This window comes from Elusimicrobiota bacterium, assembly GCA_026388095.1.
Lineage (GTDB): Bacteria > Elusimicrobiota > Elusimicrobia > UBA1565 > UBA9628 > UBA9628.
The window spans coordinates 1-56,129 of sequence record JAPLKL010000030.1 but is presented as its reverse complement, the minus strand read 5'-3'; the positions used below and the strand labels follow the sequence as shown (position 1 = coordinate 56,129).

The following is a 56,129-nucleotide window of genomic DNA, read 5'->3' as shown; positions in this document are numbered from 1 at the left end:
CTCCGGCCTAATGCCTCATCTCTATTTCATCCCCTCGCTACGCGCCCGAGAGTATCACTGGGCTTGACACCTGCCGCTGACCTGCTAAAAAGGGGATGCTCTCGGACGCTGCCCCGGAGGTTTTTGTTTTGGGGTCTTGCTGCGGATGCCTTTGGGTTGTCCGAGAGCCAGCAAGGCCCCTTGTTCTTTGCCTGCCGATAAGCAGCACTCGCACAAGTGCGCTTTCCAAGTCCCGAATTGGTAGGTTTTTGGAGTCAGTCCTCGACGGACGGGGTTGAACCGAGAACCTCATGGTCCCAAACCATGCGCTCTGCCAATTGAGCTATGCCCCGCGATAGGCTACGACGGGGATTATACAAAATGGGGCTGCGCGGAAGGCTCCGTCCCGGCTAGAACTGGCCGTCGTCTACGGGCGGTTTCTTGGGCGCGAGGGGCGTCTCGACCTTGGCGCCTGCGTCCTTGGCCTTCACTTCCGGAGCGGGCTCGCCGCTCTTGGCCTCCCGGGGCGCGGGGACCGAGTCTCCCGTTCTTTCTTTGACCCCGGCGCCGGCCGCGCCATTTTTGCGCAGCAGCGCCAGCTCCTGGATCTTCTTATCGATAGACGCCTTGGTCAGCGTCAAGAAGTCGAGCGACTGGGCGAGGTGGTCTTGATATTGGGACGAGATCGAGTCCTTCGCTCTCTTGAGTTCGTCGCCATCTTGCTGCGCTTGCTTGAGCTTCTTGTCCCCCTCCTCGATGCGTTTGGCGAGTTCATCCACCTTGCCTTGGGTCTTCGTCAACTCCTGATCCTTGGCGCCCAGCTGCTTGCTCAGGTCTTCCAATTTGCCGCCGGCGGTCTTGAGCTCTTGGTTCTTCGCCTCGAGCTGCTTGCCCAAGTCTTCTATCTTGGCCCGGGCCTGAGCCAGATCTTGCCCCTTCGCGGAGTTATCGGACTCCAGAGCCTTATATTTGCTGGCGCTGACGCAGCCCCCCAACAGGCTTGCGGCCAAGGCCAAGACCGCGATGTTCCGCATGACTCTCAGATTATTCACGTGATCTCCCTCCTTTCCACCCAGGCCCCCAGGAGCCTGCCCGAAGTTATCATACCAAAACACGACCGAAGCGGTGCCCTACGCCGCGTTGCCGGTCCGGCCGCGCTTTTGCGACAATACCCGGCGACACTATGAGCGGCCGGTGGGGGCTGGTCCTGGCGGGCTGCGCCGCCGCTTTATTGGCGGCGGAGGGCGCCCTCTGGATCGGGGGCCGGTTCGTCGTGAGCCGGGGGGCTGCGGGAGCCCGCGACTCGGGCGTCCGCGTCCTGTGCCTGGGGGATTCCTTCACCTTCGGTCTGGGAGCCCCGCCCGGGCGGTCCTATCCCGACGCCCTGCAGCGACTCTTCGACGCGGAGGCGCCCGGGCGCGTGCGCGTGATCAACGCCGGCATCCCCGGCGCCAACACCTCGATGGTGCTCGAGTCCGTCGAGGAGAACCTGTCCCGGATCCGTCCCGCCGCGGTGCTGCTTCTGGCCGGCTGCAACGACAACTCCAACTTCAAGGCCAGCAACTACCATCTCCTGCTGGGCGGCTGGGCCGCGCGGAGGGCCCGCCTGGAGGCCGCCGTCTCGCGCTGCCGCGTCTGCCGCCTGGCCATCCGCGCCTGGAGGCGATGGCGCTCCGGCGCCGCCCCCGCCGGCCCGCGGCCGAGCCCCGAAGTCCCGCCGGCGATCGGCTCGGCCGCCTGGCATCTGCGCGCCGCGCGGGAGCTCGACCAGCAAGGCCGGGGGCGCGAGGCCCTCGCTGCGGTCCGCCGGGCCTTGACCGCTTTCCCGGCGGACGCCGGGCTGCATGCCCTGGCCGGACACATCCTCCTGCACCGCCTCGCCGACCCGGCGGGGGCCGCGGCCGAGCTGGAACGGGCCCGGGCCCTCGCTCCCCGGGACCAAGGCGTTTTGCGGTCCCTGTTCGTCGCCTATCACCGTCTGGGCGATGCCGACAGGACGCGCGAGGCCGTCTCCGCCCTGGCGCGCCTCGCTCCCGGCGACGCGGAGGCGGCCCGCCTCGGACGCTATGGAGTCCCGGCCTATGGAGATGTCGCCCTGTTCCGGCGGCTGGTCGCCTACGATCTGGAGCGGATCGTCCGGGCCTGCCGGCGCGCGGGCGTCCGTGTCGTCCTGCTGACCTACAACCAGGACTGGCCCGACGAGACGATCGCCCGCGTGGCGGGCGAGCTCCAGACGCCCCTGGCCGACAACCGCGGGCTCTTCAACGGCTCCCCGGAGCCGCTGCAGCGCTACTACGCCCCCGACGGGCATCTCAACGCCGACGGCTACGCCCTCATGGCCGGCAACGTCCACCGAGTGCTCGCCCCTCTGCTCGGGATAGGCCGGCCCGGGGGGACCTCCGGGCTGCCTTCTCCAGCGCCATCAGGCCGCTCAGCTCGCCAATGACCTCGCCGAAGGTGTTTTGGTATGATGTGACGACATGGCAATCGCCGAGAACTCGCAATCCCTGAAGCAGCCCCTCTCCGAGCGCTTCGACGCCGCGATCATGCTGGCGAGCAGGCTCCATCACCGGCAGGCACGGAAGGGGACCGACATCCCGCACCTCTTGCACATCCTGGGCGTGGTCGTCATCGCGCTGAAATATGGAGCGACGGAGGATGAGGCGATCGCGGCGCTCCTGCACGACGCGATCGAGGACCGGGGCGGCGTGCCGACCGAGCAGGAGATCCGCGAGCAGTTCGGCGGAGGCGTCGCTGAGATCGTGCGCGGCTGCCGCGGCTGCCCCGATGCGGATGGGGTGCCGGACCCGGAGTGGCGGGTGCGCAAGGAGGCCTACGTCGCGCACGTTCGGACCGCCTCGCCGTCCGTGCGCCTGGTCTCGGCTTCCGACAAACTCCAATACCTGCGCGGGCTCCTCGGCGACTACCAACAACTCGGTGACGCCCTCTGGCCGCGCCTCAATGGGGGCAAGGAGGGAACCCTCTGGTATTACCGGGCGCTGGTCAGCGCTTTCCGCGAGGCCGGGGCGAGCGCGCTGGTCGAGGAACTCGGCCGGACGGTCGCCGAGCTGGAAGGGCTGGCGCGAGGTTCTTGACCGTGAAAAGACTGCTCATAGCCGCGCCCCTGTTTTTGTCCTTTGCCGCCGCGACCCCAGCCCTGGCCCTGAGCAAAGTGGATGCCATCATAGAGCAGGCGCTGAAGAAGAAAGGCATCCCCGGCCTGTCGCTGTCCAGCGCCTTGCCCGGCGGGAAGGTCTCCACCAGGAGCTACGGGTCCGCGGACCTGGAGCGCCAGGTCCCGGTCAAGGCTGATTCCATCTTCGCGATCGGCTCGCTCTCCAAGTCCTTCACGGCCATAGCGGTCCTGATCCTGCAGGAGGAAGGCAAGCTCTCCGTCGACGACAAGCTCGCGAAGTATTTCCCCGACTACCCGCGCGCCGGCGAGATCACGCTGAAGAACCTGCTCCAGCACACCTCGGGCATCAAGTCCATCACCTCGGTGGAGCCCTTCAAGAGCGACCAGGCGAAGGATTGGACTCCCGCGGAGATCGTGGCGCTCCTGGCGCCTCAGCCTTTGGACTTCGAGCCGGGGACGAAAGCCCAATACAGCAACTCCGGCTGCATCTTCCTGGGCCTGATCGTGGAGAAGGCGGCCGGCATGCCGTTCGCGGATTTCCTGGCCCAAAGGATCACCGGTCCGCTGGGCATGACGCATACGACCATGGGGAGCAACTCCCGCATCGTCTTGGACCGGGTCCTCGGCTATGCCGCGTCCAGCGGCACCGTGCGCAACGCCGAGGTCGCGAGCTTCTCGGCGCCTTACGCGAGCGGCGGCATCTTCTCCACCACGGCGGACCTCGCCAGGCTCGTCAAAGTCTTCCGAGGCGAGGCGCTCCTGAGCCGCAAGTCCGTCGCCGAGATGACCGCGCCGACGCGCCTCAAGGACGGGAGCGTCTACGTCTCTGACGGACCGGGGCTGCGCTTCTCCTACGGCTACGGGCTCGAGCTGATCAAGGACGAAGACAAATTCTATCCGGCCAAGACCGGAGCCATCTCAGGCTTCAATTCCTTCTTCATCTACAAGAAGGAGGACGACACCTTGGTGGCCCTGACCGCGAACCTCGATGACAGCCTCTCGGACCTCATCCTTTGCGCGGTCCAGATCCTGGATGTCCTAAAAGCCCGCTAGCCGGCTGCTGATAAAGTCCGTTCTGCGAGCGCCCGGCGGCCGTCTGCCGGGCGCAACCGACCCGCGAAGCGGGGCGGCAGAACCCCTCCGATAGGTTGCACGAAGGATAGCGCCTTCGGCGCGACTGGCGAGCCTTCGGCTCGCCAGTTTGGGGACGGATTGTTGCCCGCTACCGAAAGCACTGTGTCCGGACACAGTGCTTCCCGCTGGAGGGTTTATCAGCGGCCCGCTAGCCGGCAGAGGTTCCGGCGGCATACGGCTTTGGGCTCCGGCCCGGGAGGGGCCTGCGGGTAGCGCGGCCAGGGCTTGCCGAAGTCCGGATGCTTCTCTCCGTAGGCGCTCAGCGCTTGCGACGCGGCGCCATCGAGCTGGGCGCGCAGGCCGGGGAAGAACCGCCGCACTCCCGTCGTGAAGATCCCGTCCGTCAGGACCGATGAGACGACGGGCGTCGGCTCCTCGGAGCCGGATGGGTTCCAGAAAGCCTCGCAGTTCTCGTCAATGACGCAGAAGGCCGTTCCGGAATTCTTAAAAAACAGCGCTGAGAATCCCTCTTCGACGTCCCGGATGGACTGCCGGGTGAAGAACGCATGCTCTCCGCATTTGATCACCCCGGCGCTGATCGCCTGCTGGCTCTCAGCCCAGACCCCTGGCTGAGCTCTGACGACCGGGACATCCTGCGGTTTCACCTCGCTGGCGAGGCTGCAGGAGACCGTTTGTTCGGGATGCTCCTTGTCCCTGGCGGAGATCTTCAGGGTGCGCAGCATCTCGACGAGGTTCTGGTAGTGGCTCCTCTGGATCAGCAAAGCCATATCGCGTTGGGCCGGCGTGAGATGAGACACCTCCTTCCCAAAGTCGCCGCTGAACAGGGTCTCATGAGCAGATTCAGCCGCCGGATGAGAATCGGGCTTCCCCCCCTCCGCGGCGAGGCCGCAGGAAGCCATGAGGAACAAGAAGGCAGCGATCATCATGATTCTCTCCTTTCGGATGCTTCCAAGGAATCCCCTCAGCAACGCGGCCAGGTCCTTGCGCGAACGGCCAAGCCTCTCGATGTCGCGCCGGTCCAAGTGCTCGTGCCAAGGCTTGTCCGGGACGCTGTTCGAGACATAGAGGAGGGCGAGCGCTCTCTTGCCGGCCTTCTTCGCCGCTGAGAACACCGCGGAGCATTCCATGTCCAGGCAGTCCACGCCCAGGGCCCGGAAGCGGGGGAGATGCGTCTCTTCGAGCGCCAACGAGCCCACCGTGGCGCAGTTGCCCTCGGGCAGGCCGGAGTAAGAGGAGAACTCCCTGGCCAGCTCCGCGTCCGGAAGATAGCAGGCGGACCCGGCCTTGCCCGCGAGCATGCCGCTGAAGCTCTCGAAGTCGAAGGCCTTGCGCACCGAATACGCCGCGCCGATGCCGGCGCCGAGGCCCCCGCAGCAGTTGAACAGGTAGATGTTCCGGCAGGGGGAATCGGCGAGATGCAGGACGCAGTCGCCGGCCAGCAGGCTGTAGCGCGTGCCGATGACCGTGGCCTGCGGGCAGTCCGCGGCCCGGAAATAGTCGCCGCGGGCCCGCGCCCCCATCCCCGACCCGGAGAAGAGGTCGACTTCGTTGAGGGGAGAGAGGATGCAGTCCGGCTTGATGAGGGATTTCTCGATCCCGAACAGCTTCTTGAACGTGTCCATTGGCGCCGCCAGGTCATTATACTCCCGATTGCGGCCCAAAGACAGCGCAGCCGCTTCCGGTGCAGGGTGGACCCCGAATTTCGGCTGATTCCAACGCGAATGAGCCCCAGGCTACCGTCCGTCTTCTTCGGCGGCTGTCCATCTTCTTCGGGGCATCCCGTTTCCCTCCGTTTTTAAAAAAATTGCCCTTTGTTTTGCAGCGCTATTCACATCGCGCGCGCGATGTGAATAGCATCTATATTTTCAGGGTTATTTTTTGAAAAACGTAGGGCTATCCGTCATCACATGGAGCTCAATGACGCCTTTTGCCGTGATCTGACGTTGATGTCCACGACTGCTCAGGCCGCACCCAGCGATCCGCGGAAATGAAGGAGTCGAAAGATATGCTAAGCCGCGCCTGCGGAGAATACTGGTATAATCACTCATCGTGGGCTTGCGCGCCGTGACCGCGACCAGACTGTTCGCCGGGACCCTTTGTCTGTCCTTGGTCTTCGGCGCATCGGCGGCCGGTAGCCCGATGCCGCCGCAAGGCGATGACCGGCAGGCTTCTAGAGACGCCGCCTCCGCCCTGGCCGCCCCCTCGGCCGACCCGGCTCCCAGCCTGATTTCCGACGACGACCACATCATCCTCCGGAAGGACGGACCCCGGCCCAAGAGCGCGCCGCTCCTCGACCATGAGCGGCGCGCCGTCAAGGGCGGCGGGCTGGGAGAGGGCGTGAAGCTCGAGACGCTGCTATGGGGCGGCGGAGGCGCCATCATCGGGAGCCTCGCGGGGCCCGTCGGGACCATCGCCGGCGGCGCCGTCGGATTCCTAGTCGGATTGACGATCGGCATCGTCATGCCTCGCAAGCAGAGCTCTGCGAAGTTCCGCGGTTGACTCCTCATCGGCCCCGTCCCTCCCTCCCCGTTCTTCTGGCGGTCCTATACGTCGGCGCGGCGGCCAGCGCCGCGCCGGCCGCCGGCCGGCAGGACCGGCGCCTGTCCGCGGCCCAGGCCCAGCAGCTGGCCCAGGGGATGACGCGGCAGCTCGCTGAGCTCGGCCGGCGGGAGGAAGCGGCCCGGGAGAGGTTCGTGTGGGCCTGCCTCCCGATGGCCAGCGTCGCCGCCGCGCTCGACCACTGGGCCTGGGACAGCCCGAAGAAGAGGGCGGCGCAAGCCAAGGCGCTGGCCGAGGTCAGGCGCGTCTCCGAGGATTATCACAAAGTCGAGGACCCCCTCGTCCTCGACATGGCGCTCATCTCGCGTCGGCTGCAGCGCTACAAGGAAACCGGCGTCTTGTCGTTCGAGGCAGCGGACGTCGCGGAGGTCCAGAAGGCCCTCTTCGGCCCCTGGACCTCGCCGCCTCCCTCCGCGCCGCTGCCGCTGGAACTCGCGGCCCTGGCCAAGTACCTGGATCGATGGTCGCTGGAGCGGCCGCCGCGCGGCATCCTTCCTGCCCCTGCCTCAGCTGCCCGCCGACCAGCCACCGCTCCGCCGCGCCCCCGGATCGCGCCCGACGCCGGGAAGGCCAGGCCCGAGACCGACCCGGTCCCGGCGCTCATCGAGCAGCTCTTCTCGCCGCAGCCGCGCCAGCGCGCGCTCGCGGCCGACGAGCTGGGGACGCTCGGCGCGGCCGCGGCCCCGGCCGTCTACGCGCTCAAAGCCGCGCTCCTCGACTTCGACCCGCGCGTGCGCGCCAGCGCCGTGCTCGCCCTGGGCGGGGTCCCGGGCGCGAGGCCGGACACCGTCGCCGCCATCAGACGAGCCCTGCGCGACAAGGACGAAGACGTCCGCTACAGCGCACGCCGCGCGCTTGAGCGCCTAGAGCGGCTGCAGGGCCCGCCTAGCGCCGCGCCAAGGACAGGACCTTGAGCCGGAAATAGACTGGCTGGCCGGCCAGGCGGTGGTTGAAATCCAGCCACACGGTCGGGCCGGCGATGCGCTCCACGCGCGCCCGGGCCGCCTTGCCGTCCTTGAGGCCCAAGACCGCCTTCCCCTTGACCAGGTCCTTGGCCATGGGCCCGAAGGAAGCCCGCGGCACGGCCGACACGGCCCGCGGGTCACGCTCGCCGTAGGCCTGGGCCGCGGACAAGGTCAGCGATTTCTCTTCCCCCGACCGCATGCCGATCAGGGCCTCCTCGGCCGCGCGGGGCAGCACGCCCGAGCCCACGGTCAAAGTCAAAGGCTCCGCCCCCTCGTTGCTGTCGTCGACGCTCCCATCCACGATCAAAACGTACTCCAGGCGCACCACGCTGCCCCGGGCGACTTTGGACGAGCGGGAGCAGGCCGGAAGCCAAGCGCAGAGGGCCAGGAGCGGGACGCAGAGGCGGCGGCCCATCAGTTGACCAGGGCCAAAGGCACGAACGACCCGGAGGCCCCGCTGGGCCGGTCGCCCTGGACCATGGCCAGCGTGTCCGTGGCGACTCCCCCGCGCAGCTCATCGAGGAAGGCCACGACGTTGCGGCCCGGGCAATCCGTCTGGTTGAAATGCTTGTGCGGCTGGATGAAGCCGCTCTGGCGGGGATCGGTCTGGTACTTGAGGGCCAGGAAGGTGATGAGGTGCCGCAGGATGTCCTTCTGCGCGACGCTGAGCTGGTCGCGGTTGTAGTCGCCCATCAGGGCGATGCCGATGTTGTCCTGATTGGCCCCCTCGGCATGGGCTCCCAGCACGTCGGTGTGCCGGCCCTCGAAGACCCGCCCGGCGCCGTCGATGACGAAATGGTAGCCGATGTCGTTCCAGCCGTGCCCGTTCATGTGGAACGACTGGTAGCCGCGCATCTCCTCGATGGAGGCGGCCAGCTCGGTGCGCGGGTGACCGTCCGTATGGTGGACCGTCACCCGGCGGGGATGCATGGCGGTCTGGGCTCCCCGCGGGGCGGCCGCGCCCCAAGCCCGGCGGCTGAAGACCCGGTCGACCAGGCCGAAGGTCTTGCGCGTGAACGAATCGAAAGCCGAGAGCACGGGGCCGCCGCCTTGGGTGCCCGCGGAGGGGTCGGCCTTGGGCAAGGCGACCTGGGGCAAGGTGCCCGGGGCCGGCACGCCGCCGCTCTGCAGGCCGGCGTAGCGCGACTTGGCGTTGATCAGGGCCAAAGCCTGGGCCCGGCGCTGGGGGTCGGACTGGGCCGCGACCGGCGCGGCATCCGGGCCCAGGCCGCCGGCCGGGGGCTGGGAGCCGTCGAAGAGCGGGCGCAGCGGGTCGCTGGCCGGGTCGCGGTAGGCCGCGCCCACGGCCTGGGTCGCAGCGGCCGCGGTGCGGGAAGCCGCATCCGCCGTCGGCGGGCTGACGGCTGCGGCCGGGGCTGAGCCGCTTGCGCCGCCGCTTTGGCCCCCCCCGTCCTGGGGGTCGCAGGAGCAGAGGACGAAGGCCGCGCCCACAGCCGCGGCAGCCGCGAAGACCTTGCCTAGCGAAGCCCGCATGCCTTGCTTATAGTCCTCGTTCTCCGTCGGGGTGAGGGCCGTGGGGCCCAGCTCAACCTGGGCCCTTCGGCCCAGAGACGGGGCGGACCTCGCCCCCCAGCAAGACCACCGAGCGCGGCTGGGCGAGGTACTCGGCGCCCGCGATCCGCGGGGCCTCGGCCCCGGCCTGGATGTCGTCCGGCGAGGGCAAGGATGTGTCGATGAGCCGCTTCCAGGCGACCGTCGAGCCGTCCGGCGCGGGCGGCAGATTGAATCCCAAGGGCTCCCAATAGGCGTTGATGATCAGGTAGGTGACCTGCGTCCCCTCCCGGTTCAGAGCGGAGGCGGCCAGGCTGTGGGAGTCGTTGCCCCAGTCGGGGCTCCCCGGCTCCACGCCATGCCACTGGATCCGGGCCTTGGCCAGGAACTGGGTCAGGCTCAGCTCCCGGTCCGACCGGGGCGAGTAGAATCCCAGGCGGAAGCGGATGAGCCCTTTGACGAAGCGGCGCAGGCCCTCGTGCTTCTCCACCAGAGACCAATCGAACCAGCCGAGCTCGTTGTCCTGGCAGTAGGCGTTGTTGTTGCCGAACTGGGTGCGCCGGACCTCATCGCCCATGGACAGCATGGGCGTGCCCAGCGCGGACAAGGTCAGGGTCAGGAAGTTCTTCACCTGGCGCTCGCGCAGCCGCTCGATGGCCGGCTCCGAACTGGGGCCCTCCATGCCGCAATTCCAGCTCAGGTCGCCGTCCGTCCCGTCGCGGTTCCCCTCGCGATTGGCCTCATTGTGCTTGCGGTCGTAGCTGACCAGGTCGTTGAGGGTGAAGCCGTCGTGGCAGGTCACGAAATTGACGCTCCGCTCCGGGTCCTGCCCGTGGCGGGCGTAGAGGTCGGGGCTGGCCAGCAGCCGCTCGGCGAGCTTGGGCACCTGGCCCGGGTCTCCCCTGAGCAGGCTGCGCACGTCGTCCCGGAACTGGCCGTTCCATTCCTTCCAGCGCTCTCCGCCGAAGCTGCCGACCTGGTAGAGCCCGGCGGCGTCCCAGGCCTCGGCGATCAGCTTGGTGCCCGCCAGCACGGGATCCGACTCGATGTCCCAGAGCACGGGCGGGGTGGGCAGCGGGCGGCCGGTCTCGTCGCGGGATAGGATGGAGGCCAGGTCGAAGCGGAAGCCGTCCACGTGCATCTCGGAGACCCAGGCGCGCAGGCTGTCGAGGATGAGCCGGCGGACCACGGCCTGGTTGGCGTTCAAGGTGTTGCCGGTGCCGGAGTAGTCGGCGTAGCCGGCCTGGTCCTCTTCCAGGATGTAGTAGACCGAGGGGCCCAGGCCCTTGAAGCACAGAGTGGGGCCGGCGGCCCCGCCTTCGGCGGTGTGGTTGTAGACCACGTCGAGCAGGACCTCGATGCCGGCCCGGTGCAGGGCCTTGACCATGTCCCGGAACTCGTCGAGCACGCCCAGCGGGCCGGGGGCCGAGCTGTAGCCGCTGTGCGGCGCGAAGAAGGAGACCGGGCTGTAGCCCCAGTAGTTGGCGAGCCCGGCCGGGGCGTCCTGCGCGTCGAACTGGAAGACGGGCAGGAGCTCGACGGCGGTGACGCCGAGGTCCTGCAGGTACGGGATCTTCTCGATGAGGCCGGCGTAGGTGCCCCGCTTCTCCGGGGCGACCCCCGAGTTAGGGTGGCGAGTGAACCCTCCCACGTGCATCTCGTAGATCACGGTCCGGGCGAACGGCCTGCGCAGCGGGGCGTCGCCCTCCCAGTCGTACCGGCGCAGGTCGGCCACCACGCTCTTGAGCGCGCAGGCCGCGTTGTCTCCCGGCCGGGAGGCGGCGAGGCGGCTGTAGTTGCCGCCCACGGACACGGCCCGGCCGTAGGGGTCCAGGAGCACCTTGTCCGCGTCGCGCCGCGGGCCTGGGCGGGGCTCCGGCTGGCCGCGCGCCCGGTAGCCGTAGAGCTGGCCGGCCTTGAGGCCGGGCGCGAAGGCGTGCCAGTAGTGGAACGTGCGGTTGCGCTGCGGGTCGAGAGCGATGACGTGCGCCGGCGCCGCGTCGTCAGCGCGCTCGAAGAGCAGCAGTTCGAGGGCGGCGCAGTCCTTGGCGAAGACGCAGAAGTTGACGCCGTCCGGATGGACCGTGGCGCCCAGCGGGAAGCTCCGCCCCGGCCCGATAAGGCGCCTCAGGACATCTCCCGCGGCTGGCCCGTCGCCGCCAGCACGCTGCTCCAGATCGGTCCCTGGGGGTCGAGCCGCTGGCGCTCGGAGACGGCCAGCGGGATCGGCAGGTGAGTGAATTGGTTCCAGAAGCCGACCACCATGTTCGTGCGCCCGGCCATGCCCGCGTGCACGGCGTTCTGGCTCAGGAGCAGGCAGAAGGCCGAATCGCGCGCGTTGGCGGGAGCGCTGCGGATGGTGTAGCTGGGGTCGATGTACTTCAGGTTCACGGCCGGCCCCGACTTCGCGAAGGCGCGCGTGATCGCGTCCCGCAGGAAGAGCCCGATATCCCCCAGGCGGGAGTTGCCCGAGGCGTCGCGGCCGCGCGCCCGGCCCAGCAGGTCTTGCCCGGCGCCTTCGGCCGCCACGACGACCGCGTGGCCCCTCCGGGCCAGCCGCCGGCGCAAGGCCTTGAGGAAAGCCTCCAGCCGGAAGGGGACCTCGGGGACCAGGCAGAAGTTGACCACGCTGTTGGAGAGGGTCGCGTAAGCGGCGATGAACCCGGATTGGCGCCCCATGAGCTTCACCAGGCCGACGCCGTTGCTGGCGGAGGCGGCCTCGGCGTGCGCCGCGGAGATGGCGGCCCGGGTCTCGGTCACGGCCGTCTCGAACCCGAATGACTCCTCAACATAGCGGATGTCGTTGTCTATGGTCTTGGGGATGCCGATGACCGCGATGGGCCGCCCGCGCCGCCCGATCTCCTCGGCGATGGCCTGCGCCCCGCGCAGGCTCCCGTCTCCCCCGACCACGAACAGGATGCCCACGCCCAGGCGTTCGAGGGTGTCCGCCATCTCGCAGGCGTCCTGGGGCCCGCGCGAGGAGCCCAGCATCGTCCCGCCCCTCTGGTAGATGCTCGCCACCAGCTCCGGGGTCAAGGGCACCGGGGCGTGGCGGTAGCGAGGACTGAGCCCTTCGAAGCCGTAGGGAAAGCCGTATATCCTGCGCACCCCGTAATTGTCAAAAGCGCTGAGCACGGTCGCCCGGATCACGTCGTTGAGGCCCGGGCATATCCCGCCGCAGGTCACGATCCCGCACTTGACCCGCGCCGGGTCGAAGAAGATCCTGCGCCTCGGCCCGGCCTTCTCGAAGCTGGGCGGGACCTCGCCCGCGGCGAGGCAGGCCTGGACCTCGTCGAGCCGGGAGGCCAGGAGCACGTGCGCGTCGTCCGCGATGAAACGGACCCCGGACAGCGGCGAGGGGCGCCGGCACTCCCCCAGCCGCGGCACCGAGAAGGCAGGATCCGCTGCGACGGCCTTGGCGCCATCCATGGCCTAGCTCGCGGGCAGGACGCAGACGGGCTGGGCCTCGGCCTCGTCCCGGAAGCCCTTCTCCCGCAAAGTGCCGAACTTCTCGGAGTACTCCCACAGCGTGGACGCCCGCTGGAGCTCGACATAGGGGGTCAGCTGTATGTTGGCCGCGTCCGGCACGCGCAGATGGACGGCGAGCTTCCGGTGCGGGTCGACGACCGCGGCCACGCCCGGCGGCTGCGGCAGGTCGGAGAGGCAGGCGTGCGGGCGGCGTCCGGACTCGCCCACCGGAGACTCGTAGAAGCGGATCGGCGTCTTGAAGCAGCCTTCCAGGACCATGACCGGATGGTCGGAGCCGTTGCGCAGGGAGACCACGATCTCCTCTCCGGCCCGGTAGATCTGCGCGTCGGTCTCCAACTCCAGCTCCAGCGGCGGCAGTCCCGGCCAGCTGCGGACATAGAACTCCAGGCTCTCCGGGCGGTCCTGGATGCGCAGCCGGTAGTGGCCGGCCTTCAGCTGCTGGGCGAGCTCCCAGACCTCGGTGGCGCCCATCTTCGACTGCAGGCGGCAGGAGACCTTCGCGGGCTTCTCCAGGCAGGGGCAGGCGGCCGCGCCGCCCCGGCATTCGCTGCACTGCAGGCGCGCGACCGTCTCCTGGCCGCAGCGAAAGTCCCCGCCGAGGGCGAGCAGGTACACAGGCTCCTCCAGGCTGTACTCCTTCTGGTCGAGCCGGTAGGCCGCCGAGGCGGGCGCGGCCCAGAGGACCGCGGGCAGGAAGACGGCGCACCAGGAGAATCGCTGCGTGCTCATAGCCACCTCCACTTGGGGTATCCCCAGGTCAATGAGAAGCTAGCATATTCCCAGGGACTTAACGAAGATGGCCCGAATGTGCTATGGATATGGCTTGAGGACGGCATGATCAACGCCTTGCGCTACCGCGCTTTCTATGGAAGCATCTCAAAGTTCTGCAGCGCCCCGGACACGGTGCTCGATTTTGGCTGCGGACATGGGGAGCTGGTCTCTTATCTCAGGGGGAAAGGATTCAACGCGTACGGGGTGGATCCTCTGCTGGGATCCAGCGCGGACCGCTGCTATGCCTCGCTGGCTGATTTCATCAAGGAGCATGACGGTCCTCTGAAGGCGGTCATACTGAATTTCTCCCTTGAGCATCTGCAGGATCCCGCCGCGGTCCTGGAGCAGCTGCGCGCGCTGTTGGCGGACCATGGTCATCTGTTCATACGGGTCCCGGACCTCGATTATATCGAACGAAGGAAGAGACTGGCTTCATTCCAGCTCAGACCTGGAGAACACAGATTCATGGCCGGCAAAGCGTGTCTGCGGTCTTTGCTGGAAAAAACCGGTTTTGAGATCGTCAGCATGGAGCCTGACGCCTCGCCTGCCGCGCTCATCACCTATCCCTGCAGCCTGTTCCCGCGGCTCGATCCGTTCCCCGGCACCGGTGAAGCAGCGAAAACAGGAGGGCTGTGCTTGCTGGCCATGCTCTCCTTGTTGTTCCTTCCTTTTTTCATATTCGAATATGCCTCAGGAAGAAGCCCGATCGTCCGCATCGTGGCTAGGAGAAGAGAATCATGACCTCCCCCATCTCGCCCGCCGCCATCCTCCTCCTGCTCTGTCCCGGCCTGCTGGCCGGGGGCTGCGCCTTCAGGCCCAAGCCCGGCACCTACACCGGCGTCCCCGAAGCGGAGCAGCTCCGTCAAGACCAGCGCTACCCGCACAGCCTGGTCTACATCAAGGAGATGGCGGACCGCTCGGTCTACACGAAGGTCAAGCTCGACCCGGTCGCGATCTACCAAGGCCAGGACGCGCAGTGGCGCGGCGTCAGCGCCGAGGTCAGGCAGCAGTTGGCGCAGTACGCCCAGGAGGAATTCTCCCGCGTCCTGCGCCAGAGCTACGAGCTCGTGGACCGTCCCGGGCCCGGGGTCCTGGGCCTCAAGATCACCTTGGCGGACGCGGAGTTGACCCAGCCAATCCTGGCCGTGCCCTTGCACCTGGTCCCGGCCGGCATCGCCCTGAACCTGGCCCGGACCGCGGCGGGCCTCAAAGGCTCGTTCATGGGCTCGGCCACCATCTCGGGGGAGCTGCGCGACACGGCCAGCGGGGAGGTCCTGGCCGCATTCCTCACCCGGCAGACCCCTCTGGCCATCGACCCGACCGCCACGGCGACCCGCACCGCGGCGGCGCGCCGCGCGATCGCCATGACCGCGGAGAACCTCAGGTCCGCCATGAACGACGCCCGCGCCGGCCGCGGCCGGCCCTGAGCCGCGCGTCTCGTCAGCGCTTGAGCAGGTTCAAGAACTCGGTCCGGGTGGTCGGGTCGTCGTGGAAGCTGCCCAGAACCGAGGAGGTCGTCATCACCGAGTTCTGCTTGCCCACCCCGCGCATCATCATGCACAGGTGCTGGCACTCCATCACCACGCCCACTCCCTCGGGCGCCACGGCGTCCATGACCGCCTGGGCGATCTGGCCGGTGAGCCGCTCCTGGATCTGCAGCCGCCGCGCGTAGAAGTCCGTGATGCGGGCCAGCTTGCTCACGCCCAGGACCTTCTGCTCGGCGATGTAGCCGATGTGGCAGCGGCCGAAGAAGGGCAGCATGTGGTGCTCGCAGAGGCTGTAGACCTCGATGTCCCGGGCGATGATCATGTTGTTCGCCTCGGCCTTGAACACGGCCCGGTTGATGACCTCGGTCTTCTTCAAGCGGTAGCCTTCGGTCAGGTACTCCAGGCTCTTGGCCACCCGGGACGGGGTCCGCAGCAGGCCCTCTCGGCTGGGGTCCTCCCCGAGTTCCTTCAGCAGTTGGCGGACCAGACTCTCAATGCGTTTGTGATTCATGTTGGATGAACCTCTCTTTGAGCCGTTGCGAAAAATCGGTCATGGGCTCTCCCGGCGAGCCGGCGACGGCCTTGACGAGGCCCGGCGCCAGCTCCAGCAGCGCCGCGGCCAAAAAAGGCCTCGTGCGCAGGTCCGGGTCCGGCAGGACCAGGTCCGGCTCGTCTGAGACCAGGTCCCCGTAGAGCAGAAGGTCCAGGTCGATGGTCCGGGGCGCGTACTGGTCCGGGCCGCGACGGCGGCCCAAGGCCGCTTCGATGCCGCGCAGGACCTCGAATTTCAAGGAGCGCGGGGGCAGGTCGGTGCTCACCCGGGCCACCCCGTTGACGAACTCCGGCTGGCCCGCGGGGCCGACCGGCGCGGTGCGGCGGAAGGTGGAAAGCCCCTCCAGGCGCACCTGGCGCGCCAGCAACTCCAGGGCCTTGGGGATGCTGGCCTCGGGCTCCATGTTGGAGCCCAGGCCGATGTAGGCCTGGGTCATGGGCGGCGGACCACCACGCTCACCGTCCGCGCGAAGCGCAACCGGGCTTCTCGACCTCCACCTCCACGGCCTGCACGCGCGGGTCTTCGAGGCAAAGCTCCGCCACCCGGCCGGCCAGCCTTTCGATGAGCTGGTGGGAGGATGACTCGACCATGGCCACGATGCGCTTCTTGATGGCCTTGTAGTCCACGGTGTCGGCCAAAGCGTCGCTGCGCGAGGCGGCGCCCAGGTCCGCCGACAGGCGCACCTGGATGACCACGTCCTGCTTCTCGCGCCGCTCCTCGGGGTACACGCCCACGATGCAGCGCAGCTGCAGGTCCTTGATGCGGATCTCGTCAGCCATAGACCGCCCCCCGCATGTGCCGGCCGCCGTCCACGAAGATGGTCTGGCCGGTCACGAAAGCGCTGCGCGCCAGGAACAGCACCGCGTCGGCCACGTCCTCGGGACCTCCGTGGCGCTGGAGCGGGTTGGTGCCCTTGAGGCGCTCCAGGTAATCCTGGCCCTCGCCAGGCGGCGGCAGGATCAGGCCCGGAGCCACCGCGTTGACCCTGACCTTGGGCGCGTACTCCAGCGCCATCATGCGCGTGAAGGTGGCCAGCAGGCGCTTGCTGAGATGATAGGCCGCGTGCTCCGCGTCGTAGTCCGTGATGCGGCTGTCGAGCAGGTTAACGATGCAGCCGCCGCGCCCGGAGCGGGCCAAAGCGCGTCCCAGGACGAACGGGGCCAGGGCGTTGACCCGGATGTTGCGCTCCAGCTCCGCGGGCTGCAGGCCGTCGAGGCGTCCGGTCGGGAAGATGGAGGCGCTGTTGACCAGGATGTCCAGGCCGCCCCCGGCGCTGCGGCAGGCGTCCGCGAACAGGGCCTCCACCTGGGAGGCGTCGTCGAGGTCGGCCTGCGCGGTCCAGGCTTGGCGGCCCAGGCCGCGGAGCTCGCCGGCCAGGGCCTGGGCCTCGGCCAAAGAGCCGCGGCAATGCACGACCACGTCCGCGCCGGCGCGTCCCAGAGCCAGAGCGATGGCCCGCCCCAGGCGCTTGGCGCCGCCCGTGACCAAAGCGGTCTGGCCGAGCAGGGGGTGCTCCTTGTCTTCCGGCATCGGCCTAGTTTAACAAGTGGGCCGAAGCCCCGCAAGCCCGGTCTACTGGTCCTTGGCCGCGGGCTTATGGCTGCGCTTGCGGGCCGGCTGCTCGGCCTTGAAGGCGCGCCGCTGCTCCACCTGCTCCTTGTTGAAGGCGGCGCGCTGCGCCTTCTGCTGGGCGCGGAACTCGGCGCGCAGGGCCTTCTGCTCCTCGCGGCTCTTGCCCTTGATGCTCTCATTGAACGTCTTGCGGTCCTGGTCCAGCTTCTCCAAGAAGGCGACCCGGGCCGCCTTCTGCTGGGCTTTGAATTCCTGGTTCGCGCCCGGCATGGGCGCGGCCGCCGGCAGATCGCCGGCCCCCGCTGCGGCCGCGGCCCCGGCCAGCAGCAGGGCCAGTCCCAATCCCTTCAATGAGGCTCCTTTCATGGCGTCCCTCCTATGGCCCTGCGCGGGCCCCTACTATATATACGAGCCAGACCCGGAAAAGTTCCACTTTTCGGCCCCCCCTGGGGGGCCCGAAAAGGCGTACACCCCAGGGTACGTCCCCCCCTTTTCCCCAGGAAAAACACCTCAGTACGGACTATAGAAACACTCATTAGAGGTCCCCGCGTCAATAGGCAAAAAGGAACCGCCCACAGGTAGTGGCTGTTGCCTCGATGCTTCCGTTCGTCGCTGTTGAAGGCTCATGCGCACCCAGGTTCTCTCTTAATTTGGTGTCAGCTCGAAGCCGCACCAAACACTCATCAGGATCAAGACTCCGGCGATCCGCTGCCAGTGCCCCTGCCCTCTTCCCGAGGGCCCAGAAAACCGTTGGTACCCTGCCGTGTCCATTCATCGGCGACTTTCGTCGCCCTCACTTCAATGGCTTCGACTCATGTCGAGCCAGTGCCTTATTGGCTCACGGCCGAGGCGACTTCGCCTAAAACAGCGGGTGGAGGAAACGGCCAATCACTATACTGGTTTTGCCAGTTTCATTCCGGGCTCGTCTCCACCACCCAAATCGTTATGCAAACGCTCGCGCTGCGTCGAAGGGCTCCTGGTCCTTGAGCACGTGATAGCAGGCACGAGCCAGTTTGTGCGCCACCGCCTTTAGAGCGACGAACCCGTTGGTTTTGCGCTTCTTGCGATCATAGAACCGCCGGATTTGCTCGTTATAACGCACGGCAAAATGCGCCGCCTCGACGAAGGCCCAGGCCAAGTACTTGTTCCCGTTCTTTCGGTTACCCTCGCCTTTCTTCTTGCCATTGCTCCAGCGCGAGCTGCCCACGCAGCGTCCATATGAGGCGAACCGTCCGACTTCCGCAAAACGAGCCATGTCTCCCGCCTCATACATGATGGTCATGGCCAGGATATGGCCGATCCCGTCAACCGTGATGAGCTTCTCGAATGCTGGCTTGAGCTTAGCCTGATCCAGCACCACCCGCTCAAGTCCTTGAATCTGAACATCCAGGCACTGCAACACCGCCAAATTGCTTTTGACGGCCAGCGCGCGCATTTCGTCGTGGCCGCACAACTCGGCAATCCCCGTCTCGTCAAGATTCCGAATTCCGGCCGCTTGCATGCCTTGCCCGCTATTGCGCCTGATCAGGTTCTGGATACTCAAGATCTGCGCAGTGCGGCACCGCACCAAGTGGCTGCGTTTGCGCAAGAGATCCCGCACGGAGCGCTCCTGCTTCGGATAAATATAGCCGGTCGGCAAGATCCCGAGACGAAGAAGATGAGCGAGATGCCGGGCGTCGTGCTCATCCGCGGTGTACTTGAGCCCATCGTAGGTCTTCACGGCCACGGTGTTCACCAGCTTCACCGCATAACCGTTGTCCATGAGCCCATCGACCAGCCAGTACCAATTGAACGTGGACTCAACAGCTATCGCCTCGATGCTGTCCCGATGCGGAGCCAACTCCGCCAAAATGAGCGGCAGTTTATTCGGCAGACGTCGCTCGCACAGGACATGATCACCTTCATCGATGATCACCAGCACGCTGTTGTTGGAATGCAGGTCTATTGCGGAGTATAATCTCATTGTAGAGGTCCTCCTCTTCGGTTCTAGTTTTCCGTCTCGCAACAGAACACTAGCAAACCTGTGGGCGGGGACCTCTACATGATTATCACTATAGAAAAGACTACAGAAAGACTATAGAAACGCTATACAAGCACTATAGAAAGACTATAGAAAAACACTTCTGTCCGGGAAAAAACGACGGGGAACCCTTCGCCAATTGTAGAATGAAGTTGCTTGGACCACATTCTACGACGGAGGATTCCCCTTGGCACATTATAACACGGTTTTGCATCAGCTCGTTTCGTTGCTGCCGGGACATTATGGAGCTTCCCATCCCATGCCCCCTCGGGGGCCTGGCTTCGGCAATAATACCATACCAACGCCGGAGTAGACGTCAGGATCGGGCAGGAGATTTCAGGAGAGCGCCATCAAGCCAGAGCCGTGGCTACGCCGGAGGGAACTCATCGGCCGGAGGGGCATCGACTGGCAACGTCCTTCGATCGACCTTACAGCGGCAGCGCAGGGCCGCGCTACCCGATGATATCAGCGCCGCTCATTTATCTTGCGCTCAAGCTCCGCGAGCACTTCAAAAATATGGCTTAACGGCGGGATCTCGCCGAATATCATCTCGCGCATCTTGACGTAGTCATCCTCCAGCTCCTTCTTCCGGAATGACGGCGCGACAAGCCTGAGACTCCCCGGGGTCGCCTTATCGTATTGCGCGGAAGCGGACCGAAAGAAGACTGTTTTATGGTGCGCGACGCTCTTGAGCAATTCCAAATCGCCCATGGCCTTCGCGCCGATTCCTTTCTCATAGAGCTTTACGAGATCGTAATAGTGCCTCGACTGACGTTCGGGAAGTGCCTTCCCTTGGGGATGATGATACCAGGCGTGCAGGATTGTCGCCTTTTCCCAAAAGGTCCGCTCGGCGGCCAGTGCTTTCACGTCGCAAGCAGGCTCCTTGAAAGGTTTCGAAATAGTCTGCGCCGCATAAGGCGTGACCGTTGCCTGTTCGGCCGGCCATTGCTCCCCCCGTGCGCCAAGCTCAAGACGGACGACGGGGCGCTGATATCGAGGGATAGCTCCCTCGCGCTCTGCGATGCCGGCCGGGTAGTGAAACAGCACGGTCTGCCTGTCTGGATCATCTTTGTCCAGATCGACTTGCCATGTGCGCGACGACGGAGCCGTACCGAGAGCCTTTGTGAAAGCCGCTTCAAGCCGCGGCACAAACCGGTCACGGATCATATCCTGGCACGCGGCCGTAAGAGCTTCCAGCCTCTTTTGCGTTTTGTTCTTGCTCGGCGCGCGCTCGGGATCATTATCCCCCCCGAATCCAAGCGTGCTCCGATCAAATGAAAGGTCAACGTCTTCGGAAAATCGGTCGATGGCTTGGTACACCTTCGAAAGGCTCGTTCCTCCCTTGAAAATTAGCCCGGCGGGCGGGTCCTGCAAGGCAAAGATTCGCTTGAGCGTCCAGCAGACCCAGAAGTCCTTCTCTATCAGGGCGGACAGCATCTCCCCTCGCAGGGTTGCTGCCGTGCTGAACAACTCGGAACGATCGCGCGCAGGAAGACGCGCTATATCATCCATGGCGCGCCTTTGGGGGGCGTCCACCGTGCCCGCAGGCTCGGCGGACTACCTCGGCAACCCAGTCGGTGACGTAGCGGGCGTCTTTCAGCAATCTCCGGCGATCCGCGACGGATAGACTCCGGCGGAGCCGCGCAATGGTCTCCTCTCCCATGGCGTCCTTGCCCAAGTACCGCAGCCCTTGAAAAACCATGGCGCTCGTGGGATGGCCCAATGGGAGGTCTTTAGGCGGCGCATGCTTGATGAATAAGACGACATTGCCCACGCGCACAGTCCGGGTCCTCCCATCTGTCAAGTAGACCGGTTTGGCAGGCACCTGAGTCGAGAGTCCAAGGCGATTGGCCGCCACCGCTCCGGAGGGAATGACGCGGCTCCCTGTCTTTCTGGCGAGAGTGCGAGCGACCTCCTCCACATCGGGAGCCGCCTCGATCCCCAAAGTCGGGTTGATGCGGGGAAGATAGTAGAGCCCTCGACCGAGCCTCTTGATGGTTTTGCGCGCGGCCAATCTCGACAGGACCTGGTCGACCGCCGCGCGGCTGCCGAGGCTGAGGAAGTCCTTGCTGGTATGGACCTTTCCTGGGCCGAGGCGGCGTATGCGGGACAGGATCTTATTCTCGACGGTATCCGTGATATTCACTGTCAGAAAAGTGTACACGGTTTTCTGACAGGCTGCAAGGCCCAGATGTCTCCTATATGGCTTTGGCAGGTTGGCATATTATTTCCCCGATGCCTTTTTGTAATTCTTCGATCAGTGAGTCTTGGCTTGTCAAAAACAATGGGACAAGCTTACGCTGTCTCAATTCTACTGGATGGGATACTCCCCGGCCCGGTTTGATAAAATGGTGCGGCTCCATGCCCCCAGCAGCCGACCCCTTCGCCGGACTGCGCCGCAAGCTGCGCGCCCGCAGCCCCCGGCGCTTCGAGACCGGAGCCGAGGCCAGGACCTCGGTGGCCGTCATCCTGGCCGGGACGCGGCCGCGTCACTTCGCGGTGCTCCTCATGGAGCGCGTCAAGCATCCGGACGACCCCTGGTCGGGGCACGTCGCCCTGCCCGGAGGCCACGGCGAGCCGGCAGACGCCGACCGGCTCGCCACCAGCATCCGGGAGACGCAAGAGGAGACCGGCGTCCGTCTGCGGCCGCAGGACCTCCTGGGCGAGCTCGACGACCTCTCCCCCCGGACCCCGACCTATCCGGAACTGGCCGTGCGGCCCTTCGTCTTCGGACTGCGCCGCAGACCCGCTTTGGCTCCCGGCCCTGAGGCGGCGGACTGCTTCTGGGTCAGGCTCGGCAGCCTGCCCGGCGCCGTGTGCGAGGAGACCTTCTCCATCGCCGGCCAGCCCAGGCGTCTGCCCGCCTTCAGGATCGGCGCCCGCATCGTATGGGGCATCACCTACAGGATATTGGAGTCTTTGCTGGAGATCGCGGCGGGCTAGCCGTTCAAGACCGCTTTGCGCACGCCATCGGCGACATACGCCGCATCGCTTTCCGAGAGCTCCGCGTAGAGCGGCAGATACAGGACTTCACGCTTGGCCCGAGCCGCATGAGGACAGGCCCGCCGATCCGCCCCGAACAGCTCCAGCGCGCTGCAGTCCTGCAGATACCCGGCGGAGGAATCGATGCCGCGGCGCAGCAGCGCCCGCCGCACCCGCTCCTTGTCCGCGACGAAGACCGGGCATGTGGAGAAGATATCCTCGGCGCCTTCGTGAGAGCGGGGGACGCGCACCCCGGGGATGCCGCGCAGCAGCTCGCAGAGCTGCAGGCCGCGCCGGCGCCGGCGCCGGTTGCGCTCGTCGAGCGCCGCCAGCTGGAGCAGCCCCAACTCCGCCTGCGCGGGATGCAGCGCGCCGGCCAAGGGCTCGCCCAGCAGGGCCTCAGGCTCCGCGAAGAGCCGGTCGACCAGGTCGATGCCGGCCCACGCGGACGCCCTCAGCGCCGCATAGGTGAAGGGGAAGCCCAGCGCGGACGTGGCGCATTTCATGGCCAGCGCCTTCGCGAGCGCGGCGGCGGGAAACGGCGGCAGGGCCGGACTCTCCGCGGCCCGGCGCAGACGCTGCGCGAGAGCGTCGTCGTGCGTGACGACCAGCGCGCCGCCGAGCGTGGTCATGTGCTTGGTCACGCCGAACGTGAAATAGGCCGCTTGCCCCCAGGCGCCCGCGTGTTTTCCCTGGAACTTGCCGCCCAGCGATTGCGCGCAGTCTTCGATGACCGTCAGGCCGCGTTCCCGGGCCAAGGCGCAGATCGATCCGAGGTCGCAGATGAAGCCGCTGAGGTGGGTCGGGATGATGGCCCGCGTGCGCGGAGTGAGGCTCCGGCGCGCGGCCTCAGGGTCGATGGTGAGCCCATCGGGCCCGATATCGGCGAACACGGGCTTGAGCCCGGCGCGGACCACGGCGGCCGGCACCGCGAAATAGGTGAGCGCGGGGACGATGACCTCGTCTCCCGGCTCGAGCTCGAGGCTGCGCAGCAGATGGTAGAGCCCCCAGCGCGCCGACTGCGCGGCGATCGCGTGCGGCACGGCCAGATAGCGCGCCAGCGCCTGCGCGAAGTCGCCGGACCCGCCGCGCACCGCGGCGCGGAGCTCCCGCCAGCTGAGCGAGGGGCGGAAACTGGGCAGAAGGGCCATGGCGTCAGTTGGCCTGCGCCGTGGGCTGAGGCAGGAGGGAGCGCCTTTTGTATATGAGCCAATGGCGCTCAAGAGGCAGCTGCTGCTCGAAGATCAATTCGAACTGCCCCATCTGCCGCGACAATTGCCCCAGCAATTCCAGACCGCGCGGTGATTTCCAGAGATTGCGCGGCTCCTGTTCCGGATTAGGAAGAGGTTCCGGGTCGCCTTCTCCGCCTTGCGTCATACCTCTCTGGATATCAGGCCAAGAACCGATGTCGCGCGAAGCATAGACGATGATGAAATCGAGGTCCTTCAGGATCCGGGGCCCATCGGGAAGTATGAGTTGGCCCACCATGTACACCGTCAAGTTCGCGTAGCGATTGTTCAGGTAGTAGGTCAGCATGCTCTGATGCAAGAAAGGTCTCCACGACAGGCTCAAGCACAGAGCGCTCATCTTCTTCTTCGGGGGAATATACTCATTCATCTGTTGCATGAGCGTGTCAATCTTAAGAGCGATTCCATGCTGCTTCGGAGTCCCATAAGGAGTCGTGCCCAACAGCTCGAGCGGATCAGACCTGATCATGCGGACCCTCGACATCCCCATCCGCTCGAACTTCGGGCCGCCCCGCGCTGGACGCGAAGCTCCCCCCTCCTGGTGAGGCGCGAAAGTCCGGACGCCGAATTGCAGGCAGGCGAACCCCAGCAACAAGGCCGGGATGGCGGTCCTGGCCGTCAGGCTCTTCAAGCGGCACAGCCACCAGGATGTGATCACGGCCAGCGCGGGAAGAACGGGCATGCCATAGCGCAATTCCGCCGCGGGATATAGCCCGTTGTTTCTGACCGGCAAGAGGAGCGTCATCATCACGAGCTGCGAAACCGCCCATGCCCCCAGAACGAATCGCTGCTTCACTGGCGCCGCCAGGAGGCATGCGAATGCCACGACGGACGCCGCGAACAAAGGGAACCCCTGCGGGTCGAACACCATGGACTGCATGATGCGGAAGGCGACTTCGCCGTAGCAGTGTCCCATGGCTGGAGAAACGTTCGGCTCCGTCATGTGCATGTACACGATCCGATAGAGCGCGCCCAGACGCCCGCCCCACCAGATGGATGAGACGATCGCCGCGGCCGCCATGACGATGCCGACATTGATGAGACGGGGCGCCAGGGCGGCCCGCGCTCCGTTGTCTTGATGCCGGGCCTGCGCAAGAGTGGTCGCCAGAAGCGCGCCGAAGGGCAGAGCCAGATACACCAGCATCTGCAGCTTCACCAGCATCCCGACACCGAGCGCCAGGCCCAGCAGGAGCGAGCATCTCCGGTCCGCGAAGCCATCGCTCTTCAAGAGCAGCGCCATCGCGCACGCGACCATCGCGGTCAGCGGCAGATCCAGGCCGTATTGCCGGGAGCTCTCGAAGATCAGCGGATACATGCAGACCAGGCTTGCGGAGATCAGCCCGGTCAGGCGGCCGCAGACGCATCTCCCCAGCGCAAAGACCGACCACAGCAGCAGGAGCAGATACACCCAGTTGCCTGCTTTCGCCGCGCCCAAGGTCTGCCCGAAGAGGGAATAGAACACGGCAGTGACGGCGAATACCAGGTTAGGATAGCGGTCATCCCTGGAGGGAAGCCTCCGCGACAGCAAGGACGCCATGTTGCAGCATCTGGCGTACCAGGAGGCCGCGGGATCATGAGCGGCATCATGCCATAGGCGGTAGAATTCCACGGAATTATTGAGATGCACGATCACGTCCGGCCCGCGGATGGACGCATCACCGCGCAGGCGGATCAGATTGCCGATCAGCATGAAGGACAGGACGGCCGCAGCCGCGATGGCATAGGACCGCTTCCAGAGCGGATACCTCGCCCACATCCGCGACCCGGGATGCGTCATGCGCCTGCGCCCCAAAGGGAACGCCTCTTATATAGGAGCCAATGGCGCCCAAAAGGCAGCGGCTGCTCCAAGATCAATTCGAACTGCCCCATCTGCCGCGACAATTTCCCCAGCAATTCCAGACCACGCGGTGATCTCCACAGGTCCTGCGGCTCCCGATCCAGATTGGGAAGAGGCTCCGGGTCGGCTGCTCCGCCTTGCGTCAGATCCCTCTCGATTTCCGGCCAAGAACCGATGTCGCGCGAGGCATAGACGATGATGAAATCGAGGTCTTTCAGGATCCGGGGGCCATCGGAGAATATGAGTTGGCCCACCATGTAGACCGTCATGTTCGCGTAGCGGTTGTTCATGTAGTAGGTCAGCATGCCCTCATGCGAGAAAGGCCTCCGCGACAGGCTCACGCACAGAGCGCTCGCCTTCATCTTCGGGAGGATATACTCATGCATCCGCTCCATGAGCTTGTCGATGTGAAGAGCGGCCGCATTCTGCTTCGGAGCCCCATAAGGAGTCTCGCCCAGCAGCGCGAGCGGATCGGACATGATCCCGCGGATCCTGGGCAGCCCCATCCGCTCGAGATTCGGGCCGCCCCGCCAGGAAGGCGCGGCCCTCCCCCCATCGGGAGGAGCGAAGGTCCGGACGCCGAACTGCAGGCAGGCGAACCCCAGCAGCGAGGCGAAGATGACCGTCCTGGTCGTCATGTCCTTCAAGCGGCACACCCACCAGGATGTGATCACAGCCAGCGCGGGGACGACAGGCATGCCGCAGCGCAATTCCGCCGCGGGATAGGTCCCGTTGATCCTGACCGGCAAGAGGAGCGTCAGCATCACGAACTGCGAAACCGCCCAGGCTCCCAGGACGAATCGCTGCTCCGCTCGCGAGGCCAGGAGGCATGCGAGCGCCGCGACGGAGGCCGCGAACAACGGCAGCCCCAGCGGGTCGAACACCATGGACTGCAGGATGTGCAAGGCCACCGCGCCGTAGCAGTGTCCCATGGCTGGAGAAAGGTCCGGCTCCGTCATGTGCATGTGCACGATCCGCCAGATCGCGCCCAGGCGTCCGCCCCACCAGATGGAGGATACGATCGCCGCGGACGCCATGACGATGCCGACATTGATGAGACGGGGCGCCAGAGGGGCCCGCCCCCCGCTGTCCTGCCGCCGGGCCTGCGCGAAAGCGGCCGCGAGAAGCGCGCCGAAGGGCAGAGCCACATAGACCAGCATCTGCAGCTTCACCAGCATCCCGACACCGACGGCCAGGCCCAGCAGGAACGAATATCTCCGGTCCGCGAAGCCGTCGCTCTTCAAGAGCAGCACCATCGAGAGCGCGACCATCGCGGTCAGCGGGAAATCCAGGCCGTATTGCCGGGAGCTCTCGAAGATCGCCGGATACATGCAGACCAGGCTGGCGGCGATCAGCCCGGTCAGGCGGCCGGAGACGCATCTTCCCAGGGCATAGACCGACCACAGCAGCAGGAGCAGATACACCCAGTTGCTCGATTTCGCAGCGCCCAAGGTCTGCCCGAAGAGGGAATAGCACACGGCGGTGACGGCGAACACCAGATTAGGGTGCCGGTCGTCCGTGGAGGAAAGCCTCCGCGACAGCAAGGACGCCAGGTTGCAGCATCTGCCGCACCAGGAGGCCGCCGGATCATGAGCGGCGTCATGCCACAGGCGGTAGAAGGCCACGGAGTTATTGAGATGGAGGATCATGTCCGGCCCGCGGATGGACGCATCACCGCGCAGGCGGATGAGATTGCCGATCAGCATGAAGGCCAGGACGGCCGCGGCCGCGACGGCATAGGACCATTTCCAGAGCGGATACCTCGCCCACATCCGCGACCAGGGATGCCTCATGCGCCTCCGCCCCGGAGGGAGCGCCTTTTATAGAGGAGCCAATGGCTCTCAAAGATCATCGGCTGATCGAAGACCAATTCGAACTGCCGGATCTCCCGCGAGATCTGTCCCAGCAATTTCAAACCGCTCGGCGACCTCCACAGATTCCGCGGGTTATCCTGCGTACTCGGGAGATACAGCGCAGGAGCCTCGTCGCCTTGCGTCAGGTCGGTCTCGATATCACGCCAAGAGACGACGGGGCGCGGGGAATAGACGATGATGAAATCGAGGTCCTCCAGGATCCGGCGCCCACCGGGAAGCAGGAGGCGGCCCATCTGGTACGCCGTCAGGTTCGCGTAGCGGTTGCTCATGAGGTAGATCAGGATGTCCTCGGCCGATCTGGGCCTCTGCAATCGACTCAAGCAAAGCACGCTCATCTTCTTCGTCGGCGATATATAGGGTTGCATCTGCTGCAGGAGCATGTCGAGCTTGAGAAGGAACCCCTGCCTCTTCGGACATCCGAAATCCGTCGTGCCCAGCAGTTCGCGCGGATCAGACAGGATCATGCGGATCCTGGCCATTCCCAGCCGCTCGGTGATGGGGCCGTCCACCTTCGCGGCCGCGACCGGAGGTGCATGGTCGGACGCGAAAGTCCGGACGCTGAATTGCACGCAGGCGAAGGCCAGCAACAGGACGAAGACGACCGCCCTGGCCGTGCTGTTCCTCAAGCGGCACACCCACCAGGAGGTCAGCACAGCCAGCGCGGGAAGAACGGGCATGCCGAAGCGCCAATGCGCCCCGGGGATCCATCCGTGAAAGCTGACCGGTATGAGCAGGGGCATCATCACAAGCTGCGAAACCGCCCATGCTCCCCAGACGGATCGCTGCTTCACTGGCGCCGCGAGGAAGCACCCGAATGCGACGACGGACGCCGCGAACAAAGGCAGCCCCATCGGGTCGAACGCCATGGACTGCAGGATGCGCCAGGCGACTGCGCCGTAGTCGTGCGCCAAGACCGGATGGATGCCCGGCACCGTCCTATGCATCCGCAAGAACCTGCATATCGCGTCGAGATTCCCAGCCCACCAGATGGATGAGACGATCGCCGCGGCCGCGCTGGCGATGCTGAAGTTGATGAGACGGGGCGCCAGGGGGGCCCCGCCCTGACGATAGGCCTGGGTCAGGCTGGTCGCCAGAAGCACGCCCAAAGGCAGGGCCAGATAGATCACCATCTGCAGTTTCACCAGCATCCCGACACCGATGGCCAGGCCCAGGAGCAGCGAGTATCTCCGGTCCGCGAAACCGTCGCTCTTCATGAGCAGCGCCATCGAGAACGCGACCATCGCGGCCAGCGGGAAATCCAGGCCGTATTGCCGGAAGCTCTCGAAGATCAGCGGATACATGCCGACCAGGCTTGCGGCGAGCAGTCCGGTCAGTCGGCCCGAGAGGGATCTCCCCAGCGCATAGACCGACCACAGCAGCAGGAGAAGATACACCCAGTTGCTGGCTTTCGCCACGCCCATGGCCTGCCCGAAGAGGGAATAGAACAGGGCGGTGACGGCGAATACGAGATTGGGGAACCGCAGATCCCTGCTGCTGCTGCTCAGCGGCCGTGAGAACGATGCCGCCAGGCTGAGGCATTTGCCGTGCCAGGAGGCCGCGGGATCATGAGCGGCATCCTGCCACCGGCGGTAGAATTCCACGGAATTATTGAGATGAACGATCACGTCCGGCCCGCGGATGGACGCATCATCATGCAGGCGGATAAGATTGCCGATCACCATGAAAGCCAGGACAGCCGCCGCCGCGAAGGCATAGGCCCATTTCCAGCGCGGGTAGCCCGCCGGCAGCCGCATCCCGGGCCGCGTCATGCGCCCCCTCCCCGCAGCAGCCCTATCCCAGCGCCCAGGCGGCGCAGCACCACCTTCCAGGCCTGGCAGTCCAGCAGCGCGTCCCAAAGGAAACCGGGACGCAGATAGAACCGCCGGTAGGCCAGGCGCAGCAAAGACGCCAGCTCCTCATTGGAAAAATGCTCGTTCCAGAACGGATAGCGGAAGTCCTTGGTGGGGTTCGCGATGAATTCTCCCCATACGTCGCGAGGGATGATGTCCGCGCGCAGGCCCGCCTCGTAGAGCGCCGTCGCCGGGTAGGGCGTGAGGATGTTGAAAAGGGCGAAATTCGCGCGCAGCTCCCGCGCGAAAGCGACGGTGCGCAGCACGTCCTCACGGGTCCTCTCGTGCGGACAGCCGACCAGGAAATAGGCGACGGTCCGCAGGCCCGCTTGACGCGCCAGCGCGAAGGCTTGGCGCGCCTGCTCCACGCGGATACCCTTGTTCAGGCCGGCCAGGCCTTCGTCGCTGGCGCATTCCACGCCGAAATGGATGCTGTAGCAGCCCGCCCGCCGCAGGTCGGCGAACAGGCCGGCGGAAACGCGGTCGACGCGCCCCCGGAAGCTCCACCCCACGCGCAGCTTCTCCCGGCTCAGCAAGGAGCAGATGCGGGAGACCCTCTCCGGGTCCTGGTTGAAGATGTCGTCGACGAAATGGATATCGCGCAGGCCCGCGCCCGCGCACCGGGCCATCTCCGCGACCACGTTCTCGGGGGAGCGCATCCGGCACGGTCCCTTGGGCGTGCTGCAGAACGTGCAGGCGAAGGGGCAGCCCCGCGAACTGATCATGGTGGTGAAGGCGGGGTCCCGGGAGAGGATATACCGGTACCGCCCGGCCGACAGCAAGGAGCGGTCGGGCTGCGGCAGGAGGTCCAGGTCCCGCTCCGGCTCCCGGGCTCCGGTCTCCACGATCCCGCCGTCCTGCTTGAACAGGAGCCCTTTAATCGAACGCAGGTCGCCGCCGCCGGCCAGAGCGCCGGCCAGCTCGGCGAAGGCGGCCTCGCCGTCGCCGGGTATGACCGAATCCACGCCGGGCAGCCGCGCCGCCGCGCGCGGGAAATGGGACGGGTGCGCGCCTCCCATGCAGACGTGCGCTTGCGGCCGGCATCTCTTGACCAGCGCGGCCGTCATCATCACATCGACCAGACTGTGGGTGTGCGCGGTGATGCCGACGAGGTCCGGCGCGGCCGCCTGGATCCGCCTGGCCATGCCGTCGTAGGACAGCCCCTCGGCCACCGCGTCCAAGACCTCGGCCCGGTGCGGGGTGCGGGCGTTGCAGAAGGCGGCGACATACAGGAGCCCGAGCGGCGGGAACACGCCGACATGCGCCGTGACCAGCGCCGGGACCTCGGACCGGACCGTGTTCTCCACGGGCGGATTGATGAGCAGGATCCTCATCGGCGATGTCGCCCGCGTCAGAGCTTCCTCCAGCGGCGCTCCCGCAGGACGTTGGCCAGGGCCCCGGCTTCCTGCAGGCCCAGGTCCCGCGAAACCTCCCCCTTGCCGCAGTTCTCCGCCACGAAGGCGTTGTAGCTCCCCGGGTCGCAGGCGGTGATGTAGCCGAGCATGAGGGTGCGGGGCTTGACGCGCTTGAGGTTGAAGCCGGACTTCATCAGCAGGGCCAAAGCCAGGAACTCGCCGAGCAGGCCGAGCGTGCGCGGGTTGACCAGTATCGGCAGGGCTTCGAGCAGGAAGAGCGGCGCGGCCCAAGCGGAGTCCTTCTCGCGCCGGGCCCGGAAGCGTTCCAGCGCCTGCTCCAACCGCGGCGTGTCCACGAGGTCATCCCAGCACTGGTAGCCGCCGTCGCGGGAGCGCAGCAGCAGGTAGTGCTGGACATAGAGGCACTTGCGCACCTTGAAGATGGACAGCGCGGCGAAATAGAGCTTCTGGAAACGCCGCACCTTGTCCCGGGAGATGCGGCCGCCCGTGGCCTGCGCCAGCAGGTCGATGACCTGGTCCGGCATCAGGTGCCGGTCCTCGAAGCCGGCGGCGGCGCGTCCCAGAGGCCGGCACCCCAGGAAGAAGACCTCCTTGACGTTGGCGCGCTTCGCCCCGAACTCGAGGATGGGCAGGAGCTCACCTTCGTTGACGCCGGCCAGCACGGTCACGACCAGATCCACGGGGATGCCGAGTTCGGTCAGGTTGTCCATGGCCCTCAGCTTGGTGTCCAGCAGGGGCCGGCCGCGGATGGCCTGATAGACGCGGTCGTCGAGCCCGTCGAACTGCAGGTGCACCTCGTGCAGGCCTGCGTCCTTGAGCCGCCGCACATAGGCGAGGTCGGCCAGCGCGATGCCGTTGGTGTGCAGCGCCGCGATGTTGCCGGACCGCGCGATCACCCGGATCATCTCCGGCAGATCCTTGAGCAAAGTGGGTTCGCAGCCCATGAGGTCCAGCTTCTTGCCGCGCATGCCTTTGACCAGGCTGCGCACATCCTCCACGGTGAAGTCCGCCAAGACGTCCTGGTTGGCGCCGGCCAGGCAGATGGGGCACTCCAAGTTGCAGCGCTCGGTCAGGCGGAGGATGTAGTCGCGCTGGGGCAGGCTGCGGCGCATCACGGAGCTGTAGAAGCGGTGCAGGTCCCGGAAGTAGGCGGGGGCGACCGAGAGCAAGGCGCGGCTCTCCCCGTGCTCCGCGCAGGACCGGATCAGCCAGACGCCGCCCTCGGCTTCGCGGATCTGCGCCGCCACCGCCCGGAGACACCGCGGGCACACCCCCTGTGTTTCGCGGATCAAGGGACCATTCGAGTCGGCGCTCATGTGGGCGGTGCGCCTTTCCATTATAGCGAATGCCCGGCCCCCATGGGGGCCGGGCCAAAAACTTGAACGATTGGAGGTCGGAATAGGCTAGAATCAAATTCCAGCTACCAGGTTACGCGGCGGATTTCCACACGACTCGGGGCACGGCCAACTGGATTTCAGCGGATTCAAGAGGACAGACAGAGAGGATAAAAGATGACTGCAAAAGCATCTTCTTCGCGCGTGGAGACCGGGACCTGGCTGCAGACGTATAGCAGTGAATTCGAGATTGAAAGACGGCGCAAGCAATTGAGATGGAAACTCAAGAAATTAGGCTTGGATGAACAGCCCAGATCGGTGGCTTTGCTTGATATGTGTTGTGGTCATGGAGAAGCCTTAGATGTCATGTATGAGATGGGCTTTCGCAATCTAACCGGGATGGATATTGCTTTTGATAAAAGATTGAGCGAAGACAGCCGCTTTCGGTATTCTGTCGGGGATGCTTTGAAGTCTGGTTTTGAAAGCCAATCATTCGATATTGTCACCTGCATACACGCGATGCACCATTTTGCGACTTTTGAGAATGTTCAAAAGTTTTTAGATGAAGCTCTTAGACTTTTGAAACCAGGGGGGAAACTTTTTATCGTAGACTTTGAGAATTCTCCTCAAATACGTTTGGCTTTTTGGTTGTTCAGAATGAATAATTTTTGGTTTGGGAATCAATATCTGAGGAATTATTCACAGATTGCAAAAGAAGAATGGCCTTTTTTAAAGGATTATTTTCCGCAATGGAAAAATATAGAAAACGCTCTTTATCGAGGTCGATTGAGATTTTTAAGAAGATCATACACGTTATTTCATTTTTATCTGACTCTTGAAAAACCGCAGAGCATATTATGAGTTGGTAGCTATCGGCCCCGACCCAATGCCAATCTATCTGGACCATAACGCCACCGCCCCCCTGCGTCCCCAGGTGCTGGAGAGCATGCTGCCCTGGCTGCAGGGGCGTTGGGGCAACGCCTCCAGCGCCCATGGCCCGGGCCGGGAGGCGCTGAAGGCCGTGGAGCAGGCCCGCGCCCAGGTCGCCGGTTTGCTGAACTGCCGGCCGGAGGAGATCGTCTTCACCGGCGGCGGGACCGAGGCGAACAACCTGGCCCTGCGGGGCGCGTGCCTGGCCCGGCGGAAGCAGGGGGACCACGTCATCGTCAGCGCCGTCGAGCACCATTCCGTGCTCCGGTGCGCCGAAGACCTGGCCGGGCAGGGATTCCAGCTCACCCGGCTGCCGGTGGACGAGGACGGCCTGGTCCGGCCCGAGTCCCTGGAATCAGCCCTGACCGGGCGGACCATCCTGGTCAGCATCATGCACGCCAACAACGAGATCGGGACCATCCAGCCGCTCCAGCGGCTGGGCGAGGCGCTCCGCAAAAGGTCGATCCTGTTCCACACCGACGCGGTGCAGTCCGCGGGCAAGGTCCCCGTCGACGTCCGCCGGCTGGGGGCGGACCTGCTCAGCCTGTCCGCGCACAAGATCCACGGGCCGCAGGGAGTGGGCGCCCTGTTCGTCCGCCAGGGCGTGAGCCTGCGGCCCATCCTGCACGGCGGCGGCCAGGAGAGCGGCCTGCGCCCCGGGACCTACAACCTGGCCGGGATCGTGGGCCTGGGGACCGCGGCTCTTCTGGCCGGCCGCGGCCTGGCGGTGGAGGCGGCCTACCTGGAGGCGCAGCGCGACCGCCTGGAGCAGGGCATACGCGAGCTGGAGCCCCGCGCGGTGTTCCTCGGCGCGGCCGCGCCCCGGCTGCCCAATACGTCCAGCGTGTGCTTCCCGGGCCGGGACAACCAGGCCCTGGCGGCCAACCTGGACCTGCGCGGCATCGCGGTGTCCACCGGCGCCGCCTGCGGGTCCGGGGACCGTGGACCATCCCACGTGCTCAAGGCCCTGGGGCTCGACCCGGCCCTGGCCCGTTCGGTCATCCGTTTTTCCCTGGGCGGCTCCACCTCCATGGAGGAGATCTCAGAGACGCTCGCCACGCTGAAGGCTGTGCTCGCGGAGTCGGGTCGATGAAGCCGGGCATCAGAGACGTGTGCATGATGTTCTCCGGAGGCGTGGACACCACTTTGGCCGCGGCCCATCTGCTGGAGGAAGACGCGAGCGTCCGGCTGCACCTGCTGACGTTCTGCAACGGCTATTGCGTCAAGGTCGGCGCCTCCAAGACGCATGTCGTGGAGCTGCAAGAAAAGTACGGCGCCGACCGGCTCGCGCACCGGATCATCTACGTGTCCGAGATCTTCGAGCGGCTGCGCCGCCCCCTGCCCGAGCTGATCCGGAAGTACGGGTCCACGCTGGTGATCGATCTATGCTGCAGGCTGTCGTTCGAGACCGCGGCCGTCATCTACTGCCTGAACAACGGCATCCGCGAGGTCTGCGACGGGACCAATATCGACCAGGGCGTGCTCTTCCTCGAACGGCCCGATTACCTGCGGGTGATCCGGGAGTTCTTCGCGTCCCAGGGCATCGAGTACTTCAGCCCGGTCTACGCCAGGTCGGGCGGCCGGCTGGGCCGGCGCCAGGAGATGCTCAAGCGCGGCTTCTCCATCGGCCCCAGATTCCTCGAGCGCTTGAACATAACCTCGTCCTTGTTCCGCCAGCCCTTCTGCCTGATCGGCATCCATACGTTCTTCTTCACCTCCTTCCTGCGCCGGCTGCCGCTGCTGAAGAACGTGATCGAGCGCTGCAACCTCCCGGTCGACCGGGCCATCGCCTGCCGCCTGGAGCGCCAAGCTATCGCCCGGGAGATCATCCGGGAGAACGTGAAGCCGTCCCAGGGCGCGGAGAGCGTGAAGATACAGGAGCGCATCTGCACGACCCGGCTCTGCGGCCAGTCCGCGGTGGAGATCTCGCTGCCCTTCGGCACCCGGATCGACCTTGAGCGCCTGGCCTCGTCCTGGCAAGGCCAGGGAGCGATCACCCGCGACGGCGGCCTACTTAGCCTGTCCGTCCCCGGCGCCGAAGTGCGCGTCCTGGTCTCCGGCCGGGTGGAGATCCACGGTACCAAAGACCAGGCCCAGGCCATAGCTCTCTATCAGCGCTACGTGGCCGGCTACGACGTCTTCCTGCCGCCGCAGTAGAACGCGCGCCGCGCCATCTCCAGCAGGGCGGCAGCGCTGGCGAATCCGTTCGTCACCTCCGCCCAGCAGGGGCGCAGGCAGCCGGGGCAGGCGCTGACCAAGGACTGCCGCCGGCTCTCATAGGACGCCGAGCGCAGGTGCTCCCGCAGCGCGCCGTTTAAGAGCGAGCCCACCGGAGGGAAGCGATGGCAGATGGATAGCTCGCCCTCCGGATTGACGGAACAGTAGCGCGTCCCGGCCTCGCAGCGCCACACATGCCGCCGAGAGGCCAGATGCAGGCGGGACTGCTCGAGGAAGGCCGTCGAGTTCAGGATGGCGCTGCCCCTCTGCCGCTTCAGCTCGGCCAGGCGGGCATAGGTCTCGTCGATGAGCGGCTGGTCCTTAGGCTTGAATGCGAGCTCCGGACAGGAACCGTCTTCGATGGGCACGAACGACACGGAGTAGCCCATGCCGGCGGCGAACGCGGCGATGGCGGGCAACTCCCGGATGTTCAGCGGCGAGACCACGGTGTTGATCAGGAGGATGCTCCCCCGCCCTCCCAGATGCTTGGCGAAGACCTCCAGGCCCTTCAGGACCCCCCCGTGGACTCCGGCCGCGCCGTGGATGGCGTCGTGCTTGGCCGGCTCCAGCGAATGCAGGGAAACCGACACCTCCCGCAGGCCGGCGGCCGCCAGCCCCCGCACTCGGCCCTCGTCGGCCAAGGTCCCGTTGGTGAGGACCCGGAACCGGAACCCCTTGCCGCCCAACATGCCGACGATGCCCTCCAGATCGTCCCTCAGGAACGGCTCTCCGCCGCCGAGGCTCAGATACACCACGCCCAGCGCCTTGAGGGCCTCGGCCGCGGCCGACAGCTCCGGCAGGGGCAGTTCCTTGCGCGCGTCCTGCCGCACCGTGCACATCCTGCAGCGCAGGTTGCAGCGGTGGGTCAGGCCCCAATGGGCGTAGAGCATCCGGCCGGCCAGCCAGGACCGGCACAGGCGCAGGATCTGAACCAGGCTCATGGAAGCTCCGCCAGGAACAAAGCCCTCTTTCGGCCCAGGAAGTCGAAGCTGCGCGACCGCCGGAAGCCGAACCCCTCCAGCAGGCGGCCGGGCGCGGCATTCCCCTCCGACACGGTGACCGCCACGCGCCGGATGCCCTCGGCCGAGAACGCCTCGAGCGCCGCCCCCACCAAAGCCCGCGCGATGCCCTCGCCCCTCAGCGGCGGCTCGACCGCGATGAAGAGCAGCTCCGCCGCCCCGGCGTCCTCACCCGCCTTGCCGAAATAGGAAGGGATCTCCCCGAGATGACGCAGCAGCCCGGGATGCCGGAGCAGGCTGCCGGCGACGCGCCAAGCCAGAGCCGGCCATTGCCCCGCGAGGATGTCCCGGAACAGGCGCTTGGTGTCTTTGGCGCCGAAGACGAACCCGACGATGCCGCGGTCCGGCCCCCGGCAGACATAGCCCGCCGCGGATCGCGAGCCCACGCCGCCCCGATAGATGGTCTCAAGGAGGCGCGGGCCGAACTGCGAGAACACGGAATCATCGATAAGGCGGACATGCAGCGCGACTACCGCGTCGAGGTCCGCGGGACCCAGCGGGAGGATCTTCCAAGCGCGGGCGCCTTCAGCCGGCATGCGGAGCCTCCCCGCCGATATGAAGACGCCACCAGGCCGCCTGGAAAAAATGCCGGAAAGACAGATAGAGGAGCAGCCGGAACGCCAGCGCATAGCGCTTGACGTCGCGCAGGCTCCGTATCCGCACCAGATGCCGCCAGACGACCACCGGGCGCAGATAGAAAGAGCGGTAGAACCTGTCGACCGCGGCCTCCAGGTCCAGCCGGGACATCCCCTTCGGGACGAACACCGGCTCGAACAGGGTGTAGTCGCGGAAATCCCGCGACAGCAAGGTCCCGTACTCGCCGCACATCGAGAACTGCCGCGCCCCGGGCAGGGGGGTGTTGATCTGCACGGTCACGTCCTTGAACGGCAGCGATCTCGCGAAGTCGATGGTCTCCTGCATCGAGCGCCGGGTCTCGGTGAGGTGCCCCAGCATGAAGAAGCCCTTCGGCTGCAGCCCGAGCTCGTCGGCCCATTGCGCCACGGCGCGGATCTGCTCCCGCGTGGTCTGCTTCCGGATGAAGCGTAGAACCTCCTCGTTGCCGCTCTCGACACCCAGCCGCACCCTCCAGCAGCCGGCGTCCCGCATCTTCCGGAGGGTCTCCTTGCGCGTGATGACGTTGGCCCGCACGGTGCAGGTCCAGCTCACCCGCAGCCCGCGCCTGCCGATCTCGCGCACGATGGCGTCGACGCGCTCCTCGCTAGGGGTGAACAGGGAGTCGACGAACGCGATGTCCCGGGCTCCGTAGCGCGCCACCAGATGCTCCATCTCGGAGACGATGTAGGCCGGGCTGAAGCTGCGGTACGCGGCGCCCATCGCCCCTTTGTCGCAGAATAGGCACGCGTAGGGACAGCCCCGGCTGCTCACCATGCTGAGCTTGGGCCGCGCGCGCTCGTCGTTGGGCTGGGGGACGTAGCGCTCCATGGGGAGCAGATGCCGCGCCGGCAGGGGCAGGCGGTCCAGGTCCTTGATCCAGGCCCGCGGCCGGGTGAGGACCAGACGACCGTCCTCGCGGAAGGCGAGCCCGTCCACGTCCCCAGGTCGGCCGCCTGACGCCAGCCGCTGCAGCAGTTCGGGGAAGGTGTCCTCCCCCTCCCCGATGACGCCGAAGTCGAAACAACCGGGGGAGAGCGCGTGCTCAGGGGCCACGCTCACGTGCGGCCCCCCCAGAACGACCACGGCCGGCGACGCGCTCTTCAGGCGACGCGCCAATTCGACCGCATCGGCGAAGGAGCAGGTGGTGGCGGTCAGGCCGACGACATCCGCGCCCGCGACGCGCCGCACGACCTCCTCATAGCTCAGGCGCTCCACCGCCGCGTCGATGACCGCGACCGGGATGCGGCGCTGCTCCAGGACCGCCGCGATCGAGGCGATGCCCAGCGGCGGAGAATTGAAGAAGAGGCTGCTGATCACGGGGTTGGGTCGCGCGCCCTTCAGGCACTGGATCAGCGGAGGGTTGACCAAAGCGATCTTCATGGCTTATTGCGTGATGAGCCTGCGCAGGCTGCCGTATTCCCGCAGCTTCATCCGTGTCAGTTCGCCGCGCGCCAGCATCCTCAGCGCGATGCCGGCCAGCACGACGAGATTGCACAGCTGGCTGGCCAGGGCCAGCGGCGCGGGATGGCGCCGCAAAAAAGCGCTGCGGTAGAGCCGGCGCAGCCAGGAGCGCGGCACGAAAGGCTTGGGCAGAAGGACGAGGATGCTCAGGAAGAAGACGTCCGCCTTCGGGCGGGGATAATGGAAGCTCACCCGGAACTGCTCCCACGATTTCGTGGCCTGGCCCTCGACGTCAGCCTCGGTGATGAGCCCGCGGCGCAGGAAATCCTCGGTGAGCGCCGTCTTCGGGAAATAGACCAAGGAATACAGGAAGAGCCGGAACGGCCGGGAGAGCTCCATCAGGAACTCGAACAGGGCGTTCTTGTCCGCCTCGGTGGAAAGCGGATTGTCCAGGATGACGTCATAGACCGTCTCCAGCTTCAGGCGCCGGTTCCAGCGTCCGTACTCCAGGAGCTTCTCGTTGGCCGCGGTCCGCGCATAGGCCCGCCGGTCCTCCCCGCAGGAGGCGCTCTCGATGCCGATCTGCACCCGGACCAGGCCGGCCTGCTTGAGCCTGGCCAGCATGCGCTCTTCCAGGTGCTGCGGCACCAGCATGAGGTCGAAAGGCAGGGCCACCCTGCGCCCGTACTCGGAGCAGAACTCACCGACCCAGGCGGGATCGCTGATGAAGGTGTCGTCGTCGAACTTGATGCGCCGGATCCGGGGCAGGCGCCGCAGCGCGTATTCGATCTCGCCGATCACGTGCCCGACGCTGCGCCTGCGGAAATACTCCCCCTTGCCCCGATAGATCCCGCGCAGGACGCTGTTGTAGCAGAAGCTGCAGCTGAACGGACAGCCGCGCGAGGCGCTGGTGCGCAGCTCGGCCAGCAGCGCCAGGGGGTCGCCCGCGCGGACCCTCCCGTCCTCCACGTAGAACTTGCCCTCCGCCTCGAAATCACGGTACGGGAGCTCGTCGAGGTCCTGCAGCAGAGCGCCGGGCTCGTTGCGGCGCACGCCGTCTGGCGTGCGCACCCAAAGGTTCGCGATACCGTCGATGGCCCGCCCCGCGCCGAGGTTGGCGACCAGGTCCCGCAGGGGCTGCTCCCCCTCGCCGATGCACACCGCATCCGCCAGGGGTATGCACTGCTCCGGGACCACCGTGGCGTGGATCCCGCCCCATACGATGAGCGGCCTCAGCGCGGTCCGGATCCGGCTGGTAAGGTCGGCGACGATCTTGACGTACGGCGTGCCGAAGCCGATGCCGACCACGTCGGGCCGCAGGCGCCCCAGCAGTCCCAGCAGGGCCCGGATGTCGTCCTCGGAGGGGGGCCGCACGTCGTTGTTGCGCCAATTCTTGAAGAAGAGCGTGCTGACCTCGCGGCCGTCCTGCTTCAGCACGGCCGCGAGCTGGCGCACGCCGCTGTTCTCGACGCCGTACATCGAGATGAGGGCCGTCCGGATGTCTTTCGCCATGCAGGTCACATCGGAATCACCGGCTGGTGCACCAGCCGGTCCACACGGAGCCCCTCCAGATCGTCGGGCAGGCTCCGGTTGACGAAGAACTGGGTGTTGCCCTTGAGGATGATGTCCTGGCCCATGCTGCGGCTGGAGAGCGTCGCCGTGTAGGCGCGGCACTCCCGCGCGCAGGGGACGACGCGGCGCAGGTAGCGCGGCCGCTCGTCCGCGCCGGCCATGAAGCAGAGCCGCGTGGTCGTGATGTAGCCGAACGGCACGTAGAGCGAGGCTTTCAGCGGGCCGGTCCGGAGCAGCCCCTGGGGCAGGTTGTCCAGCTCCAGGCGGCCCACCCCGCGGCTGGTCAAAAAATCGCTGATCGCCGCCGAGTCGGCGTTGCAGGATCGGAAATACTCCTGCGCCTCTACCGGGATGCCGGAGAGACCAGGGATGCGGGGATCGCGCTTCTGCTTGGTCAAGAGCCGGCCCAGCACCGGGATGAACGAGCCTTTCCAGCGCCCCTCCGTGATGGACCGGAAGACCCCCCAGTCGTTGATCACCGCCTCGGCGAGCTCAGGCCCGGCCCCGGCGCAATGTTCGAGCAGCCGCGCGATCGCCGCCAAGCCCTCGTCGTCCGCATACGGCGTCACGAGAGTGAAGGCCATGCCCCGCGTCCGGGCGAATCGGCGCGCGGCGTCGACTTCCGCCGCGTCCGGCAGAAGCCTCGAGCAGAACTCGTTGCCGAAGTAGAGCCGGCCATACTCGCCGCTCAGGCGCTCCAGAGCCTTGGCGTCGGCGACGAAGACCGCGTGCTCGATCATAGCGGATAATAGCAGAGACCGCCGCAGCGCATGCCGTACATCTCCCGGTACAGGGCTTGGACCCCGGCGCGGAACTCCGTCTGGTCCGGGTCGCGTCCCGCAAGACCGACGACCTGTTTCAAGAACCGGACATCGGTGAGCTTCTTCGACGTGGAATAATTCCTGCCCACGATCTTCAGGCCGTGGACCCCCATCTTCCGGAATTCGTCGACGCGGCAGGCGCCGCAGGGGTCGGCCCCGGAGAGGAAGCTGAAGTAGGAGGCGATGTTCTCCTTCAGAGTCCGAAGCTGCCGCGCCGTGGCGCCGCCCTGCGCAGCCACGGAGATACCGTAGTTCAGCAGGCAGGGGCTGTCGGCCCCCGGAAGTCTGGAGTTCCAGGCGGTCTGCCGGCCGCCGGACAGGGCGCGGACCAAAGCCAGGAAATAGCGGTCGAGGTCCAGCCCCTTGAGGAGGCGCCACGCCGCGCCGTAGCGCAGCTCGGAGGTTCCGTGCAGGAACGTGCAGAACCCGTCGATGTTCTTGCAGCCGCTGTTCAGGATGAAGACCTCGAACTGCAGCCCGGGGCACTGCCGGATCATCGCCGCGAGCTCTGGCGGCTGCACGTGCCGGGGCACCGTGATCCGCGCCACGCCCAGGCTGGCGAAGAACTTCGCCGATTCGCTGTTGAAGACGGTGCCTCCGGTGCTCAGGTGCAGCTCCAGGGCCGGGCGTTCGGCGCGCAGGGCCAGCAGAAGCCCCAGGTCAGCGACGATGAGGGCGTCGGCTCCCGCCGCCCGCGCCGCCACGACCTGCTCCCGCACCAGAGCCTGCTGCGGCTCGGTATAGAGCGCATTCAGGGTGAACAGCACCCGCGCTCCGCGCGCATGCGCGATGGCCACGACTTGCTTCAGATCGTCGTAGCTCGGGAGGCTCGCGCAGGTCCACTCCCTGCGGTTCGGAGAGACGATGTTGGTGTAGCGCCGCTTCCAATCCGCGGGGAAGACGCCGCAATAGATCTCGTCGGCGCCGGCCGCGATGACCTGCTCCACGTCCTCGACTTTGTTCACGGGCGCGAGGATGTTCATGGCTGCGGCCCGGCCTCTGTCGCCCGCCGGGTCCGGCGCATGGCGCTGAGCCACGCCAGCACCGTCGGCGGATGCAGCGAGAAGAGGAGGTTGTATTCGCTGAAACAGGAGGCGATGCATGAAGAGCAGAGCTCCTGGCCGCCGGCGAACTCGAAGGCGCGCCGCAGGCCGCCGTCGAGGAAATTGCGCGACGGCATCTGGTCGACCAGGAGCGAGCACGGGTAGACCGAGCCGTCGGTGTCCACGTTGCAGTAGAGCTGACCCGCCCAGCACCGCATCGCTCCCTCGACCGGGCCGGAGCGCATGGGCACCGCGAAATCCGGCCAGCGCAGGAGGTGCTCGAGATAGGGCACGGACGAGGCGATCGGCGCGCCGCGCTTCTTCTCGGCTATGAGCCTTGCGATGAAGCTCCGGGTGTCCGCCGCCTGCGGGAGCAGGGCCGCTTGGTTCCTGCCCATGGCGTCGTTGTGATGCAGCAGCTGGAATGTGGCGAGGAAGCCGCAGCGCCGCGCGGTCTCCAGGATGAAATCGAGACAGTCGAGGTTGTGCTTGGTCAGGACGGTGATGGTCCACAGGGGGACCCTCCCCGCCGCCGCCTCGATTCCCGCCATGACCTTGCGAAAACTTCCCGGGCCGCGGTTGAGGTCATGCATGGCTTCCGGCCCGTCGAGCGAAAGCATCAGATGGTCGAGCGAGCGCAGGATGGAGATCTTCCCGGGCAGCAGGTGGCCGTTGGAGTCCATGGTGACGAAAAGGCCCTTCTGCTTGGCGTAGCCCGCGATGTCCTCCATGTCGTCGCGCACCAGCGGCTCGCCGCCCCAGATGCCGAAGCGCCGGCAGCCGGCCGCCGCCGCCTGGTCGATCAGCTTCAGGACATCGGCGGTCGCAAGCTCCTGCTTGTTCCTCCCGGGTATGTGGCAATAGGCGCAGGATGCCACGCACCGGTCCGTGGCTGCGAACATGAGGTTCAGGGGCACGCGCCTGTTGCTGATGTGCGCCGCCAAAGTGCCGAGCCCGATATGGGCGATATGCGAGAGCTTCATGATGCGAGCCCTGGGCAGCCCGCGCCGGTCGCGATCGCCCGGCCGTTCTCGATGGAGTCGTCCATGTTGTTGTACCAGAACAGCCCCGTCCTCCCGGCCAGGGTCAGGTTCCGGAACGCCGAGAGGTTCTTCTTCGCCGCCGCGAGCTTCTCTTCGTAATCGAGGGCATAGCAGGGGTAGGCATTCGCCACCTTCTCGATATGCACGGCCTTGATCCGGGCCGGAGCGCGGATGAGCCCCACCTCCCTGAGATCCGCCTTCACGGCGGGCAGGATCTTCTCAGGCTCGTTCCAGATGGGGCCGTCGGCCCGGCAGGTGACCTCCACGCACAGGCTGCCGGCGCCGGCGGGGCAGGACTGTCCGCTGAAAAGCGCGGGGACGGAGACGCGGCTGAAGACGATGTCCTTGCTGCCGAAATAGCACCACTGGTATTTCAACCGGGCCGGCTCATCGAGCTCGAGGTTGTAGAGGACCAAGGAGAGGTATTCGAGTCCGACGGGCGGCAGGCTCAGCAGGGACGTGACCTCGGTGAGCGGAGCGGTCCAGACCACGGAATCGGGATCCCAGGAACGGCCCGCATGGGTCGTGACCCGCTCGATCCTGCCGCCTTCGACCCGCAGAGCGGCGACGGAATCGCCGGTGACGATCTCGCCTCCGCTCTGCCTGATCATCGCGCAGAGACTGTCGCAGAAGCAGCCGATCCCGCCGCGGGGATAGATGAATCTCGTGCGGGGCGCGGGCACCGACCTGATCATCTGCGCGAGGATGTGCAGCAGGTTCCTTGACGCCATGCTTTCGTCTATGACCGCCTGTTTCATCCCCGTCTTCGCCCATTGCGCATGCGTCTTTTGCGGAGCGATCCCGAGGAATTTCTCGGTATATTCTTTGAAGAAAGCCTCGTACAGCGTGGGGCCGTAGTGCCTGATGATGTAGCCTTCGAAATTCTCCGCTTGCCCGTGATCCCGGAGCCCGAGGAGCAGGAGATCGCCGGCGGAGCGCAGGAGCATGGGCAGCGGCAGATTGAGCAAGGCGGTCGGCTGCAGCGGCCACTCATAGTATTTCCCGAGGAAATAAAGGCCGCTGCGCCGCTGGATGCTGATCTCCTGGCCGTCCAGCGCAGCAATGATGAAATCGCGCGTTACTGGCTTGTCGGTAAAGAAACGGTGCGGACCGATGTCAAAAGTGTAATCGCCATAAACGAAACTCCGGGCCAGCCCGCCGACGCGGGATTCCTTCTCGATGATGACGACCTTGCGTCCCTGCTTGGCGAGTTCGCAACCGGCGGAGAGGCCCGCGATCCCTCCGCCGACGATCACGATGGGTTTCATGCTCTCAGCTGGAAGGTCTGGGCGGGCAGAAGATGCTGACTATACGGATTATAGCCTTTCCGGAGGTGCTTTCGCAGTATCAGGGGGTTTGCGGCCTACTTCCAGCCCATGGGCCTGTAGCCCTTGTCCGCGAGGCAGTACTCCACGAACCTGCGGTGCACCCCTTCCGGACTGTTGGCCTCGATGGCGCCGCTGGCCAAGCCCGTGGCCGCGCCCATGGCCGCGCCCTGGCCGATGGCCGAGCCGTAGTCGCCGGTGAAAGCGCCGACGATCACGCCCAGGACGGCGCCGAAAACGGCCCCGGCGCCCGTGCGCTTGGCCACCATCTGGCCCTTGTGGGATTTGACGAACTCCTTGGCCTTGGCCTCGCAGTCGTCGATGTCCTTCTGCACGGCCTCCTTGGGCAGGCTCTTGTAGTGCTCGTCCGGGTAGAGCTTCACTTGCGGCGAGGCGCAGCCGGCGCAGAGCGCGGCCGCCAGCATCAGCGCGGCGAATAATCGGCGGTCCATGACTCAATAATAGCAGATGAAAAAGAGAAATCAAGGCCTCGCAGAGTTGATAGAATCTACCCCATGCTGCGCGACCCGGACGTCCGATCCCGACTCCTGGCCGCGGCCTTCCTGGCCCTGCTCGGCGCTCTCGCGGCGCTCAAGATGGGCCGGAGCGTGGACAACGACCTGTTCTGGCAGCTCAAGGACGGCGAGCGGGTCGTGCTGCAGCGGCATCTGCCCGTGGTGGAGGAATACTCCTTCACCGCACAAGGCCGCTCAATGGTCGCCATCGAGTGGGGCGCGGAGGCGGTCAGCTACCTGGTCTTCCGGCTGGGCGGCTATGGCGCGCTGGTGCTCTTCAACACGGTCATATTCATGGCCGTATTCGCCCTTTTGCTCGCTTTGCTGCACCGCCACCTACCCCTCATGGAGAGCCTCTGCCTGCTCTGTTTGGCCGCATTCGCCCTCCTCAACTTCTACGCCGTCAGGGCCCAGAACTGGACCTTCCTCCTCTTCGCCTTGTTCCTGTATTGGGCGGCCCTTTGGGAAGACGGCGCCGCCTGGGTGCCTTGGGCCATGGCCGCGGTCCTGCTGCCCTGGGCCAACATGCACGGCGGCTTCATGGTCGGCGTCTTCATCCTGGCGCTGCTCTGCCTGCGCCGAGCCTGGGAGACCCGGCGCTTGGCCGCGCTGGCGCCCCTCGGCCTGGGCCTGCTCCTGTGCTGCGCGCATCCCAACGGCGTCACGGCTTTGGTCTACCCCCTTTGGTTCATGGCCGCCCCCCCTCCGGGCCGGGCCATGATCACGGAGTGGAAGCCCGTGGACTTCGCGGACAAGACGGCCTCGCCCTACCTGCTCATCCTGGCCTTCCTGCTCTGGCTGGGGCTCGGCTCGGCCGGCGCCCGTTTCCCCTGGGCCGTGCTGACCTTGGCTTTGGCCGTGCTCGCCCTGCGCGGCCGCAAGCTCCTGCCCGAGTTCACCATGGCCGCGCTCGCGTCCTTGGCGTTCCAGTTCGCAGACGCGCACCGCCAGCACGCCCGCCGCGCGCTTTGGGCCGCGGCGGCTCTGGCTTTGGCCGCGACGGGCTGGGTGGTCCTCAGCGGGCCTCGGCCTCGCTCTTTCGGGGATTGGGAGCAAGGCTATCCCCGGGCCGCGGCCGAGCTCATCGCCTCCCGTTATCCCGGCCGGCGCGTCTTCCACGACTACGACTGGGGCGGCTACCTCATCTACAAGCTCTACCCGCGCAACAAGGTCTTCATCGACGGCCGCCTCGACCCCTACTGGAGCCTGCTCCCCGGCGACTACGCGGCGCTGATCGCCGCCCGGCCGGGCTGGCGCAAGCTGCTCGACGAATACGGCATCACGTTGGCCTTGCTCAAGCCCAGCGACCAGCTCTGCTGGGAATTGAGCCATGACCCGGCCTGGAAGACCGTCTCCGGCGATGGGCGCAGCGTCCTCCTGGCCCGCTGAATGAAGAGCCCGGTCCATTTCATCGCGTCGCAGCGCTCCGACGGCCTGCCTGAGACCGAAGCCAAGCTCAAGCGCCTCCTGCAGGCCAGCCGGGTGCTGGACTGCGCCGCGGCGAAAGACGCCGTGGCCGTCAAGCTCCACTTCGGAGAGCAGGGCAACACCGGCTTCGTGCCGCCGCCCTTGCTGCGCGTGGTGGCCGAGGCGCTCAAGGCCCGCGGGGCCAAGCCGTTCCTCTCGGACACCAACACCCTCTACAAAGGCCGGCGCACGAACTCCGCAGACCACCTGAGTCTGGCGCGCGAGCACGGCTTCACGCCGCAGGCGCTGGGAGCCGAAGTCGTCATCCCGGACGACACCCGGCCGGAGAACGTCGCCTCCGTGGCCCTAGGCGGCCGTTACATCAAGACCGCCCGGGTGGCGCGCGTCTACGCTTCGGCCGACGTTTTGGTGGGCGTGGCGCATTTCAAAGGGCATATCATGTGCGGCTTCGGAGGCGCGCTCAAGAACGTGGGCATGGGCTGCGCCACCCGCGAGGGCAAGCTGTCCCAGCATTCGGACGTCTCCCCCATGGTCATGGAGAAGTCCTGCACGGGCTGCGGAGCCTGCGTGAACGTCTGCTCGGCGCAGGCCATCTCCCTCAACGAGGGCCGCTCGGTCATCGACGCGGCGCTCTGCGTGGGCTGCGCGAGCTGCCTGGCCGCCTGCCCGGAGGGCGCCCTGCAGGTGCGCTGGGAGGCGGGCGGCGGCGTGATCCAGGAGAAGATGGCGGAGTACGCCCAGGCGGCGCTGACGGGGAAGAAGGGCAAGGCCGCTTTCCTGAATGTCTGCCTCAAGATCACGGCCGAGTGCGACTGCATCGCCAAGGACGAGCCGGCGCTCATGCCGGACCTGGGCCTGCTGGCCTCGGCTGACCCGGTGGCGCTGGACCAGGCCTGCTACGACCTGGCGGTGAAGGCCGCGGGCCGCGACGTGTTCAAGGCCGCGCATCCTCGGCGCGACGGCTTCAAGCAGTTGCGCCACGCCGAGGAGATCGGGCTGGGCAGCCGGGAGTACGAGCTGGTCCACGTCGACTGATTCCCTCATGGGGATGGGCCATTTAGCTGAAGGAAATTGGGCCTTAGGCCTCTTCATCGGTCCGTGCAGGTATGATATTGTGTCCCGCGCATGAGAAGAATGCATAGACCCCATTCAGCCGTCCTCCTGATCCTTCTTGCTTTCGGCGCAGCCTGCAAACGCAAGGAAGCAGCACCTATCCCTGTGCTCTCTCCGCCGGAGCGGGCATCCCGTGGTTCCGGCGAACCTGGCGTGCGGGAGAGCCTGCCGTCTGAAGCGGAAGTCACGGCATCCAGCGGGCCGGTTCAACTGACCCTGCGAATCTACAAGAAGCAGATCAGGGCCCATCATCCCCTCTACTATCAGATCGAGCTGAAGAACATCGGCACGCGGCCATTTCCAGCAGTAGACGATGCGTTCATTGATCCCTGGGCCCAGGAGCACCGTCGCGTCGGAGTCTACCTTGATGTCATCGGGCCAGATGGCAAGGCGCCGAATCGGGCCGAACTCCCGCCCCCCTTCAGCCTGAATGTCGATCCATTCAAGGTCGGCGCGCTGCCCCCCCCTGAGACCAAGGCAGGCGCCGCGTTCCGCAAGAAATTGGAGGGGATGTCCGCGCTTGAGCGCTCCTTGGCGGTCGGCGACTATCTACGCCAGGGAACTGCTGAATACGAGAAGACTCGACCCCGCAAAGGGATACTTTTGGAGCCTGGCGCTTCGACTACTACCGTGGCCTGGGTGCTTCAGGACGAACTCCAGATCATGGCGGGCAAGCCTCCGCGGCAGCCCGTCGGGCAGTATACCGAGTTCGTTGTTCTCGATTTTTCACCGCCCGGCAAGTATCGAATCCGGACCGTCTATGATTACTTGCCGGGAGGTTGGCTGACCAAATTCAATGGAGAGCACCATCTGCAACCGCATCCAGACCAAGTCAAGGTCGCAACGCCTTTCATTGAGTTCGAGGTGTTGCCTTGAAATGTGCTGCGCTCTTACTTGCATTGGTTCTTCTGCCGTCTATTAATGTCTGGGCTCTACATCCTGCGGCTGCTGATGCAGTCAAGGCGATTCAGGCTGAGCTGGATCGGGCGAATCTGATTGAAAGAGGGCTTACTGACAATCAAGGGCAGGACATTAGCCTTGCCAAGACGATTGAAGACTTGGAGAAAGAATCGAACTTCATCGATCCGAACAGAACAACTGTCGAGTATCTCAAACAGCGCGTCCAGGCCTTGACCCAAGAGAGAGACGTTGCGCGCGACAAGGCGATACACCTGACATTGGCCGCCTACGGTATCGTGCCAACGGACAAAGCGGGCAGACTGATGATGCTCCGGGGCGCCATCGTCGTTCCCGACTATGCCGGCAAGACAGCGACCTGGGTCGTCGTTGCCGGCGACAATGCACCGCGGTCGGCGCTGACACCCGAAGGTTCGGTCGTTACCACCCCAAAGGCAGTAGACAAAGTCACAGGCAAGGAACCGAGCGGGGTCACATATTTGGATGGCGTCACCAAGATCCTGACCAAGTCCTTTGAGCCCGACCCAAAGGGGAATTCCATGAGCCCTTTGGACCTTGCCTTGCTTCTGATTCACGAAAGAAGGCACTTCATCCAATACCTAACGCCCGGCAAAGGCGACAAGCTGACATTCAACAAAGCAGAGGTCGATGCTTATCTGGACGACTTGGGCGAGATCGCCAGCCAACAGAATCCATTGGGATTGACTATTCAGGAAATGGATTCGTACAAGAACCAGAGAAGCGCTCTATTAGGCAAATACCGGGAGGCGCAACGCTTTGAGTGGCTCAAAAAGATAACGGGGGGCTTTGGTGATGCCGTGCCAGCCTACAATCTGCCCAACACGGACGAGGAACTCGCCGCTATCCAGGAAGGCGCGGACAAACTCGAGGATCAGATCCAGCGCGAAGCCGAAGGACTCAAAGCATCTCAAGAACAACAGGTTCGGGATCTCGCCACGGAATTGGCAGCGATAGCCACGAAGGTTTGCCTCGACCCGGACGGCCTCACCGATGAGGACCTGGATTCATTCGACTGGGATTCCTCGTCGCCCATCGGGGATTTCCCGGGTCCAAGCGTGCATGTGGACCCTTATCGTTGGGATTGCACGGAAAGGATCTTTGCCTCGCTCAAGGCCTCCAGATCCCGCCCGAAAATCGGCGTCATCCAGGCTCAAGCCAGCAAGCTGCAGCCGTCAAAGCCCCTGCCAGCGCCTACCCGCCCCCCTGAGGCTCACACCAATGTGTTCGTCAACCTTGGGAGGCTGGCCCGCATGGCCTGCGACAACCCTGAAGCGCTCAACCCGCAAGAGATGAAAACATTGCTGAACGAATTCCCGAATGGCCAGGGCTATGACAGTATAGAAATCCATGACTGCGCCGACGAATTGTTATATAAACTGCTAAGGTTCAACGCCAATTCGACCCGATTCGACTATCAATGGCTGCAGGATGAGGCTGGAACGCTCAGGCGAAAATACGCGCGAACTCCCTCGCCCGAACCGCGGCCGCAGTCCGAGCCACAGCCCGAACCCGACCGCGCCCCGCGTCCGACCCCTTCCCCGCCGGGCTATGACCATTGCATCGACCCCGGCGGGACCTGCCTCAAGCATTGACCGCTAGTTCTTCAGCAGTTCGCTGAACAGCGCGACCTTCATCGGATGCATGAGGTTGTCGCCCAATCCCCGCATCCCCACACTGGTCTTGCCCTGCTCCTTGGCCAGCTCCAGGTACTGCAGCTCGTTGGGGTTCAAGGCCAGCGCGATCATGGCCTTCTCGGCGAAGGCCGCGGTGCGGTCTTCCTTCTCGGCCAGCGTCTTGGCGTCCTTGGCGTCAAGGCCCTGCCCCAGGTTCGTGCCCACCGCCATGACCAGCACGTTCTGGAGTATCGTGGCCGTCATCTTCTCCCTCCGGTTGTTCACCAGGAGCGCCTCGAAGGTCACCAGCACGTCCACCCGGTCGCCGGGCTTGATCAGGGCCTTGAGCTCCGGCTCGATGCCCAAAGTCGCGGCGCGGTAGCCCGGCGGGATCCTCACCCCCAGGCCGGCCTCCGGCGACAGCGACATGAGCGCCGATTGCGGTATCTGATTGCCTTTGGGGATGCGGATGCGGCTCACCAGGTTGGCGATGAGCCTGATGTCGGCGGGGGTGCGGACCTCGAAAGCGTCCTGGTCCATGTACTTGCGTGGCATCTGCACCGGCTCGACCATATCCTCCTTGATGACGGTGCGCTCCGGTATGTCCACCCGGGAGACGAGCACCTGGCCAATCTCATAGGCCCCGCTCAGGGCCCGCTCCTTGCTGGTGAGGACCAGCAGATAGAAGACCGCGGCTCCCACGGCCAGCGTCATCGGCACCAATATCCCTTTGCGCTCCATATCCTTCGATGAGGATAGCCGGAGGGATTGTCGTTTTCATGGCAGGATGATAAAAATGGCGTAAAGGCAATGCGGCATGGCGCCGGCCTGCGGCCGGCGCGGGTTCCGGCGCTTCGCGCCGGAATCTCGGGCAACGGCGAGGGGGCGGCCCTACTTGGGCTCGACCCCGAGCTCGTCGAACAGGAAGGCCAGGCCGTCGGCGTACTGCTCCATGTTCTCGCTCAAGGCCGTGCCCATGCCGTGGCCGGAGTTCGAGCTGGTGCGCAGCAGGACCGGCCGTCCCGAGGAGGTGGCGGCCTGCAGGCGGGCGGCCATCTTGCGCGAGTTGGCCGGGTCCACCCGGCCGTCGTTGGCCCCGGTCATGAAGAGCACCGCCGGATACGCGGTCTGGTCCAGCACATGATGGTACGGGGAGTAGGCGTAGAGCGCCCGGAACTGGTCGGGATCCTTGACCGTGCCGAACTCGGTGGTGTTGAAGACGCCGTTGGGGCTCAGCTCCACGCGCAGCATGTCGTAGATGCCCACGTGGGAGACCACGGCCCGGAACAGCTCCGGCCGCTGGGTCAGCGCCGCGCCCATGAGCAGGCCGCCGTTGCTGCCGCCTTCGATGGCCAGATGCCCGGGGGCGGTGTATCTCTGCGCGATCAGGTATTCCGCGCCGGCGATGAAGTCGTCGAACACGTTCTGCTTCCGGGTCAGGTTGCCGGCCCTGTGCCACTCCTCCCCGTATTCCCCGCCGCCCCGGATGTTGGCCACCACGTAGACCCCGTCCTGGTCGAGCCAGAGCCGCCCCGTGATGCCCAGGAACTTGGGCGTCAGGCTGATGTCGTAGCCGCCGTAGCCGTAGAGCAAGGTCGGACGCGCGCCGTCTCGCGGGGCGCCCTGGCGCCGGATGATGTTGAGCGGGACCTTGGTCCCGTCCTTGGACACCGCGAACTCGCGCGCCACCTCCGCGTCCCGGAAATCAACCGGAGACTTCACGAACAAGGAGGTCTTGGCCAAGCCCCGCCGTTGCGTGAAGCGGTACCAGGCGGAGGGCTCGAGATAGGTCTGGATGCGCACCAGCACGGAATCCTGGTCGAGCGGGGCGTTCTCCTGGAGCGCGGCCACCGGGGGCAGAGGGACCTGCCCCAGAGGCTTGCCCGCGAGGTCGAAGATCGCGGCTTGGTTCGGCCCTCCGGCCAGATAGGTCACATAGAGGCGGTGCTCGGTGGGGATGATCCCGTTCTCGGGCACGATCACGGACTCGCTTTGGGGGACGATGACCTGGGCCGCGTCCAGGCGCGGGTCGGAGAGCGGCAGGCGCAGGACCTTGCCGCGGGGAGCGTTCTGGTGCGAGAGCAGGTAGACCGCGCCGTCCAAGCCCAGCGCGCCGCTGACCACCTTGTCCTCGAATCGACTGAGCTGGCGCCACTTCCGGTCCGGGTCCATGAGGTAGAGGGCGAACTCGCCGCCGTCGCCGTTGGCGACCGTGGCCAGGAGATATCGGCCGTCCCCCCGGGTCTCAAGTTGGATCTCCGCGATGCGGGGCAGTTCCCGGCCCAGGAGGTAGGTGTCGGCGCTGGCGGGCGTGCCCAGCCTGTGGAGCCAGACCTGCTGGTAGAAGTCCCGGTCCTCCTTGGGCCTCTCGGCGCCCTGCGGGTAGCGGGTGTAGTAGACCCCTGAGCCGTCGGGCAGCCAGGCCGCGCTGCCCCCGGCCGTGGGGAAGTTGACGCGCGGCACGCGGTCGGCCAGCGGCTTGCCGGTGGCCGCGTCGTAGAAATAGAGCGTCGCGTCCTCGCTGCCCTTCTCCGACAGCGCGACCGCGACGAGGCGGCCGTCGAGAGAAGGCGCGTACCAGTCTATGGAGAGCAGCCCGCCCGACTTCTTGGCGTTAGGGTCCAGGATGACCCGCTCCGAGGCCGGCGCATCCGGGGACTTGAGCGTCACCAGCATGTTCTGGTCCTTGGGGGGCTGGAGCTTCAAAGCGAAATAGCGGCCTTTCCGATAGGCCAGGGCGGAATAGGATGGGGAGACCTTCCGGTAATAGTCTTGGATCTTCTTCAGCAGCGCCGCGCGGGAGGGCAGGGCGTCGAGATGGGAGCGGGTGAGTTGGTTCTGAGCCTCGCTCCATTTGATCACCTCCGGGTCGTCGGCCTTTTCGAGCCATTGGTAGTCCTCGGTGACCTTGATGCCGTGATATTCGTCCGTGACGGGGCGCTTCGGGGTGGCGATCGGCTCGGCGCTGGCGCCGAGGCTCAACAGGCAGACGAGGCCGGCGAGTGGGATCATGTTTGGCTCCTGGATTGCGCCTCATGATGATAGCACTAATCCGTTTACGTCGGAATTGGAGTATAATCTATCGATTCCAGGATCCGAGGAGATGAGATGAACACCAGCAAGCTATTCGCCGCAGCCGCAGCCCTGGCCCTGGCCGCGCCCCTGGCCGCCGGAGCCGTGGACTTCGACCAGACCATCGACGTCACCGCCGTCCTCTCCCAGGCGCGGCAGGTCACCCAGGACATGCCCTCCGCCGTGGCCATGGCCAGCATCGGCAACATCTGGACGGTCGCGGACACCAAGGAGGTCACGCTGGCGCCCGGGCAGAAGGAATCCGCGTACCTCGACATGCAGAGCACCACCTACAAGGACGTCTGCGAGAACCCCTTCCCGCCCTACACCGGCCCCATCTGCCGCCAAGAGGTCATGTTCCGCGATGTGCGCCGCTTCAAGCTCGTGCTGGCCGCGCCCATCCCCGAAGCCTGGGGCAAGCAGACCTTCCGGCTGCGCGACGACATGATGCGCCGCCCGACCTTGAGCATCGAGGCCCTGGACCGCACCCACGCCTGGGAGTACAAGCTGCCTGAGATCTACGAGGACGTGCTCTTGGTCAAGCCTCTGCCCGCCGCCTCCAAAGCGGCGTTCCAAGCCGCGAGCCTGACCGTCTGCACCCTGCGCGACATCGTCAAGGACCAGTGCGTGTACTCCTGCCCGGACGGCCGCGAGATCCACCGGCCCGTGACCCCGCAGGACCCCAACGGCTATCCGACCATCGCCTGCCCGCAGGTCCTGATCCCGTTCTGAACCGCTGACCCGGAGGCCGCCCATGAGAACGCCGCTGATCCTAGGCGCTTTGCTCGCGCTCGCCCCGTCTTCGTCCCGGGCCGCGGACGGCTCCAGCCTGGAGGACCTGAAGGCTTCCGCATTCTCCTTGCCGGTCCAGGAGCTCGCAGGACTATTGCCTGACCAGGCCGCCAAGTTCAAGGCCGCCGCGGACCGGCTGAGCCGCCTGGAGAACGGCATCGTCTGGGTGAAGGACGACATGGCCCAACTGGAGGAGCGCGCGCGCCGGATCATCCAGATGCACGCGGCCGACTCCCTCTTCCAATTCGACCTGCGCCGCCTCAAGGACGACTCGGACCGGCGCCTGGCCGACATCCGGCGCAGCGCCGCGGACATCAAGGACCTGCTCGCCTCGGCGGGACCGTCCCAGGAGCTCAACGCCGTGGTCCGGGACATGGAGCGCGACGCCCGCAGCATCCTGAGCACGGCCTGGCCCGGCATGGAAGACGCGGCCGGGCGGCTGCAGGGGACGATCCAGACCGGCACGCCCGAGGTCATCGGCTACGACTCGCAGTGGACCGCTTCGGACGTCTCCCGGGACTGCCGCGACTTCTCCTTCCAGGCCCGCCGGGTCCTCTCCGACGCCCAGGCCTTGGTCAAACAGACGCAGCCGTAAGAGCGGCCCGTCCGCGCCGCAGGACGCGGAAGGCCAGCGGTCCGGAAGCCATGGCCAGCAGGCCCACGGCCGCCTGGCCCGGCACGAAGCTCCCGTCCTTGAACACCGAGCCCGCGATGGCCAGGGCCGCCAGGCCGCAGGTGAGCCCCAAAGAGGTGAACAAGCCCCAGCGGCCGCCCGGGATCTTGAAGGGCCTGGCCGCGTCCGGCCGCTGGCGCCGCAGGGCCCAGGCGTTGGCGTAGAGCAGGATGTAGCTCGCCATCTGGAACCAGGCGTAGACCACGGCGAGCTGGGTGAAATTGAGCAAGGCGAAGAGGCTGTAGACCAGGCTGCCCGCGACCAAGGAGAGGGCGGGCGTGCCGTAGCGCGGGTGGGGCCGCGCCACGGCCTCGGGCAGGAAGCCGTCCTGGGCCATGGCCAGGGGCATGCGGGAGGCGGAGAGCATGGTGACGTTGAGCAGCAGGGCGTTGCTGCACAGGGCGCCGAACACCATGAGGCCCTTGAGCCCCGGGCCGCCGAGCTTGGCCGCGGCCTCCGGGAAGTACGCTCCGGACCACAGCTTCCAGTCCCCGTTGGCCGCCAGGGCCGCCAAAGTCGGGACGAGATAGCTCGCCATGGTTAGGACGGCGGCGATGAGCAGAGCGCGGGGGAAGCTGCGCTGGGGCTCGGCCACCTCCTCGGCCGCGGCCGAGAGCTTGTCGAAGCCGGAATAGAGCCAGATGCCCAGGACCACCGCGCTCCCGAAGCCCGTGCCCAGGCTCTTGCCCGGGGGCACCATGGGCGAGAAGGGGTTGCATTTCCAGTGCGCCAGGCCCAAGACGGTCAAGATGACGAAGGGCGTCAGCAGGATGAGGCTCAAAGCGATGGCGGAGTTGCCCACCGCCCGCACGCCGCGCAAGTTGAGGTAGTGCATGCTCCAGATCAGCGCCAGGCACACCGCCCAATGCTCGAGCCCGCCCATGGCCGGCCACCAGGCGCGCAGGTAGTCGGCGAAGAGCACGGCGAACATGCTGTTGACCACGACCCCGTTCATCCAGGACCACCAGCCCGCCTGGAAGCCCCAGAAATCGCCGAAGGCCATGCGCGACCAGCGGTAGTTTCCCCCCTCGACCGGGAAGGCGGTGGTGAGCTCCGCCACCGCCCAGGCCACGGGCAGGCTGAAGAGGAACGGCATCGCGATCAGCGTGATCAGGGCCGCCCCCGGGCCCGCGCCGGAGACCATGTCCTCGAGCCCGAAGGCGCCGGCGCAGGCCGCGCCGTAGATCATGAAGGCGAGCTGGGTGAGGTTGGCCTTGCGCGCCTGGGAAACCATCAGGGGATGACCCGCCGCGCCGCCAGGTAGCGCGCCCGGTAGTAGTCGCTGTAGAGGCTCTCCATCACCACCACCCCGGAGCTGGGCAGATGGATGAAGATGCCGTTGTTGACGTAGATGCCCACGTGGCCGACGATGCGCGTGACCTTCTCCCCCGAGAAGAAGACCAGGTCCCCCATGCGCAGGTCCTTGGAGGACTTCACCCGGTCTCCCACCAGAGACATCTCCTGGGACGTGCGCGGCAGGTCCAGGCCGTTCTCCAGGAACACCTTGTGCACGAAGTCCGAGCAGTCCTTGGGCGTCCGGCGGCCCTTCTCCTCCTCGGGCAGGTAGGTCTTGGCCGTGCGCACCACGGCCTTGGCCAGAGGCGGGACGGGAGGCAAGGCGCGCCGAGGCTGCGGGGCCGGGCCGGTGGAGCAGCCGGCGGCCAGCGTCAGAGCCGCGGCCAGGGCCAGGCTCAGCCGGCGCCGGGGCAGGATCGCGTTCACGGAGCAGGATTGTATAAAACTGGGGACAGCCTTACAGCACGGGTCCGATATCGTCTATAATGGCTGGCCATGCCGGCCACCGTGCTCATCGTCGAAGACGAGTCCATGGTCAATGAGATGCTCGGCCGCCAGCTCTCGGGCTGGGGCTACGCGGTGCGGACCGCGACCAGCGCCGAGGAGGCCCTGGCCCTTCTGGAGCGCGAGAGCGTGGACGCCGTGCTCCTGGACAACGTGCTCACCGGCATGACCGGCCTGCAGGCCCTGGCCGAGGTGCGGCGGCGCAGCCCGGCGCCGGTGCTGCTCATGACCGGCCACTTCGACTGCGAGTTCGCCACGGACGCGCGGCTCCTGGGCGCCGCCGACGTGCTCGCCAAGCCGCTGGAGGCCGAGGCCCTGCGGCTCGCGCTGAAGAACGCTCTCGGCGCGGCGCGCTAGCAGGCTGCTGATAAAGTCCGTTCTGCGAGCGCCCGGCGGCCGTCTGCCGGGCGCAACCGACCCGCGAAGCGGGGCGGCAGAACCCATCCGATAGGTTGCACGAAGGATGGCGCCTTCGGCGCGACTGGCCCAGACAGGCTGCGCCTGTCTGGGCCAGTTCGGGGATGGACTGTTGCCCGCTACCGAAAGGACTGTGTCCGGAC

At 66.1% G+C, this 56,129-nt stretch carries 52 protein-coding genes; 18 read left to right on the top strand and 34 right to left on the bottom strand.

Going from position 1 to position 56,129, the window contains the following annotated elements:
* Nucleotides 1–389: 389 nt before the first annotated feature.
* Nucleotides 390–1,031, bottom strand: a complete 642-nt coding sequence (locus tag NTY77_07445) for a hypothetical protein (GenBank protein ID MCX5795309.1) — start codon at nt 1,029–1,031, stop codon at nt 390–392.
* A 131-nt stretch (nt 1,032–1,162) separates the two neighbouring features.
* On the opposite strand from NTY77_07445, the gene NTY77_07440 reads away from it, so the two are divergent.
* From NTY77_07440 to NTY77_07430, 3 genes are read left to right on the top strand one after another with little or no spacing between them, the layout of a single operon-like run.
* Complete coding sequence (locus NTY77_07440) at nt 1,163–2,425, top strand: GDSL-type esterase/lipase family protein (GenBank protein MCX5795308.1); 1,263 nt, start codon at nt 1,163–1,165, stop codon at nt 2,423–2,425.
* Nucleotides 2,426–2,459: 34 nt separating this feature from the next.
* Nucleotides 2,460–3,074: an HD domain-containing protein gene (locus tag NTY77_07435; GenBank protein ID MCX5795307.1), complete on the top strand. Its 615-nt coding sequence runs from the start codon at nt 2,460–2,462 to the stop codon at nt 3,072–3,074.
* A 2-nt stretch (nt 3,075–3,076) separates the two neighbouring features.
* A complete protein-coding gene (locus tag NTY77_07430; GenBank protein MCX5795306.1) occupies nt 3,077–4,168 on the top strand; it encodes a serine hydrolase in 1,092 nt (363 codons plus the stop codon).
* A gap of 218 nt (nt 4,169–4,386) precedes the next feature.
* On the opposite strand, the gene NTY77_07425 is transcribed toward NTY77_07430, so the two are convergent.
* Nucleotides 4,387–5,832 (bottom strand): hypothetical protein, encoded by a 1,446-nt coding sequence (locus NTY77_07425; GenBank protein MCX5795305.1) that lies wholly within the window; start codon nt 5,830–5,832, stop codon nt 4,387–4,389.
* A gap of 427 nt (nt 5,833–6,259) precedes the next feature.
* On the opposite strand from NTY77_07425, the gene NTY77_07420 reads away from it, so the two are divergent.
* The gene (locus NTY77_07420) at nt 6,260–6,709 is read left to right on the top strand and encodes a hypothetical protein (GenBank protein MCX5795304.1); all 450 of its coding nucleotides are present in this window, start codon (nt 6,260–6,262) and stop codon (nt 6,707–6,709) included.
* The gene (locus tag NTY77_07415) at nt 6,706–7,683 is read left to right on the top strand and encodes a HEAT repeat domain-containing protein (GenBank protein ID MCX5795303.1); all 978 of its coding nucleotides are present in this window, start codon (nt 6,706–6,708) and stop codon (nt 7,681–7,683) included. Before NTY77_07420 ends, NTY77_07415 begins: the two co-directional genes overlap by 4 nt.
* Here the strand turns inward: NTY77_07415 and NTY77_07410 are convergent.
* From NTY77_07410 to NTY77_07390, 5 genes are read right to left on the bottom strand one after another with little or no spacing between them, the layout of a single operon-like run.
* Nucleotides 7,655–8,149, bottom strand: coding sequence for an FKBP-type peptidyl-prolyl cis-trans isomerase (locus tag NTY77_07410; GenBank protein MCX5795302.1), 495 nt, complete (start codon nt 8,147–8,149; stop codon nt 7,655–7,657). The genes NTY77_07415 and NTY77_07410 overlap by 29 nt on opposite strands.
* Nucleotides 8,149–9,228 (bottom strand): N-acetylmuramoyl-L-alanine amidase, encoded by a 1,080-nt coding sequence (locus NTY77_07405; protein ID MCX5795301.1) that lies wholly within the window; start codon nt 9,226–9,228, stop codon nt 8,149–8,151. The genes NTY77_07410 and NTY77_07405 overlap by 1 nt, the downstream gene beginning before the upstream one ends.
* Nucleotides 9,229–9,280: 52 nt before the next feature.
* Complete coding sequence (glgX, locus tag NTY77_07400; GenBank protein MCX5795300.1) at nt 9,281–11,377, bottom strand: glycogen debranching protein GlgX; 2,097 nt, start codon at nt 11,375–11,377, stop codon at nt 9,281–9,283.
* The gene (locus tag NTY77_07395; protein MCX5795299.1) at nt 11,374–12,675 is read right to left on the bottom strand and encodes an ATP-dependent 6-phosphofructokinase; all 1,302 of its coding nucleotides are present in this window, start codon (nt 12,673–12,675) and stop codon (nt 11,374–11,376) included. The genes glgX and NTY77_07395 overlap by 4 nt, the downstream gene beginning before the upstream one ends.
* A 3-nt stretch (nt 12,676–12,678) precedes the next feature.
* Entirely contained in the window at nt 12,679–13,464 is a 786-nt protein-coding gene (locus tag NTY77_07390) for a hypothetical protein (GenBank protein ID MCX5795298.1), read from the bottom strand.
* 12 nt (nt 13,465–13,476) lie between these two features.
* On the opposite strand from NTY77_07390, the gene NTY77_07385 reads away from it, so the two are divergent.
* Nucleotides 13,477–14,247 carry a class I SAM-dependent methyltransferase gene (locus NTY77_07385; GenBank protein MCX5795297.1) on the top strand — a complete coding sequence of 257 codons (771 nt, stop codon included), beginning with the start codon at nt 13,477–13,479 and terminating at the stop codon, nt 14,245–14,247.
* Complete coding sequence (locus NTY77_07380) at nt 14,244–14,933, top strand: DUF3313 domain-containing protein (GenBank protein MCX5795296.1); 690 nt, start codon at nt 14,244–14,246, stop codon at nt 14,931–14,933. The genes NTY77_07385 and NTY77_07380 overlap by 4 nt, the downstream gene beginning before the upstream one ends.
* Before the next feature lie 13 nt (nt 14,934–14,946).
* Here the strand turns inward: NTY77_07380 and folE are convergent, their stop codons facing one another.
* From folE to NTY77_07340, 8 genes are all read right to left on the bottom strand, one after another.
* Nucleotides 14,947–15,504, bottom strand: coding sequence for a GTP cyclohydrolase I FolE (folE, locus tag NTY77_07375; GenBank protein MCX5795295.1), 558 nt, complete (start codon nt 15,502–15,504; stop codon nt 14,947–14,949).
* On the bottom strand, nt 15,485–15,982 hold the full coding sequence (gene folK, locus NTY77_07370; protein ID MCX5795294.1) for a 2-amino-4-hydroxy-6-hydroxymethyldihydropteridine diphosphokinase: 498 nt from the start codon (nt 15,980–15,982) through the stop codon (nt 15,485–15,487). Before folK ends, folE begins: the two co-directional genes overlap by 20 nt.
* Before the next feature lie 19 nt (nt 15,983–16,001).
* The gene (folB, locus tag NTY77_07365) at nt 16,002–16,325 is read right to left on the bottom strand and encodes a dihydroneopterin aldolase (protein MCX5795293.1); all 324 of its coding nucleotides are present in this window, start codon (nt 16,323–16,325) and stop codon (nt 16,002–16,004) included.
* Nucleotides 16,318–17,076, bottom strand: a complete 759-nt coding sequence (locus tag NTY77_07360; protein ID MCX5795292.1) for an SDR family oxidoreductase — start codon at nt 17,074–17,076, stop codon at nt 16,318–16,320. Before NTY77_07360 ends, folB begins: the two co-directional genes overlap by 8 nt.
* A gap of 42 nt (nt 17,077–17,118) precedes the next feature.
* The gene (locus NTY77_07355) at nt 17,119–17,484 is read right to left on the bottom strand and encodes a hypothetical protein (protein MCX5795291.1); all 366 of its coding nucleotides are present in this window, start codon (nt 17,482–17,484) and stop codon (nt 17,119–17,121) included.
* A 577-nt stretch (nt 17,485–18,061) separates the two neighbouring features.
* On the bottom strand, nt 18,062–19,081 hold the full coding sequence (locus tag NTY77_07350; protein ID MCX5795290.1) for an IS110 family transposase: 1,020 nt from the start codon (nt 19,079–19,081) through the stop codon (nt 18,062–18,064).
* A gap of 522 nt (nt 19,082–19,603) precedes the next feature.
* Nucleotides 19,604–20,650: a nucleotidyl transferase AbiEii/AbiGii toxin family protein gene (locus tag NTY77_07345; GenBank protein ID MCX5795289.1), complete on the bottom strand. Its 1,047-nt coding sequence runs from the start codon at nt 20,648–20,650 to the stop codon at nt 19,604–19,606.
* Nucleotides 20,643–21,302, bottom strand: coding sequence for a DUF6088 family protein (locus tag NTY77_07340; GenBank protein MCX5795288.1), 660 nt, complete (start codon nt 21,300–21,302; stop codon nt 20,643–20,645). The genes NTY77_07345 and NTY77_07340 overlap by 8 nt, the downstream gene beginning before the upstream one ends.
* Nucleotides 21,303–21,499: 197 nt before the next feature.
* Between NTY77_07340 and NTY77_07335 the strand changes: the two genes are divergently transcribed.
* The gene (locus tag NTY77_07335; protein MCX5795287.1) at nt 21,500–22,081 is read left to right on the top strand and encodes a CoA pyrophosphatase; all 582 of its coding nucleotides are present in this window, start codon (nt 21,500–21,502) and stop codon (nt 22,079–22,081) included.
* On the opposite strand, the gene NTY77_07330 is transcribed toward NTY77_07335, so the two are convergent.
* Genes NTY77_07330 through NTY77_07305 form a run of 6 tightly spaced genes read right to left on the bottom strand, consistent with a single transcriptional unit; the run spans nt 22,078 to nt 31,596 of the window.
* Nucleotides 22,078–23,271 carry a DegT/DnrJ/EryC1/StrS family aminotransferase gene (locus NTY77_07330; protein MCX5795286.1) on the bottom strand — a complete coding sequence of 398 codons (1,194 nt, stop codon included), beginning with the start codon at nt 23,269–23,271 and terminating at the stop codon, nt 22,078–22,080. The two genes, NTY77_07335 and NTY77_07330, sit on opposite strands and share 4 nt — an antisense overlap.
* Before the next feature lie 4 nt (nt 23,272–23,275).
* Nucleotides 23,276–25,123, bottom strand: a complete 1,848-nt coding sequence (locus NTY77_07325; GenBank protein MCX5795285.1) for a glycosyltransferase family 39 protein — start codon at nt 25,121–25,123, stop codon at nt 23,276–23,278.
* Nucleotides 25,124–25,140: 17 nt separating this feature from the next.
* A complete protein-coding gene (locus NTY77_07320; protein ID MCX5795284.1) occupies nt 25,141–26,997 on the bottom strand; it encodes a glycosyltransferase family 39 protein in 1,857 nt (618 codons plus the stop codon).
* Nucleotides 26,994–28,847, bottom strand: coding sequence for a glycosyltransferase family 39 protein (locus tag NTY77_07315; protein MCX5795283.1), 1,854 nt, complete (start codon nt 28,845–28,847; stop codon nt 26,994–26,996). Before NTY77_07315 ends, NTY77_07320 begins: the two co-directional genes overlap by 4 nt.
* Entirely contained in the window at nt 28,844–30,262 is a 1,419-nt protein-coding gene (locus NTY77_07310; protein MCX5795282.1) for a radical SAM protein, read from the bottom strand. The genes NTY77_07315 and NTY77_07310 overlap by 4 nt, the downstream gene beginning before the upstream one ends.
* A 17-nt stretch (nt 30,263–30,279) precedes the next feature.
* Nucleotides 30,280–31,596: a radical SAM protein gene (locus NTY77_07305; protein MCX5795281.1), complete on the bottom strand. Its 1,317-nt coding sequence runs from the start codon at nt 31,594–31,596 to the stop codon at nt 30,280–30,282.
* Between the two features lie 219 nt (nt 31,597–31,815).
* Here NTY77_07305 and NTY77_07300 point away from each other — a divergent pair, with 219 nt between their 5' ends.
* Genes NTY77_07300 through NTY77_07290 form a run of 3 tightly spaced genes read left to right on the top strand, consistent with a single transcriptional unit; the run spans nt 31,816 to nt 34,725 of the window.
* Nucleotides 31,816–32,499, top strand: coding sequence for a class I SAM-dependent methyltransferase (locus NTY77_07300; GenBank protein ID MCX5795280.1), 684 nt, complete (start codon nt 31,816–31,818; stop codon nt 32,497–32,499).
* 25 nt (nt 32,500–32,524) lie between these two features.
* Nucleotides 32,525–33,661 (top strand): cysteine desulfurase family protein, encoded by a 1,137-nt coding sequence (locus NTY77_07295; GenBank protein MCX5795279.1) that lies wholly within the window; start codon nt 32,525–32,527, stop codon nt 33,659–33,661.
* A complete protein-coding gene (locus tag NTY77_07290; protein MCX5795278.1) occupies nt 33,658–34,725 on the top strand; it encodes a hypothetical protein in 1,068 nt (355 codons plus the stop codon). The genes NTY77_07295 and NTY77_07290 overlap by 4 nt, the downstream gene beginning before the upstream one ends.
* Here NTY77_07290 and NTY77_07285 read toward each other — a convergent pair.
* From NTY77_07285 to NTY77_07245, 9 genes are all read right to left on the bottom strand, one after another.
* Nucleotides 34,698–35,726, bottom strand: a complete 1,029-nt coding sequence (locus NTY77_07285) for a radical SAM protein (protein MCX5795277.1) — start codon at nt 35,724–35,726, stop codon at nt 34,698–34,700. The two genes, NTY77_07290 and NTY77_07285, sit on opposite strands and share 28 nt — an antisense overlap.
* A complete protein-coding gene (locus NTY77_07280; protein ID MCX5795276.1) occupies nt 35,723–36,340 on the bottom strand; it encodes a GNAT family N-acetyltransferase in 618 nt (205 codons plus the stop codon). Before NTY77_07280 ends, NTY77_07285 begins: the two co-directional genes overlap by 4 nt.
* Entirely contained in the window at nt 36,330–37,799 is a 1,470-nt protein-coding gene (locus NTY77_07275; GenBank protein ID MCX5795275.1) for a radical SAM protein, read from the bottom strand. Before NTY77_07275 ends, NTY77_07280 begins: the two co-directional genes overlap by 11 nt.
* A gap of 3 nt (nt 37,800–37,802) precedes the next feature.
* On the bottom strand, nt 37,803–39,332 hold the full coding sequence (locus NTY77_07270; protein MCX5795274.1) for a cobalamin-dependent protein: 1,530 nt from the start codon (nt 39,330–39,332) through the stop codon (nt 37,803–37,805).
* 5 nt (nt 39,333–39,337) lie between these two features.
* On the bottom strand, nt 39,338–40,132 hold the full coding sequence (locus tag NTY77_07265; GenBank protein ID MCX5795273.1) for a hypothetical protein: 795 nt from the start codon (nt 40,130–40,132) through the stop codon (nt 39,338–39,340).
* On the bottom strand, nt 40,129–41,196 hold the full coding sequence (locus tag NTY77_07260) for a U32 family peptidase (protein ID MCX5795272.1): 1,068 nt from the start codon (nt 41,194–41,196) through the stop codon (nt 40,129–40,131). The genes NTY77_07265 and NTY77_07260 overlap by 4 nt, the downstream gene beginning before the upstream one ends.
* On the bottom strand, nt 41,193–42,239 hold the full coding sequence (locus NTY77_07255) for a radical SAM protein (GenBank protein ID MCX5795271.1): 1,047 nt from the start codon (nt 42,237–42,239) through the stop codon (nt 41,193–41,195). The genes NTY77_07260 and NTY77_07255 overlap by 4 nt, the downstream gene beginning before the upstream one ends.
* Entirely contained in the window at nt 42,236–43,567 is a 1,332-nt protein-coding gene (locus NTY77_07250; GenBank protein ID MCX5795270.1) for an FAD-dependent oxidoreductase, read from the bottom strand. The genes NTY77_07255 and NTY77_07250 overlap by 4 nt, the downstream gene beginning before the upstream one ends.
* A gap of 95 nt (nt 43,568–43,662) precedes the next feature.
* Nucleotides 43,663–44,076, bottom strand: a complete 414-nt coding sequence (locus NTY77_07245; protein ID MCX5795269.1) for a glycine zipper family protein — start codon at nt 44,074–44,076, stop codon at nt 43,663–43,665.
* Between the two features lie 63 nt (nt 44,077–44,139).
* Here NTY77_07245 and NTY77_07240 point away from each other — a divergent pair, with 63 nt between their 5' ends.
* From NTY77_07240 to NTY77_07225, 4 genes are all read left to right on the top strand, one after another.
* Nucleotides 44,140–45,528 carry a hypothetical protein gene (locus NTY77_07240; GenBank protein MCX5795268.1) on the top strand — a complete coding sequence of 463 codons (1,389 nt, stop codon included), beginning with the start codon at nt 44,140–44,142 and terminating at the stop codon, nt 45,526–45,528.
* Nucleotides 45,529–46,602, top strand: coding sequence for a DUF362 domain-containing protein (locus NTY77_07235; GenBank protein MCX5795267.1), 1,074 nt, complete (start codon nt 45,529–45,531; stop codon nt 46,600–46,602).
* Nucleotides 46,603–46,701: 99 nt separating this feature from the next.
* Nucleotides 46,702–47,556 (top strand): hypothetical protein, encoded by an 855-nt coding sequence (locus NTY77_07230; protein ID MCX5795266.1) that lies wholly within the window; start codon nt 46,702–46,704, stop codon nt 47,554–47,556.
* 23 nt (nt 47,557–47,579) lie between these two features.
* Complete coding sequence (locus NTY77_07225) at nt 47,580–49,211, top strand: hypothetical protein (GenBank protein MCX5795265.1); 1,632 nt, start codon at nt 47,580–47,582, stop codon at nt 49,209–49,211.
* Between the two features lie 3 nt (nt 49,212–49,214).
* Here the strand turns inward: NTY77_07225 and cpaB are convergent, their stop codons facing one another.
* Both cpaB and NTY77_07215 read right to left on the bottom strand, forming a co-directional pair.
* Entirely contained in the window at nt 49,215–49,973 is a 759-nt protein-coding gene (gene cpaB / locus NTY77_07220; GenBank protein MCX5795264.1) for a Flp pilus assembly protein CpaB, read from the bottom strand.
* Between the two features lie 150 nt (nt 49,974–50,123).
* Nucleotides 50,124–52,244, bottom strand: coding sequence for a prolyl oligopeptidase family serine peptidase (locus NTY77_07215; protein MCX5795263.1), 2,121 nt, complete (start codon nt 52,242–52,244; stop codon nt 50,124–50,126).
* A gap of 96 nt (nt 52,245–52,340) precedes the next feature.
* Here NTY77_07215 and NTY77_07210 point away from each other — a divergent pair, with 96 nt between their 5' ends.
* Together NTY77_07210 and NTY77_07205 are read left to right on the top strand one after the other, a co-directional pair.
* A complete protein-coding gene (locus NTY77_07210) occupies nt 52,341–53,036 on the top strand; it encodes a hypothetical protein (protein MCX5795262.1) in 696 nt (231 codons plus the stop codon).
* Nucleotides 53,037–53,058: 22 nt separating this feature from the next.
* Nucleotides 53,059–53,691 (top strand): hypothetical protein, encoded by a 633-nt coding sequence (locus NTY77_07205; protein ID MCX5795261.1) that lies wholly within the window; start codon nt 53,059–53,061, stop codon nt 53,689–53,691.
* Here NTY77_07205 and NTY77_07200 read toward each other — a convergent pair.
* The gene (locus NTY77_07200) at nt 53,672–55,003 is read right to left on the bottom strand and encodes an APC family permease (GenBank protein MCX5795260.1); all 1,332 of its coding nucleotides are present in this window, start codon (nt 55,001–55,003) and stop codon (nt 53,672–53,674) included. The genes NTY77_07205 and NTY77_07200 overlap by 20 nt on opposite strands.
* Nucleotides 55,003–55,491, bottom strand: coding sequence for a C40 family peptidase (locus NTY77_07195; protein MCX5795259.1), 489 nt, complete (start codon nt 55,489–55,491; stop codon nt 55,003–55,005). Before NTY77_07195 ends, NTY77_07200 begins: the two co-directional genes overlap by 1 nt.
* 69 nt (nt 55,492–55,560) lie before the next feature.
* Between NTY77_07195 and NTY77_07190 the strand changes: the two genes are divergently transcribed.
* A complete protein-coding gene (locus NTY77_07190; GenBank protein ID MCX5795258.1) occupies nt 55,561–55,926 on the top strand; it encodes a response regulator in 366 nt (121 codons plus the stop codon).
* Nucleotides 55,927–56,129: the final 203 nt, after the last annotated feature.

What these genes read in the sequence shown, in the direction of transcription:
- NTY77_07345 (MCX5795289.1), bottom strand. Translation starts at nt 20,650, where the DNA reads ATGGATGATATAGCGCGTCTTCCTGCGCGCGATCGTTCCGAGTTGTTC.
- NTY77_07205 (MCX5795261.1), top strand. Translation starts at nt 53,059, where the DNA reads ATGAGAACGCCGCTGATCCTAGGCGCTTTGCTCGCGCTCGCCCCGTCT.
- NTY77_07245 (MCX5795269.1), bottom strand. Translation starts at nt 44,076, where the DNA reads ATGGACCGCCGATTATTCGCCGCGCTGATGCTGGCGGCCGCGCTCTGC.
- NTY77_07410 (MCX5795302.1), bottom strand. Translation starts at nt 8,149, where the DNA reads ATGGGCCGCCGCCTCTGCGTCCCGCTCCTGGCCCTCTGCGCTTGGCTT.
- NTY77_07310 (MCX5795282.1), bottom strand. Translation starts at nt 30,262, where the DNA reads ATGAGGATCCTGCTCATCAATCCGCCCGTGGAGAACACGGTCCGGTCC.
- NTY77_07280 (MCX5795276.1), bottom strand. Translation starts at nt 36,340, where the DNA reads ATGCCGGCTGAAGGCGCCCGCGCTTGGAAGATCCTCCCGCTGGGTCCC.
- folK (MCX5795294.1), bottom strand. Translation starts at nt 15,982, where the DNA reads ATGACCCAGGCCTACATCGGCCTGGGCTCCAACATGGAGCCCGAGGCC.
- NTY77_07230 (MCX5795266.1), top strand. Translation starts at nt 46,702, where the DNA reads ATGCATAGACCCCATTCAGCCGTCCTCCTGATCCTTCTTGCTTTCGGC.
- folB (MCX5795293.1), bottom strand. Translation starts at nt 16,325, where the DNA reads ATGGCTGACGAGATCCGCATCAAGGACCTGCAGCTGCGCTGCATCGTG.
- NTY77_07190 (MCX5795258.1), top strand. Translation starts at nt 55,561, where the DNA reads ATGCCGGCCACCGTGCTCATCGTCGAAGACGAGTCCATGGTCAATGAG.
- NTY77_07380 (MCX5795296.1), top strand. Translation starts at nt 14,244, where the DNA reads ATGACCTCCCCCATCTCGCCCGCCGCCATCCTCCTCCTGCTCTGTCCC.
- NTY77_07250 (MCX5795270.1), bottom strand. Translation starts at nt 43,567, where the DNA reads ATGAAACCCATCGTGATCGTCGGCGGAGGGATCGCGGGCCTCTCCGCC.
- NTY77_07285 (MCX5795277.1), bottom strand. Translation starts at nt 35,726, where the DNA reads ATGAGCCTGGTTCAGATCCTGCGCCTGTGCCGGTCCTGGCTGGCCGGC.
- NTY77_07200 (MCX5795260.1), bottom strand. Translation starts at nt 55,003, where the DNA reads ATGGTTTCCCAGGCGCGCAAGGCCAACCTCACCCAGCTCGCCTTCATG.
- NTY77_07360 (MCX5795292.1), bottom strand. Translation starts at nt 17,076, where the DNA reads ATGCCGGAAGACAAGGAGCACCCCCTGCTCGGCCAGACCGCTTTGGTC.
- NTY77_07295 (MCX5795279.1), top strand. Translation starts at nt 32,525, where the DNA reads ATGCCAATCTATCTGGACCATAACGCCACCGCCCCCCTGCGTCCCCAG.
- NTY77_07325 (MCX5795285.1), bottom strand. Translation starts at nt 25,123, where the DNA reads ATGTGGGCGAGGTATCCGCTCTGGAAGCGGTCCTATGCCATCGCGGCT.
- NTY77_07265 (MCX5795273.1), bottom strand. Translation starts at nt 40,132, where the DNA reads ATGATCGAGCACGCGGTCTTCGTCGCCGACGCCAAGGCTCTGGAGCGC.
- NTY77_07275 (MCX5795275.1), bottom strand. Translation starts at nt 37,799, where the DNA reads ATGAAGATCGCTTTGGTCAACCCTCCGCTGATCCAGTGCCTGAAGGGC.
- NTY77_07300 (MCX5795280.1), top strand. Translation starts at nt 31,816, where the DNA reads ATGACTGCAAAAGCATCTTCTTCGCGCGTGGAGACCGGGACCTGGCTG.
- NTY77_07395 (MCX5795299.1), bottom strand. Translation starts at nt 12,675, where the DNA reads ATGGATGGCGCCAAGGCCGTCGCAGCGGATCCTGCCTTCTCGGTGCCG.
- NTY77_07240 (MCX5795268.1), top strand. Translation starts at nt 44,140, where the DNA reads ATGCTGCGCGACCCGGACGTCCGATCCCGACTCCTGGCCGCGGCCTTC.
- NTY77_07350 (MCX5795290.1), bottom strand. Translation starts at nt 19,081, where the DNA reads ATGAGATTATACTCCGCAATAGACCTGCATTCCAACAACAGCGTGCTG.
- NTY77_07440 (MCX5795308.1), top strand. Translation starts at nt 1,163, where the DNA reads ATGAGCGGCCGGTGGGGGCTGGTCCTGGCGGGCTGCGCCGCCGCTTTA.
- NTY77_07390 (MCX5795298.1), bottom strand. Translation starts at nt 13,464, where the DNA reads ATGAGCACGCAGCGATTCTCCTGGTGCGCCGTCTTCCTGCCCGCGGTC.
- NTY77_07435 (MCX5795307.1), top strand. Translation starts at nt 2,460, where the DNA reads ATGGCAATCGCCGAGAACTCGCAATCCCTGAAGCAGCCCCTCTCCGAG.
- NTY77_07425 (MCX5795305.1), bottom strand. Translation starts at nt 5,832, where the DNA reads ATGGACACGTTCAAGAAGCTGTTCGGGATCGAGAAATCCCTCATCAAG.
- NTY77_07315 (MCX5795283.1), bottom strand. Translation starts at nt 28,847, where the DNA reads ATGACGCGGCCCGGGATGCGGCTGCCGGCGGGCTACCCGCGCTGGAAA.
- NTY77_07355 (MCX5795291.1), bottom strand. Translation starts at nt 17,484, where the DNA reads ATGAAAGGAGCCTCATTGAAGGGATTGGGACTGGCCCTGCTGCTGGCC.
- cpaB (MCX5795264.1), bottom strand. Translation starts at nt 49,973, where the DNA reads ATGGAGCGCAAAGGGATATTGGTGCCGATGACGCTGGCCGTGGGAGCC.
- folE (MCX5795295.1), bottom strand. Translation starts at nt 15,504, where the DNA reads ATGAATCACAAACGCATTGAGAGTCTGGTCCGCCAACTGCTGAAGGAA.
- NTY77_07320 (MCX5795284.1), bottom strand. Translation starts at nt 26,997, where the DNA reads ATGAGGCATCCCTGGTCGCGGATGTGGGCGAGGTATCCGCTCTGGAAA.
- NTY77_07235 (MCX5795267.1), top strand. Translation starts at nt 45,529, where the DNA reads ATGAAGAGCCCGGTCCATTTCATCGCGTCGCAGCGCTCCGACGGCCTG.
- NTY77_07330 (MCX5795286.1), bottom strand. Translation starts at nt 23,271, where the DNA reads ATGGCCCTTCTGCCCAGTTTCCGCCCCTCGCTCAGCTGGCGGGAGCTC.
- NTY77_07405 (MCX5795301.1), bottom strand. Translation starts at nt 9,228, where the DNA reads ATGCGGGCTTCGCTAGGCAAGGTCTTCGCGGCTGCCGCGGCTGTGGGC.
- NTY77_07210 (MCX5795262.1), top strand. Translation starts at nt 52,341, where the DNA reads ATGAACACCAGCAAGCTATTCGCCGCAGCCGCAGCCCTGGCCCTGGCC.
- NTY77_07260 (MCX5795272.1), bottom strand. Translation starts at nt 41,196, where the DNA reads ATGAACATCCTCGCGCCCGTGAACAAAGTCGAGGACGTGGAGCAGGTC.
- NTY77_07335 (MCX5795287.1), top strand. Translation starts at nt 21,500, where the DNA reads ATGCCCCCAGCAGCCGACCCCTTCGCCGGACTGCGCCGCAAGCTGCGC.
- NTY77_07215 (MCX5795263.1), bottom strand. Translation starts at nt 52,244, where the DNA reads ATGATCCCACTCGCCGGCCTCGTCTGCCTGTTGAGCCTCGGCGCCAGC.
- NTY77_07290 (MCX5795278.1), top strand. Translation starts at nt 33,658, where the DNA reads ATGAAGCCGGGCATCAGAGACGTGTGCATGATGTTCTCCGGAGGCGTG.
- NTY77_07270 (MCX5795274.1), bottom strand. Translation starts at nt 39,332, where the DNA reads ATGGCGAAAGACATCCGGACGGCCCTCATCTCGATGTACGGCGTCGAG.
- NTY77_07255 (MCX5795271.1), bottom strand. Translation starts at nt 42,239, where the DNA reads ATGAAGCTCTCGCATATCGCCCATATCGGGCTCGGCACTTTGGCGGCG.